This window comes from Longimicrobium terrae (assembly GCF_014202995.1).
Classification (GTDB): Bacteria; Gemmatimonadota; Gemmatimonadetes; order Longimicrobiales; family Longimicrobiaceae; genus Longimicrobium; species Longimicrobium terrae.
In genome coordinates this window covers 1-57,099 of sequence record NZ_JACHIA010000015.1, presented here as the reverse complement: position 1 = coordinate 57,099, position 57,099 = coordinate 1, and the positions used below count along the sequence as shown (strand labels likewise).

General features: G+C 70.1%; 53 protein-coding genes and 1 tRNA gene. 11 read left to right on the top strand and 43 right to left on the bottom strand.

Annotated features, from left to right (window positions below; translation table 11 throughout):
- Positions 1–203 precede the first annotated feature (203 nt).
- From HNQ61_RS19995 to HNQ61_RS19970, 6 genes are all read right to left on the bottom strand, one after another.
- The gene (locus HNQ61_RS19995; protein ID WP_170036015.1) at positions 204–371 is read right to left on the bottom strand and encodes a hypothetical protein; all 168 of its coding nucleotides are present in this window, start codon (positions 369–371) and stop codon (positions 204–206) included.
- A gap of 104 nt (positions 372–475) precedes the next feature.
- Positions 476–3,520, bottom strand: coding sequence for a hypothetical protein (locus HNQ61_RS19990; RefSeq protein WP_170038330.1), 3,045 nt, complete (start codon positions 3,518–3,520; stop codon positions 476–478).
- A 566-nt stretch (positions 3,521–4,086) separates the two neighbouring features.
- Positions 4,087–5,940: a glutamine--fructose-6-phosphate transaminase (isomerizing) gene (gene glmS / locus HNQ61_RS19985; protein WP_170038332.1), complete on the bottom strand. Its 1,854-nt coding sequence runs from the start codon at positions 5,938–5,940 to the stop codon at positions 4,087–4,089.
- 208 nt (positions 5,941–6,148) lie between these two features.
- Positions 6,149–7,519, bottom strand: a complete 1,371-nt coding sequence (glmM, locus tag HNQ61_RS19980; protein ID WP_205762004.1) for a phosphoglucosamine mutase — start codon at positions 7,517–7,519, stop codon at positions 6,149–6,151.
- Between the two features lie 94 nt (positions 7,520–7,613).
- Entirely contained in the window at positions 7,614–8,591 is a 978-nt protein-coding gene (gene yedA / locus HNQ61_RS19975; RefSeq protein WP_170038334.1) for a drug/metabolite exporter YedA, read from the bottom strand.
- The gene (locus HNQ61_RS19970) at positions 8,584–9,057 is read right to left on the bottom strand and encodes an Lrp/AsnC family transcriptional regulator (RefSeq protein WP_170038336.1); all 474 of its coding nucleotides are present in this window, start codon (positions 9,055–9,057) and stop codon (positions 8,584–8,586) included. Before HNQ61_RS19970 ends, yedA begins: the two co-directional genes overlap by 8 nt.
- A 207-nt stretch (positions 9,058–9,264) precedes the next feature.
- On the opposite strand from HNQ61_RS19970, the gene HNQ61_RS19965 reads away from it, so the two are divergent.
- Positions 9,265–10,431 (top strand): cystathionine gamma-synthase, encoded by a 1,167-nt coding sequence (locus HNQ61_RS19965; RefSeq protein ID WP_170038338.1) that lies wholly within the window; start codon positions 9,265–9,267, stop codon positions 10,429–10,431.
- 422 nt (positions 10,432–10,853) lie between these two features.
- A complete protein-coding gene (locus HNQ61_RS19960; protein ID WP_183685762.1) occupies positions 10,854–11,276 on the top strand; it encodes a response regulator in 423 nt (140 codons plus the stop codon).
- A gap of 59 nt (positions 11,277–11,335) precedes the next feature.
- Here HNQ61_RS19960 and HNQ61_RS19955 read toward each other — a convergent pair whose 3' ends face one another.
- The 19 genes from HNQ61_RS19955 to HNQ61_RS19865 form a co-directional block, all read right to left on the bottom strand.
- A complete protein-coding gene (locus HNQ61_RS19955) occupies positions 11,336–12,619 on the bottom strand; it encodes an AsmA family protein (protein WP_170038340.1) in 1,284 nt (427 codons plus the stop codon).
- Between the two features lie 3 nt (positions 12,620–12,622).
- Positions 12,623–12,790, bottom strand: a complete 168-nt coding sequence (locus HNQ61_RS19950) for a hypothetical protein (protein ID WP_170038342.1) — start codon at positions 12,788–12,790, stop codon at positions 12,623–12,625.
- Positions 12,780–13,673, bottom strand: a complete 894-nt coding sequence (locus HNQ61_RS19945) for a metallophosphoesterase family protein (protein WP_170038344.1) — start codon at positions 13,671–13,673, stop codon at positions 12,780–12,782. Before HNQ61_RS19945 ends, HNQ61_RS19950 begins: the two co-directional genes overlap by 11 nt.
- Before the next feature lie 85 nt (positions 13,674–13,758).
- Positions 13,759–14,802: a tRNA (adenosine(37)-N6)-threonylcarbamoyltransferase complex transferase subunit TsaD gene (gene tsaD / locus HNQ61_RS19940; protein WP_170038347.1), complete on the bottom strand. Its 1,044-nt coding sequence runs from the start codon at positions 14,800–14,802 to the stop codon at positions 13,759–13,761.
- Positions 14,799–15,791 carry a CdaR family protein gene (locus HNQ61_RS19935; protein WP_170038349.1) on the bottom strand — a complete coding sequence of 331 codons (993 nt, stop codon included), beginning with the start codon at positions 15,789–15,791 and terminating at the stop codon, positions 14,799–14,801. Before HNQ61_RS19935 ends, tsaD begins: the two co-directional genes overlap by 4 nt.
- Positions 15,784–16,332 (bottom strand): peroxiredoxin family protein, encoded by a 549-nt coding sequence (locus tag HNQ61_RS19930; RefSeq protein ID WP_170038351.1) that lies wholly within the window; start codon positions 16,330–16,332, stop codon positions 15,784–15,786. The genes HNQ61_RS19935 and HNQ61_RS19930 overlap by 8 nt, the downstream gene beginning before the upstream one ends.
- 153 nt (positions 16,333–16,485) lie before the next feature.
- Positions 16,486–17,439 (bottom strand): PASTA domain-containing protein, encoded by a 954-nt coding sequence (locus HNQ61_RS19925; RefSeq protein ID WP_170038353.1) that lies wholly within the window; start codon positions 17,437–17,439, stop codon positions 16,486–16,488.
- Positions 17,436–18,743 (bottom strand): RsmB/NOP family class I SAM-dependent RNA methyltransferase, encoded by a 1,308-nt coding sequence (locus HNQ61_RS19920; RefSeq protein ID WP_170038355.1) that lies wholly within the window; start codon positions 18,741–18,743, stop codon positions 17,436–17,438. Before HNQ61_RS19920 ends, HNQ61_RS19925 begins: the two co-directional genes overlap by 4 nt.
- Before the next feature lie 34 nt (positions 18,744–18,777).
- A complete protein-coding gene (gene fmt, locus HNQ61_RS19915) occupies positions 18,778–19,719 on the bottom strand; it encodes a methionyl-tRNA formyltransferase (RefSeq protein ID WP_170038357.1) in 942 nt (313 codons plus the stop codon).
- Positions 19,716–20,216, bottom strand: coding sequence for a peptide deformylase (def, locus tag HNQ61_RS19910; RefSeq protein WP_170038359.1), 501 nt, complete (start codon positions 20,214–20,216; stop codon positions 19,716–19,718). Before def ends, fmt begins: the two co-directional genes overlap by 4 nt.
- 2 nt (positions 20,217–20,218) lie before the next feature.
- On the bottom strand, positions 20,219–20,533 hold the full coding sequence (gene yajC, locus HNQ61_RS19905) for a preprotein translocase subunit YajC (protein WP_170038361.1): 315 nt from the start codon (positions 20,531–20,533) through the stop codon (positions 20,219–20,221).
- Positions 20,534–20,566: 33 nt separating this feature from the next.
- Entirely contained in the window at positions 20,567–21,715 is a 1,149-nt protein-coding gene (tgt, locus tag HNQ61_RS19900; protein ID WP_170040417.1) for a tRNA guanosine(34) transglycosylase Tgt, read from the bottom strand.
- A 118-nt stretch (positions 21,716–21,833) separates the two neighbouring features.
- Positions 21,834–22,166 carry a hypothetical protein gene (locus HNQ61_RS19895; RefSeq protein WP_170038363.1) on the bottom strand — a complete coding sequence of 111 codons (333 nt, stop codon included), beginning with the start codon at positions 22,164–22,166 and terminating at the stop codon, positions 21,834–21,836.
- A gap of 231 nt (positions 22,167–22,397) precedes the next feature.
- A complete protein-coding gene (gene queA, locus HNQ61_RS19890) occupies positions 22,398–23,444 on the bottom strand; it encodes a tRNA preQ1(34) S-adenosylmethionine ribosyltransferase-isomerase QueA (RefSeq protein ID WP_221239707.1) in 1,047 nt (348 codons plus the stop codon).
- Entirely contained in the window at positions 23,441–24,526 is a 1,086-nt protein-coding gene (gene ruvB / locus HNQ61_RS19885) for a Holliday junction branch migration DNA helicase RuvB (RefSeq protein WP_170038365.1), read from the bottom strand. The genes queA and ruvB overlap by 4 nt, the downstream gene beginning before the upstream one ends.
- Positions 24,527–24,804: 278 nt before the next feature.
- Entirely contained in the window at positions 24,805–25,389 is a 585-nt protein-coding gene (ruvA, locus tag HNQ61_RS19880) for a Holliday junction branch migration protein RuvA (RefSeq protein WP_170038367.1), read from the bottom strand.
- Positions 25,386–25,979, bottom strand: a complete 594-nt coding sequence (ruvC, locus tag HNQ61_RS19875) for a crossover junction endodeoxyribonuclease RuvC (protein WP_221239706.1) — start codon at positions 25,977–25,979, stop codon at positions 25,386–25,388. The genes ruvA and ruvC overlap by 4 nt, the downstream gene beginning before the upstream one ends.
- On the bottom strand, positions 25,976–26,719 hold the full coding sequence (locus tag HNQ61_RS19870) for a YebC/PmpR family DNA-binding transcriptional regulator (protein WP_170038369.1): 744 nt from the start codon (positions 26,717–26,719) through the stop codon (positions 25,976–25,978). Before HNQ61_RS19870 ends, ruvC begins: the two co-directional genes overlap by 4 nt.
- Before the next feature lie 180 nt (positions 26,720–26,899).
- Positions 26,900–27,853, bottom strand: coding sequence for a hypothetical protein (locus HNQ61_RS19865; RefSeq protein ID WP_170038371.1), 954 nt, complete (start codon positions 27,851–27,853; stop codon positions 26,900–26,902).
- Between the two features lie 204 nt (positions 27,854–28,057).
- On the opposite strand from HNQ61_RS19865, the gene HNQ61_RS19860 reads away from it, so the two are divergent.
- The 3 genes from HNQ61_RS19860 to HNQ61_RS19850 all read left to right on the top strand — a co-directional run bounded on the left by HNQ61_RS19860 (position 28,058) and on the right by HNQ61_RS19850 (position 30,625).
- Positions 28,058–28,501 carry a Fur family transcriptional regulator gene (locus tag HNQ61_RS19860; protein ID WP_205762008.1) on the top strand — a complete coding sequence of 148 codons (444 nt, stop codon included), beginning with the start codon at positions 28,058–28,060 and terminating at the stop codon, positions 28,499–28,501.
- 61 nt (positions 28,502–28,562) lie between these two features.
- The gene (locus HNQ61_RS19855) at positions 28,563–29,057 is read left to right on the top strand and encodes a CPCC family cysteine-rich protein (RefSeq protein WP_205762010.1); all 495 of its coding nucleotides are present in this window, start codon (positions 28,563–28,565) and stop codon (positions 29,055–29,057) included.
- A complete protein-coding gene (locus tag HNQ61_RS19850) occupies positions 29,054–30,625 on the top strand; it encodes an FAD-binding oxidoreductase (RefSeq protein WP_170038375.1) in 1,572 nt (523 codons plus the stop codon). Before HNQ61_RS19855 ends, HNQ61_RS19850 begins: the two co-directional genes overlap by 4 nt.
- A 417-nt stretch (positions 30,626–31,042) precedes the next feature.
- Here the strand turns inward: HNQ61_RS19850 and HNQ61_RS19845 are convergent, their stop codons facing one another.
- The gene (locus tag HNQ61_RS19845) at positions 31,043–32,407 is read right to left on the bottom strand and encodes a sigma-54-dependent transcriptional regulator (RefSeq protein WP_170038377.1); all 1,365 of its coding nucleotides are present in this window, start codon (positions 32,405–32,407) and stop codon (positions 31,043–31,045) included.
- Between the two features lie 198 nt (positions 32,408–32,605).
- Here HNQ61_RS19845 and HNQ61_RS19840 point away from each other — a divergent pair, with 198 nt between their 5' ends.
- Positions 32,606–33,142 (top strand): DUF6438 domain-containing protein, encoded by a 537-nt coding sequence (locus HNQ61_RS19840; protein WP_170038379.1) that lies wholly within the window; start codon positions 32,606–32,608, stop codon positions 33,140–33,142.
- A 310-nt stretch (positions 33,143–33,452) separates the two neighbouring features.
- A complete protein-coding gene (locus HNQ61_RS29875; RefSeq protein ID WP_170038381.1) occupies positions 33,453–33,911 on the top strand; it encodes a cold shock domain-containing protein in 459 nt (152 codons plus the stop codon).
- Positions 33,912–34,163: 252 nt separating this feature from the next.
- Here HNQ61_RS29875 and rpsU read toward each other — a convergent pair whose 3' ends face one another.
- A complete protein-coding gene (rpsU, locus tag HNQ61_RS29290) occupies positions 34,164–34,373 on the bottom strand; it encodes a 30S ribosomal protein S21 (RefSeq protein WP_170038383.1) in 210 nt (69 codons plus the stop codon).
- Between the two features lie 346 nt (positions 34,374–34,719).
- Between rpsU and HNQ61_RS19825 the strand changes: the two genes are divergently transcribed.
- On the top strand, positions 34,720–35,253 hold the full coding sequence (locus tag HNQ61_RS19825) for a VIT1/CCC1 transporter family protein (protein WP_170038385.1): 534 nt from the start codon (positions 34,720–34,722) through the stop codon (positions 35,251–35,253).
- Positions 35,254–35,805: 552 nt separating this feature from the next.
- Here HNQ61_RS19825 and HNQ61_RS19820 read toward each other — a convergent pair.
- Genes HNQ61_RS19820 through HNQ61_RS19770 form a run of 11 tightly spaced genes read right to left on the bottom strand, consistent with a single transcriptional unit; the run spans position 35,806 to position 45,188 of the window.
- Positions 35,806–37,434, bottom strand: coding sequence for a type II secretion system protein GspD (locus HNQ61_RS19820; RefSeq protein ID WP_170038387.1), 1,629 nt, complete (start codon positions 37,432–37,434; stop codon positions 35,806–35,808).
- Positions 37,422–37,928, bottom strand: a complete 507-nt coding sequence (locus HNQ61_RS19815; protein WP_170038389.1) for a hypothetical protein — start codon at positions 37,926–37,928, stop codon at positions 37,422–37,424. Before HNQ61_RS19815 ends, HNQ61_RS19820 begins: the two co-directional genes overlap by 13 nt.
- Positions 37,925–38,593, bottom strand: a complete 669-nt coding sequence (gene gspM, locus HNQ61_RS19810) for a type II secretion system protein GspM (protein WP_240979046.1) — start codon at positions 38,591–38,593, stop codon at positions 37,925–37,927. The genes HNQ61_RS19815 and gspM overlap by 4 nt, the downstream gene beginning before the upstream one ends.
- Positions 38,593–39,831: a hypothetical protein gene (locus tag HNQ61_RS19805; protein ID WP_170038393.1), complete on the bottom strand. Its 1,239-nt coding sequence runs from the start codon at positions 39,829–39,831 to the stop codon at positions 38,593–38,595. Before HNQ61_RS19805 ends, gspM begins: the two co-directional genes overlap by 1 nt.
- Positions 39,828–40,769: a type II secretion system protein GspK gene (locus tag HNQ61_RS19800; RefSeq protein WP_170038395.1), complete on the bottom strand. Its 942-nt coding sequence runs from the start codon at positions 40,767–40,769 to the stop codon at positions 39,828–39,830. The genes HNQ61_RS19805 and HNQ61_RS19800 overlap by 4 nt, the downstream gene beginning before the upstream one ends.
- On the bottom strand, positions 40,769–41,329 hold the full coding sequence (locus HNQ61_RS19795) for a type IV pilus modification PilV family protein (RefSeq protein WP_170038397.1): 561 nt from the start codon (positions 41,327–41,329) through the stop codon (positions 40,769–40,771). Before HNQ61_RS19795 ends, HNQ61_RS19800 begins: the two co-directional genes overlap by 1 nt.
- Positions 41,313–41,672, bottom strand: a complete 360-nt coding sequence (locus tag HNQ61_RS19790; protein ID WP_170038399.1) for a hypothetical protein — start codon at positions 41,670–41,672, stop codon at positions 41,313–41,315. Before HNQ61_RS19790 ends, HNQ61_RS19795 begins: the two co-directional genes overlap by 17 nt.
- Positions 41,659–42,009 (bottom strand): pilus assembly FimT family protein, encoded by a 351-nt coding sequence (locus tag HNQ61_RS19785; RefSeq protein ID WP_170038401.1) that lies wholly within the window; start codon positions 42,007–42,009, stop codon positions 41,659–41,661. The genes HNQ61_RS19790 and HNQ61_RS19785 overlap by 14 nt, the downstream gene beginning before the upstream one ends.
- Positions 42,006–43,202 (bottom strand): type II secretion system F family protein, encoded by a 1,197-nt coding sequence (locus HNQ61_RS19780; RefSeq protein WP_170038403.1) that lies wholly within the window; start codon positions 43,200–43,202, stop codon positions 42,006–42,008. The genes HNQ61_RS19785 and HNQ61_RS19780 overlap by 4 nt, the downstream gene beginning before the upstream one ends.
- Positions 43,199–43,669 (bottom strand): type II secretion system major pseudopilin GspG, encoded by a 471-nt coding sequence (gspG, locus tag HNQ61_RS19775; protein WP_205762012.1) that lies wholly within the window; start codon positions 43,667–43,669, stop codon positions 43,199–43,201. Before gspG ends, HNQ61_RS19780 begins: the two co-directional genes overlap by 4 nt.
- Entirely contained in the window at positions 43,653–45,188 is a 1,536-nt protein-coding gene (locus HNQ61_RS19770) for an ATPase, T2SS/T4P/T4SS family (protein WP_170038404.1), read from the bottom strand. The genes gspG and HNQ61_RS19770 overlap by 17 nt, the downstream gene beginning before the upstream one ends.
- Positions 45,189–45,532: 344 nt before the next feature.
- Here HNQ61_RS19770 and HNQ61_RS19765 point away from each other — a divergent pair, with 344 nt between their 5' ends.
- Positions 45,533–46,018, top strand: coding sequence for a RidA family protein (locus tag HNQ61_RS19765; protein ID WP_170038405.1), 486 nt, complete (start codon positions 45,533–45,535; stop codon positions 46,016–46,018).
- A gap of 187 nt (positions 46,019–46,205) precedes the next feature.
- Here HNQ61_RS19765 and HNQ61_RS19760 read toward each other — a convergent pair.
- From HNQ61_RS19760 to HNQ61_RS19740, 5 genes are all read right to left on the bottom strand, one after another.
- Positions 46,206–46,278, bottom strand: a tRNA-Lys gene (locus tag HNQ61_RS19760).
- Positions 46,279–46,345: 67 nt separating this feature from the next.
- Positions 46,346–46,792, bottom strand: coding sequence for a nuclear transport factor 2 family protein (locus HNQ61_RS19755; RefSeq protein WP_170038406.1), 447 nt, complete (start codon positions 46,790–46,792; stop codon positions 46,346–46,348).
- 122 nt (positions 46,793–46,914) lie between these two features.
- A complete protein-coding gene (locus tag HNQ61_RS19750; RefSeq protein WP_170038407.1) occupies positions 46,915–47,529 on the bottom strand; it encodes a pentapeptide repeat-containing protein in 615 nt (204 codons plus the stop codon).
- A 775-nt stretch (positions 47,530–48,304) separates the two neighbouring features.
- A complete protein-coding gene (locus tag HNQ61_RS29665; RefSeq protein ID WP_170038408.1) occupies positions 48,305–49,243 on the bottom strand; it encodes a phosphodiester glycosidase family protein in 939 nt (312 codons plus the stop codon).
- Positions 49,221–49,958: a hypothetical protein gene (locus tag HNQ61_RS19740; protein ID WP_170038409.1), complete on the bottom strand. Its 738-nt coding sequence runs from the start codon at positions 49,956–49,958 to the stop codon at positions 49,221–49,223. The genes HNQ61_RS29665 and HNQ61_RS19740 overlap by 23 nt, the downstream gene beginning before the upstream one ends.
- A 395-nt stretch (positions 49,959–50,353) precedes the next feature.
- Here HNQ61_RS19740 and HNQ61_RS19735 point away from each other — a divergent pair, with 395 nt between their 5' ends.
- Positions 50,354–55,273, top strand: coding sequence for a PAS domain S-box protein (locus HNQ61_RS19735; protein ID WP_170038410.1), 4,920 nt, complete (start codon positions 50,354–50,356; stop codon positions 55,271–55,273).
- Positions 55,270–56,970, top strand: a complete 1,701-nt coding sequence (locus HNQ61_RS19730) for an ATP-binding protein (RefSeq protein WP_183685758.1) — start codon at positions 55,270–55,272, stop codon at positions 56,968–56,970. The genes HNQ61_RS19735 and HNQ61_RS19730 overlap by 4 nt, the downstream gene beginning before the upstream one ends.
- Positions 56,971–57,099 lie beyond the last annotated feature (129 nt).

Sequence of the window (57,099 nt, the reverse complement as noted above, 5' to 3'; positions counted from 1 at the left end):
ACCACAGCGACATTTCCACGCCTCAATGAGACTCGCGCGCGCTGTTGAGCCGAAGGATCTGCCCCGACAGCCGCGAGCAGGCAATCATCCGATGAGCGCGTCCTGTTACTCCCCGGAGAGCAGGCTCATCACCCAGAAAGACGGGGGCACGGAGAGACTGATCTCTCCGTGCCCCCGTCTTCTTTCCCATCGAGTGCCGGCGCTTACTCCACCGTCACCCACTTGGCCAGGTTGCGCGGCTGGTCCACGTTGGCGCCGCGCAGCACGGCGATGTGGTACGCCAGCAGCTGCAGCGGAATGCTCGCCAGAATCGGCGTGAGCGCGTCATGCGTATACTCGATCCCGGCATTGCAGGTGTGTCGCACAGGCATCGGGAGATGCGCTCATCCGGAGCGGAGGTTCGAACTGATCGCTCTTGTTCGCAATCGGCTTGAGCGGAGGAATCACTCTGGACATTCCTGCCATTGTGGGGACGCTAGTATCCGTACTTCTCACGGCGCTGCTCGAATGCCTCCCGCGAGCCTTCCATTACTTGTTGGACAGCAATGCTCACCTCGTGCGTATCCAAAGCACCGCATGCCAAAGTGGGGGCGCCCCCCTCAGTGGCCCCGAATCGTTTGATCCTTCCTTCGGCCTGCCTGCGCTCACCTAGCCGGGCTATCGCTGCTTCGACCACCCTTTCGTCCTTCCTCAGTACATGACGAAGATAGTGTCGAAGCTGTGCCTCCCAATCAGGCCAACCCATCTGCTCTCCGACATGCAAGTATTCTTCGGGCGCGTCCAAGTGGAGACCGCTAATGTTGAACGCAGATTCCAGTTCCTCTTGAGGCACGAATCCCGAAGCTTCCAGTGCGATGATCCCCTCTGCGTCCGCATTCACCGGGATGTTCGCGTTGTGTGTGACGACCACGATCTGGCGGCGCTCTTTGGCCTGTCGAAACAGCGGCACGAGTTCTTGGTAAACGCCCTCACTGTCGAGCCCTTCTTCCGGCGTGTCAATTATGAGCGGATCGTCTCCGTCCGCCAGAACGAGGTTGAGGATGGCGGTACCCTGCTGGCCGGCCGACACCCGGTCGATCGGCCCTGCCAGCGTACCGTCCCGACGGTACACCAGAAGCGTGATCGCATCAGGAATTCGCTCCAGTTCCAGCCCACGGAGCACCTCGTCGTTGAATAGCTCACGAAGCGCAATACGTCGCCGCTCGGCCATCTGCTCAATCAATGGGCTATTCGGGTTGCGAACCTCGGTTACGAACCGGACCAGGAGGGGAGATTCATCCGCCGGGTCAGGAGAGAGTCCTCCAAGGAGTGTCCGGATGTCTTCCTCATTCAGGCGCCGCTTGTCGTGGATATACGCCCCGAGTAGATCGACTAGCGCAGCATCATCGCCCTGATGACTCAACCGGATTTCCACCATCGGCTTTCGATCCGGCCGTGCGCGAAGGAGGCTCATCAAGCGATCCGCTTTATGGCTGCGCACTCGCGTTTCGCTGACCCAGGTTTGCCGCAGTTCGCCAAGGAGTGCAACCCGTTGCTTCTCAAGCTCTGCAACCTGACCCTCGTTCTGCACCAACTCTTCAAGTGACTTTTCAATCGTGGCTACACGATGGGCGAGTTCCGGGACATCCGCAAATCCTTCATGACCTTCGCCGAATCCGGCGTCCTGCAGTACACGCAGATCAGCCTCGACTACAGGTTTCCAAGTCGAGTTCAGGTACTCTTCGACCTCTCCCCCTTTGCCGAGCGCGGCGCGTAGACGCGCAGACGCTTCTTGGATCTCCCGCGTGTAGGTCGCGTGAAGTCGGACTACAATCTCAGCAGTTCGCTGTAGCACATCGTGATGCTGCCCAGCGGGGATTCCGACCCGAAGCGTGTCAAGACGGCGCTGCCCCTCCACGACCTGCTCGAGCACTCGGGAAGGAGCGCTCCCGGCTTGACGGTGGAGTTCTTCGATAAATCTGTTGGCCGTTTGAATAGCTTCCCACTGTGGCCACAGTCCAGCGATACGCGTATTTTGCTCCAGTTCACCCTGTGCAAGCCGGAGGTTAGTCTCCAATCCGGGCCTAGCATCCAAGGTCGCACGAAGAGCTCGTGAGTGAGCGTCGATTTGCTGGATTTCGCCGATTTGCTGCGCGGCTTCAGCCGACAACCGCGCCAGTTCTTCACGCACCAAATCATCCAACAGGCTCCGCAATGCGGTTGCTTGGCCGGTGGATATTGTGTGGTCGATCTCCCGCTGCGAGAGGAAACGGCAAGGAAAGAGTGTTCTTACATCGAGGCCGACCGCCGGCTCCTCGGCTCCAGGCGGATATATCTCCCGGTGTCCAGGACGGCCGTGGTGGTAGATCACGCGGAAATCGCCACCACGCGTGGCGAGCACAACTTCGACGGTAGCTTCCGGCGGAAGTGTCTCATCAATCCGTTTACGCAGTTCTGCTAAGAACGAGGCAGGCGCATCCTCCTCACGCATACGGTCCAGCGCGATGCGGAGATAATCAATGAATGTGGATTTCCCAACCCCCCGTGCTCCGATGAGACAGTTGAGGTTGGGAGACCAGTACAAAGTCTCGGGTCGGCGCAAAAACGAGGCACCTCGCACCTCGACGCTGGCGATCCGAGGACAGCAGTAGGCATCCTGTGGAGATTCCTTCTGGAGGCGGATTCGCGAATCCCGGTCGAGGAACGCCTGTCGCAGTGACTCGCGCGACGGATCGCTCATTTTGATCCAAGTATACCTGAACCCGATGTAGTTGCTCTCATCACCGTCCACCGGGTTCAGCCGGTAGCAATCCGAAGACATGATGTACGCAATAGGACGAGGCCGCTTCCATTCCTGGTGACAGTCTTCGCCCCCTCGGATAAGCCGCTGCCATCCAAGCGTCATTTGATCCAAGGGCTTCGGAACCTCGATACAGACGAGATTGGGGTTACGAAACTCCTCTGCTTGTAACCAGTCCGCAATACGCTCGTTCTGGAAGAGTCCCTTCACATCCAGTGGGTGAGCTGCAATGACGAGTCCCGGCCAGTCAACCGTGTCCTGAACCTTGCGTAGAATCTCTTTTAGGTTACACGTCGAAGGTAAGGGCTGATTCCCAACAAAACGCCGCTCGGAAGGCAGCCCCAGTGTGGTAACCCTGTCCTGAAGCACCGTCAGCGGCGTGTGCTCTGGGAAGAGGCAAAGAACGTGGCACCCTCGTCCAACGTCTGCTTGGATCTCAAAGCCGGGGAAGATCGTGAGCGGCGCCCGCCCGACCTCACCCGCTACACGAGCATTCTCTGCCCGCAGCCAACGGATGAAGGACTGGTCGGGAGACGGCGCGAAGTTATGATCGGTGATCCCGATCACCTCGAGGCCGACCTCGTGGCAACGCCTGAGATACTGGCCAGCCACTTCACGACACCGATCCTCAGGAGAGTCCCAACTCAGGTGTGTCGCCGGATCTCGCCAATGTGGCTCCATCGGCGTCTGCATCTGCAGATCGCACTTGTAATAGCGAGAATAGAAAGTTGGTTCAGGCATGATAAAGGATGCTGGAGGAAAGAGGTGCCGAATTCTCTCGAAACTTATCGCTTCCTTATGCCTCGCTCAACCTTTGAGCGTGATCTTACGCAGCTTTAGCCCGATTCTGCGCAACACCGACTGATAGGGGAACGCGTGTCGGTTGTAGTCCTGAAGCGCAGCCCGACCCATCATTCTCGTATTCGGTCTGTAACAGAGCCCGCGCCCGCGGCTACGACAAGGAACGGTTGGTTACGGGTCGGCGTCTAGCGCCGCACTCCGCGACTAAGCATCCTCTATTCGCTTCTCAAAGCCGGAATCGCCCTTCACGACGCATGACGTTTTTCTAGGTGTTAGGCTCTACGGCGAGTCCGTTCCGGCAGGATTGAACACCATCGCAGATCAGTGCCTCATCCTCGGCGCAGACGGTCACTCCCGGAAGTTGGTGGGGCAGCCTCGCTGTTACCACATATCGCCTTCTGCGATCGCCAGCACGGGCCGGGTCCGAACGCCCCACTCATGAAAGCGGCCCGGATCGAGCTAATCGAACCGGGCCGCTTTCATGAGTGGGACCGCAGCGGGGACAGCTACTCCACCGTCACCGACTTGGCGAGGTTGCGCGGCTGGTCCACATTGGCGCCGCGCAGCACGGCGATGTGGTACGCCAGCAGCTGCAGCGGAATGCTCGCCAGAATCGGTGTGAGCGCGTCGTGCGTGCGCGGGATGCGGATCACGTGCTCCACCACCCCGGCCAGCTCCTCGTCGTCCTCGCTCACCACGGCGATGATGCAGCCGCCGCGCGCCTTTACCTCGTCGATGTTGCTGCGGACCTTGTCGTACACGCCGTCGCGCGGGGCGATCACGACCACCGGCATGTTCTCGTCGATCAGGGCGATGGGCCCGTGCTTCATCTCGGCCGCGGGGTAGCCCTCGGCGTGGATGTAGCTGATCTCCTTGAGCTTGAGCGCGCCTTCCAGCGCCGCCGGGAAGTTGTATCCGCGGCCCAGGTACAGGAAGTTCTTGCTGTCCTTGTACTGCTCGGCCAGCGCCCGGATCTCGTTGTCCATCTTCAGGATCTCGGCCACCTGCTCCGGAAGCTGCCGCAGCGCCCGCACGATCTCACGGCCGCGCGACTGGCTCAGCGTGCCCCGCAGCCGGCCCAGGTGAATCGTCATCATGGTCAGAACCACGACCTGCGACGTGAACGCCTTGGTGCTGGCCACGCCGATTTCCGGCCCCGCGTGCAGGTAGATGCCGGCGTCCGTTTCGCGCGGAATGGTTCCGCCCACCGCGTTCACCACGCCCAGCGTGGTGGCGCCCTGCTGCTTGGCCTCGCGCATGGCCCACAGCGTGTCGGCCGTCTCGCCGGACTGCGAAATGGCGATGGCCAGCGTTTCCGGCTCCACCACCGCGCGGCGGTAGCGGAACTCCGACGCGTACTCCACCTCGGTGGGAATGCGGGCGATGTCCTCCAGCAGGTACTCGCCGATCAGCCCGCTGTGCCATGACGTTCCGCAGCCCAGGATCACGACGCGCTTGGCCTGGCGCAGCTCGTCGTCCATCCCCGTCAGCCCGCCCAGCTTCACCGAGCCCTCGTCCTCCAGCAGCCGTCCGCGCATGGTTTCGCGCAGGGTGCTGGGCTGCTCCATGATCTCCTTGAGCATGAAGTGGTCGTACCCGCCGCGCTCCACCTCGCCCAGGTCCCAGTCCACGCGGTTCACCGGGCGGCTCACGGGGCCGCTCTTGGGGCGGTGCACCGTGTAGCCCTTCTTGGTGATGGTGGCCATGTCGCCGTCATCCAGGTAGATGACGTCGCGCGTGTGCGCGATCACCGCCGCCGCATCCGACGCCACGAACGTTTCGCCGTTCTCGCCCACGCCGATGAGCAGCGGGCTGCCCAGGCGGGCCACGACGATCTTGCCCGGGTCGCGCGTGCTGACCACGGCGATGCCGTAGGTGCCTTCCACCTGGCTGAGCGCGGTTTCCACGGCGCGCTCCAGCGACTCGCCGGCGCGCCCGTCCGCGGTGGTGTACACCTCTTCAATCAGGTGCACCAGCACCTCGGTGTCGGTGTCCGAGCTGAAGACGTGCCCGCGGTCCTGCAGCACCTTGCGCAGAGTGCCGGCGTTTTCGATGATGCCGTTGTGCACCAGGGCGAAGTCGCCGTTTTCACTGACGTGCGGGTGCGCGTTGCGGGTCGTGGGCGGGCCGTGCGTGGCCCAGCGCGTGTGGCCGATGCCGTACGTTCCCTCGGCGGGATCCGACTGCAGCAGCTTCTCGAGCTCCACGATCTTTCCGGCTTCCTTGCGGACCTCCAGGTGGCCGTTGTTCGCCACCACGACGCCTGCGGAGTCGTAGCCGCGGTACTCCAGGCGCTTCAGCCCCTGAATGAGCATCGGCGTGACCGGCTGTTCTCCAATGTAACCAACGATTCCGCACATGCCTGTGGACCCCGCGTAAATGGATGTGAACTGAGAAGTGCGTGAGTGCTGTGTGCGTGAGTGCGTCAGTGCGACAGATCGCGGAGGTGCCCGCGGCGTTCCTCGCGCGGAGCGGTCCCCATGGCGGAATGCGCCGGGCGGGAGGTGCGGATCGCGATCGCCGAAGCTTCGCACTCACGCACCCCGCACCCCGCACTCACGCACTTCCCTACTTCGGCAGCGCCGCCCGCAGCGTTTCCACCAGCGCCGATGCATCCGCGCGCGTAGGCGCCTCGCAGATGATGCGCACGATGGGCTCCGTGCCGGACGGACGCAGGTGCGCCCACTTCTTTTCCGCCGCCCAGGAAAGCCGCAGCCCGTCCTGCCGGTCGGCGTCCGCGTCGGGAAACTGCTTCGTGAGCGCGTCGTACACGGCGTCCAGCGGCTGCGAGGGGCGCGGCACCTTTTCCTTGACGATCTCGTACCGCCCCAGCTCCGCCGCCAGTTCGTGCAGCGGCTGGCCGGTCTCCGCCAGCAGCTGCAGGATCAGCGCGGCGGCCACCGGCGCGTCGCGCGTCAGGTGCACGTCGGGCAGGATGACCCCGCCGTTGCCCTCGCCGCCGATGGTCGCGCCTCCCGTTTGCATCCGGCGGGCCACGTTGATCTCGCCCACCGCGGCGCGCACCAGCGGCACGCCGGCCCGTTCGGCCACGTCGTCCATCAGACGGCTGGTGGACAGGTTGGTCACCAGGGGGCCCGGGCGGTGCCGGACCACCAGCGTCGACGCCAGCGCCAGCGTATAGTCCTCGCCAATGGCGCGGCCCTCGCCGCTCACCAGCGACAGCCGGTCCACGTCCGGGTCCGTCGCCAGGCCGATGTCGGCGCCGCTGGTGCGGACCAGCTCCTCAAGCTCCTTCAGGTTTTCGGCGACGGGCTCCGGCTCGCGCGGAAACAGGCCGTCCGTTTCCATGTTGATGGCCGTCACCGTGCACCCCAGCGCCTCCAGCAGCTGCGGAAACATGGTTCCGCCGGCGCCGCGCACGCAGTCCAGCGCCACATGAAAGCGCCGGGCGCGGATGGCGTCCACGTTCAGAAACGGGATGGCCAGGATGCGGTCCAGGTGGCGCTGCACGGCCCCCTCGTCCGTACGCCACTGCCCCAGGTCGCTCCACAGCGCCCGGGGAATTTCCCCCTCCAGAAAGGCGCGCATCTCCGCGCCCTCTTCCCCGTCCAGAAACATGCCCGTGGGCCCGATGAACTTGAGGGCGTTCCACTCGATGGGGTTGTGGCTGGCCGTTACCGCCAGGCCGCCCGCCGCGTGCAGATCCTCCACCGCGAGCTGAACGGTCGGCGTGGGCGCGATTCCGACATCGACGACGTCGCATCCCACGGACTGCAGCGCCGCCGTGGCCGCCCGCGCGAACATGGGCCCGCTGACGCGCGAGTCACGCCCCAGCACCACCGTCTTGCCCGGGCCACGGCGCAGCGCGTACGCGCCGAACGCGGCGGCGAAGCGGGCGATCACCTCGGGCGTCAGCCCCTCGCCCACGCGTCCCCGCACGCCGGAAACGCTCACCATCAGGTTGGAGGTATCGATCACGTGCAGTTCGCGGCTTCTGGAGAAAAAAGGACCTGCTCGCCCGGTGCCGGACCCTCCGGCCGGGGCGGAATGTGCGGCGCGGCGCCGGAAAGCGTCAAGCCGCCGCGCTTTCCCGCTCCGACGCCGGACTTCCGTCGGGCGTCACATCGTTTTCCACCGTCTCCGCCGCCGGCCTGCGCCCCGTGGTGATGACCGCCACGGCGGCCACGATCACCCCCGCGGCCAGCAGCACGCGCGGCGTCAGCGGCTCGTTCGCCAGCCACCATCCCAGCAGCACCGCCACCACGGGGTTCACGTACGCGTAGGTGGACACACGCGCGGTGGTGGTGTTGCCCAGCAGCCAGATGTACGCGCTGAAGCCCACCAGCGACCCGAACACCACCAGGTACGCCAGCCCCACCACGCTTTCCGCCGACACCGCCGCGGGGTTCCACGCGCCCAGCTCGCCGCGGGCCAGCCCGATCAGCAGCATCAGCGTGCCGCCGCACGTCATCTCCATCGCCGTGGCCAGGAAGCCGTTCTCCGGCAGCGCGGCCGAGCGTGCGTAGATGGAGCCCGCCGCCCAGCAGAGCGAGCCGCACAGCACCATCAGCGCGCCCGCCGGGTTCACCCCGCCGCCCCCGCCCAGGTCGCCGGGCCCTACCAGCAGCACGATCCCCGCGAAGCCCACCACCAGCCCCAGGGCGGTCCGCGCCGTGGGCCGCACCCCGCCGGGGCGCAGCCACTCCAGCAGCACCATCCACAGCGGCACCATGGCCACCATCAGCGCCACCACGCCGGAGGGGACGGAGGTTTCCGCCATCACCACCCCGCCGTTGCCCGCCGTCACCAGCAGCGCGCCGATGACCGCCGTCGTGCGCCACTGCCGCGCGGTGGGCGCGGCCTGCCCGCGCATCCGCATGAACAGGTACAGCACGGCCCCGGCAAGCAGGAATCGGACCCCCGCCATCAGGAGCGGAGGCAAGGTCTTGATGGCAAACTGGATGGCCAGGTAGGTGCTTCCCCAGATCACGTACACGGCGGCGAACGCCGCCACCAGCTGCCCGGTGGGCGCGCTCCGCTTTTCAGCCACGGCTTCCTCCCGTCTCCGGCTCGTACAGCATGGTCGTCTCCTTGACCGTGTCCAGCACGATGGTGGAGCGGGTGGAGCGGATCGTTTCGATGCTCCCGAAGCGGTCGCGCAGCAGCTCGCCCAGTTCGCGGGTGCCGCGGACGCGCACCTTGGCCAGAAAGCAGTCTTCTCCCGCCACGTGATGGACTTCCTGCACCTCGGGGATGAGCGCCATCTGCTCCGCCGTGGTCAGCGCGCCGGCGCGCTCGTCCGCCCGCACGAAGACGTAGGCCATCAACCCCAGCCCGTACGCGTCGGGGTTGATGCGCACCGCGTAGCCCTGAATCACGCCGCGCTCCTCCAGCTTGCGGATGCGCTCCAGGATGGCGGACGGCGCCATTCCCACCTGCCGCGCGATTTCGGCGTTGGGGGTGCGCGCGTTCTCCTGCAGGATGTCCAGAATCTGCCGGTCGATGTCGTCTATCATTCTTGCGTTCTCCTTTCACGCAGACGATAATTCCCCGATCGCGGATCGTCAACCATCATCCGTTTGCAGATCACGGACCAGCGCCGAACGAACGTCGCCGCATGCGGAGGCGGGACGGCCGCGGTTGCTGGCGGCGGGCGGCGCGGGTAGGTTGCGGACCACACGGGCCGGCGGACGGCATCACGCACACACGCGCGGAATGAGCGGATGAAAGACGAAAAGAACTACCACGGAATGGGGCTGGGGACGATCGCCATCCACGCCGGCCAGCGCCCGGACCCCACCACGGGCGCCATCATGATGCCCGTGTACCAGACCAGCACCTACGTGCAGCCGGAGCTGGGGCGGCACCTGGGATACGAGTACGCGCGCACGCACAATCCCACGCGCGAGGCGTTCGAGGGGAACGTGGCGGCGCTGGAGAGCGGCACGCACGGCATCGCCTTCGCCTCCGGGCTCGCGGCCACCGACACCATGCTCAAGCTGATGAGCGCGGGCGACCACGTGATCTGCGGCGAGGGCGTGTACGGCGGCACCTACCGCCTGTTCAGCAAGGTGCTGGCGCGGATGGGGATCGAGTTCACCTTCGTGGACAGCGCCGACACGGAGGCTCTTCGCGCCGCCATCACGCCGCGCACGAAGCTGATCCACCTGGAAACGCCCACCAATCCCATGATGCAGCTCACCGACATCGCCGCGGCGGCGGAGGTGGCGCGCGCGGCCGGGGCGCTGCTGAGCGTGGACAACACCTTTGCGTCGCCGTACAACCAGCGGCCGCTGGAGCTGGGCGCGGACATCGTCATCCACTCGGTCACCAAGTACGTCAACGGCCACAGCGATATGGTGGGCGGGATGATCGTGGTAAAGGACGACGGCCTGCACGAGCAGCTGCGCTTTCTGCAGAACGCGGCGGGCGGCATTCCCGGCCCGTGGGACTGCTGGCTGGGGCTGCGCGGCACCAAGACGCTGCACCTGCGCATGAAGGCGCACAACGAGAACGGGCAGCGCATCGCCGAGTGGCTGGACGCGCACCCCAAGGTGGAGGCCGTCTACTACCCCGGCCTGCCGCACCACCCGCAGCACGAGTTGGCCAAGCGGCAGATGCGCGGCTTTACGGGGATGGTGAGCATCGAGATGGGGACGCTGGAAAAGGCGGCGGCGTTCGTGAACAAGGTGCGCATCTTTGCCCTCGCCGAGTCGCTGGGCGGCGTGGAAAGCCTGATCGGCCACCCCGCGCTCATGACGCACGCCTCCGTTCCGCGCGACCTGCGCTACGCCATGGGGCTCACGGACGGCCTGGTGCGCCTGAGCTGCGGTGTGGAAGACGTGGAAGACCTGATCGCGGACCTGGAGCAGGCGCTCGAGCACGCCTGACGCTTCGTCTCGCCGGCTGACTCCGCTGAACTGCCGTTCCACACGGAGGTCACGGAGGATGCACGGAGGACACGGAGGAACAGAAGGGCCTCACGCAGAGACGCAGAGACGCAGAGAAAGACAAAAAGGGGGAAGATAGCATCAGATGCGTCCTCCTCTTTTCTCTGCTGCTCTGCTCCTCTGCGTGAGATTTTTTTGGGGTTGATCCCCGTCTTTCCTCCGTGTCCTCTCCCGTCTTCCTCCGTGCCCTCCTGTGAAACGGCAGTTTGCAGAATTTCAGCATCAACAAGGCTCGCGGAGAGTTCCCTACCAGTATCCGCCGTTACGGTAGCAGTGGATGAAAAGTGTTGTATCCGTCATCCCCGACGGGTAGATTGCGATCATTGCCCCCGCCCTGCCCCGCCCCCTCCCGGAGGTGTCACGTGACTCCCGTGACCGTCCTCATCGTCGACGACGACGCCGACCATCACGCCGTGTGCGGAGTGTTTCTGGAACACGCCGGCTATCGCGTGCTCCACGCCTCCGACGGCGCCGAGGGCATTCGCATGGCCCGCGCGGAACGCCCCGATGTGGTGCTGATGGACGTGCGCATGCCGAAGATGGACGGCGTCACCGCGCGCCGCCTGCTCGCCGGCGACCCCGCCACCGCCCGCATTCCCGTGGCCGCCGTCACCGCCGACGTGATGGTGTGGCCGCGCGAGCGCGCACTGGCCGAGGGGTTCGATGCGCACATGGACAAGCCGTGCAGCCTGCTGGGCATGGGCCGCCTCATCCGCCGCCTGCTGGAACGCGGAGGACAGAGCGACATCGCCCCGCCGCTGGAGATGGCGGTGCTGGTGGCCTGACGCGGCCGTGGCGGTAAAGGAAAGCGGGCCCGGAGACGAATCTCCGGGCCCGCTCTGCGTCAGGGTGCCTCGCGCCGCCCGCCGGGTGGACGGCGGGTGGGCGGCAGCGCGCCGCCGGGCGCGCCCCGGATGTCGGCCCCGCCCAGGCGCAGCCCCAGCACGGGAAGCCCGTCCGGGAGCATGTTCTCGATTGTGGAGGTGCGGATGGGCTCCGCCTTGAGGTCCACGTCCATGAAACGGATGGTGTCGCCCACCAGCATCCCGAAGCTTCCCTGCAGCCGCGTTCCCGGCGCGCGCACGTCGGTGTCGCGCGCCAGGAACATGGTTCCGCCCGGACGCGATTCGATCCGCAGCGACAGCGCGCCGGTGGCCGTGCCGGGAAAGCGCGGATACAGCCACTGCATGTCCTCGAAGTCGATGGAGTCGCCGCTGACCGCGATGTCGTACATCGGCGCCTGGTCCGCGGGAAACCATTCCGGAAAGCTGTCCGTCCGCACCACGCCGGACGCGGCCACGGTGGACCGGCGCAGCCGCAGCAGCGGCGCATCGAACTCGATGTGCGCCTTCATCAGCGCCACCACCGCCTGGCCGTGCACCAAGTGCGCGGGGCGGCGGTAGATCTGCGCGTCCGTCCGCAGCGAATCCACGTGAATGCGCGATCCGCTGCGCGTTCCCGGGGCAAAGCGGATGCGCGACAGGCGGCCGTTCATCGCCGTGAAGTTCATGGTGCGGATGAAGCCGCCCGCCACGCTGTCCACCAGAATCTGCGACGTGTCCGACCGTGCGTCCGCGATCTCCGCGCGCTGGCCGCGCGCCGAAAGCGTGCTGTCAGGCCGCCAGGGAAGCTGCACCCGCACCAGCCCGTTCACCACGCGGACGGTGTCCAGCAGCGTCGCCCGCTCCACCCCCGGCTTCCTGGGGCCGGTGGAGGTGTCGGCAAAGATCGCCTGGTAGTTCCAGACCGTGTCGCCGGGCAGCTTGAAGACGTAGATCCGGGGATTGTACAGCGTCGCCCGCGTGATGCGGACCCGCGGGGAAAGCAGCGTGCGGATGTCGTAGTCCAGAAACCCGCTGTCCGCCTCCACAAAGGCGCGCCCCTTCAGATCCTGCAGCCGCACGCCGTACACCTTGGCGCCCTCGAACAGGTTGCCGTCGATGCGGCCGATGATCAGCCTGCCGCCGTCGATGCTGCCGCCCAGCGCCTTGAGCGTGAAGTCCAGCACGAACTTGTGACCGCGCTCCGTGCGCGCCACCATGTTCAGCGCGAGCACGGCCAGCCCGATGCCCAGCACCAGGCCCCCGAGCCCCCACGAAACCAGGCGTACCGCACGCGAGCGCGCCACCGGCTACGACTCCCGCGCGGCCGGGGCGGACGCCTCTTCCACCCGCTCGCGCTGCAGAAACAGGCGCGCCAGGTACCACACGGCCACGCCCACACCCACGGCGCCCGCCGCGGCGATCCCCGCGGCCTTCATTTCGCCGCCCCTGGACAGCGACCCGCGATCATACTCCATCGTTCGTCTCCCGGCTTTCGTCCATCCAGATGGCCCCATCCTCGCCCGCACCTTCCAGCGGCGGCCTGCCGCGGCGAAAGAAGATGTGCCGGCTGGTGGGGACGAAGTCGCCCGCGTCCTCGAAGTACATGTAGTGCGTCACCCGGATCCCCGTGGGCGTGAGCCGCAGCACGTTCAGCGAGTTCTTTTCCCGCTCGCGCGCCCGCCCACGGCGCGAGGTGCTGGTTCCGCTCTGCGCGATCACGATGCCGTGCTCGCGGTCCGCGCCTGCGTACACGTCCAGCGAGTTGCCGATGTACGCGCGGTGCAGGTGCCCGCCCAGGATCAGGTCCACCCGCATGTCGGTGAACGCGTCCAGCGCCCGCCGCGCGTTGGGCATGGGGTCCGCGCTCTCGAAGTCCGGCGGCGGCGCAAAGTGGTGGTGCGCCACGATGATCCGCAGCGTCTTCTCGTCCGTCACCGCGGCGAACGCCTCGCGGGCGTAGTCGATCTGCCACTGGTGAATGCGGCCGTTGACCGTGGCCTTGAGCGGCGCCGTGCTGTTGAGCGCCACGATCCGCGCGCCGGGGATGTCCGTAATCGTATCCAGCGCCTCGTTGATGTGCCGCCGGTAGTGCTTGTACGGATCCAGCACCCGCTCGGCGATGCGCATCAGCGGCACGTCGTGGTTTCCCGGCGTGACCACGATGGGCACCTTGGGAAACTCGTTCAGAAACGCCCGCGCGGCCGCGAACTGTTCCTCTTTGGCGCGCTGGGTGAAGTCGCCCGACGCGACGATGCAGTCCGGCCCCAGCCGGTGCGCAAACGCCTGCAGCGCGCGGCCCACCCCTTCGTGAAAGGGCGGTCCGAAGTGCAGGTCCGATACGTGGAGAAGTGAGATCAAGCCCGCCGCCGGTGTCCGTGGAAATCCGCGGCCGGACGGCCGCGCTCACCCTTCCGTTCCGCCACCCTCGTGCCAGCGGCTCCGGTCACCGCGTCAGCCCGGGAAAAGGCAGGTCCGCGCGGGCGTTCAGGTCCAGCCCGCCCGTCTCTCCGCGACGCCAGCGAAAGAGCGCCGCCCGCGCGATCATCGCCGCGTTGTCGGTAGAAAGCCGGGGCGACGGCGCGTACAGTTCGCCGCGCGATCCCAGCTTTCGAGCGAGCGCCTCGCGCAGCGCGCGGCTGTTGGCCACGCCCCCGCCCAGCACCACGCGTGGGCAGTTCATCTCCCGCACCGCCCGCATGGTCTTGGCCGTCAGCACGTCCACCGCCGCGGCTTGAAAGGAGGCGGCCACGTGCGGCGTTTCCTCCGCCAGCGTTCCCTTGGACTCCAGGTCGCGCGCCAGCAGCCGCAGCGCGTTCTTGAGCCCGCTGAACGACATGTCGTAGTACTCGCGGTCGCCCGGGCGCTCGCCGCGGTTCAGCAGCGGCCGGGGGAGGGGATGACGGGCGGGATCTCCCTCCGTTGCGGCGCGCTGGATGGACGGCCCGCCGGGGTAGCCCAGCCCCAGGATCTTGGCCGCCTTGTCGAACGCCTCGCCCGCCGCGTCGTCCCGCGTGGCGCCCAGCAGCCGGTACTCGCCCCACGCCGGCACCCACAGCAGCATCGTGTGCCCGCCGCTCACGAGCAGGCCCACGAAGGGCGGCTCCGCGCCCGGGTGCTCCAGGTGCGTGGCGAACAGGTGCCCCTCCATGTGGTGCACGCCGACGACCGGCTTTCCCGCCGCGAACGCCGCCGCCTTCCCCCACGACACGCCGACGAGCAGCGCCCCGATCAGCCCCGGCCCCGCCGTCACCCCAACGACGTCGATGTCCGCCAGCGTCACGCCCGCCTCGCGCAGCGCGCCTTCGACGACGTCGTCCACCGTCCGCAGGTGGGCGCGCGACGCCAGTTCGGGAACCACGCCGCCGTACAGCGTGTGGATGTCCTGCGTAAAGATGACGTGCCCCAGCAGGTCGCGCTCCCCGCGCAGCACCGCGGCGGAGGTTTCATCGCACGACGTCTCGATCCCCAGGATCAGCGGCTCGCTCACGGCCGCGCTCCCGCCGCGCTGTCCATCGTCGCGGGCGATGCGGGCGATGCGGAAGGAGCCGCCGCCGGCTCAAACACCCGCACGCGCGCCGGATTGGCGGTCACCGCCGCGCCGGCCGGGGCGCCCTCGATCAACAGACGCGCCTCTACCCCGCCCGGCGGAATCACCGCGGGGAGCGAGTCCCGCACGACCACGGCGCGCAGCCGGGCCGGATCCACCCCCGCCAGTGCCCGCTCCGCGCCGCTCAGCCGCACCTCCACCTGGGCGGGCGCGGCGACCAGGCCGTCCGGCACGTACACCGTCACCGGGCTCACCGCGCGGGTGGCGCGCCGGTCCACCGTCCCGCTCACCCGGACCCGCGCGCGCGACAGGCTCAGCCCGTCCAGCGCCGCCGTGTCCAGCGCGATCTCGCGGGTGAAGGTGGAATCGTCCGGCACGATCTCGAACGCGATCGTGGAAAGCACGTTCAGCGCCGCCACCTGGTCTGCGCGCCCGGTCACCCGCACCTCGGCGGGGATGATGGTGAGCGAATCGCCGATCACGTACCGCTGCAGCGATCGCCCGCTGATGCGCGCGTGGATGGGAACCACGCGGCTGGCCAGCCGCTGCAAGCCCAGCGCGATCACCGAGGGCCGCACGTCGCGCGCGTTGACGGACAATCCTTGGGGAATGCGCACCATCGCCGGATCCAGCGCAAAGGTGCGCCCCTCGCCCACCTGGCGGATGGGAAGCACCAGCACCGGACGGTCCAGCGCCAGCTCCCACAGCTCCCGCCCGGGCCCGGTGAACTGCACCCGCACCTCCTGCGGCTCCGGCGAGCCGGTCAGGACGAACTGCGGGTCGCGCACGACGGGGTCCACGCGGACGGGAATCCACTGCGTGGTCACCTGCTCGGCACTGACCACGGCCCACACCAGAACGGACAGGGCGAGGGCGGCCAGCTTGAGAGGCCAGTTGCGGGTGAGGGAGCGCAGGGTCACCCTACGCACCCGGCCGCTCCGCGAGCAGGCGGCGCAGCAGGTCGGTGTTGGCGCCGCCGTCCCACTCCGTCGCGCCGATCACCTTTTTCTGGATCACCCCGTCGCGGTCCAGAATGAACGACTCCGGAACCCCGGTCGTGCGGTAGGTGCGCTGGATCTCGCCCGACGGATCGTGCCAGATGGTGAACGACAGCCCCAGGTCGCGCGCGAACGCGGTGAGCTCCTTCGATCCCGCCGGCGGCGCGTCGACGCTGACGGCGATGATGCGCAGCCCCTGCGGGCCGAGCTGCTTGTGCAGGCGCTCCATGGACGGCATTTCGTCGCGGCAGGGCCCGCACCACGTGGCCCACACATTCAGCAGCACCACCTGCCCGCGCAGATCGTTCAGCGAGACCGGCCGGCCGCTCATGTCCGTCGCCGAAAATCCGGGCGCGGCCTTGCCCACGTCCGGCGGAAGAATGCGGTCGCGGTTGGTCCATGCCAGTGCCACGAGGATCGCGAGCACCCCCGCGACCGCTCCCGGAAACACCCATCCCCGCCGCTTCGCCATCAGTCCAGATCTGAAGTTGGTGTCCCCTCGCGCCCTCAGGCGCCATCCCCCGTACCCGCCCCGCCCGGCTCCTCGCTCGCCGCCCCGACGCCACTCCCCGCGTCAGACCACCTATTCCCTATTCCCTATTCTCTATTCCCTATTCCCTATTCCCTATTCCCTGCCCGGCCGCGCCGGCGTCGTCGGCTGCGACGCCTCCGGGGGCGGCGGCGCCTCTTCCACCACGGGCGCGGGCGGCGACGTATCCACCGCGGCCGGCTCCGGCTCGGAGGACTCCACCGTCGCGGGCGGCGGCGGATTGGGATCGGCGCCGGCCAGGGTGATGCGCACGCCCGAGCCCATCGCCAGGCTGTCTCCCGCCACGGGCGACTGCCGCACCACCGTCCCCGCCGGCTCGGCGGATTCCGGATCGTAGCTCACGCGGCCGATCTCCAGCGACACCGCCTGCAGCCGCGCCGACACGTCCCCCGTGGTCAGCCCCACCACGCTGGGCACGAGCACCTTGGGCGGCCCGGCGCTGATCACCATCACCACCATGCTCGACACCGCGGCCGGCTGCCCCGCCGCGGGGCGCAGCGCCACGAGCGCGCCTTCTTCCCGCCGGTCGCGCACGCGCTGCAGCCCCACGCGGAACCCGTATCGCTGCAGCGTCTCGATCGCCTCTGCGCGCGTCATTCCCGCCACGGACGGCACCTTGCGCATCTCCGGTCCGCCGCTGACCACGATGCGGACGGTGGCGCCGCGGGACACTTCCTCGCCCGGCAGCGGCGTCTGCATCAGCACCCGTCCGCGGCCGATGCGCGCGTTGACCACGGTGCCGCCCTTCTGCACCACCAGCCCCAGCCGGCCCAGCGTGCGCTGCGCCTCGCCCTGCGGACGGTTGGTGAGGTCCGGCACCGTCACGATCGCCGACCGTCCGAAGCCGGGAAAGAAGAAGATGGTGATCAGCAGGTAGCCGAGCACGAACCCGCCCAGCGACGCCGTCAGCACGTACTTGAGCAGGCGCCGTTCGTCAAAGTAGCGCCGCACTCGCGCCGGGATCTCGCGGTGCCACCGCGCGCCGGACGGGCGGAAGCGTGCCGGGCCGGGACTGCGGGGCGGCTTCACGCGGGCCTCCGCAGCCGCGCGGCAAACGCGCCGTCCGCGCCCTGCGCCTGCGGCAGCACGCACAGGTACCCGGCCGCGTCGCGCACCTCCGCGGGCGCGGCCTCCGTGGCATCCACCCTCCACCCCGGATTTGCGGCCAGAAACGATTCCACGCGCACCTCGTTCTCCTCCCGTTCCAGCGAACACGTGGAATAGATCAGCAGCCCGCCGGGGCGCACGCACTCCGCCGCGGCCGCGAGCAGTTCGTCCTGCAGCCGGGTGAGCGCGGCAAGGTCGTCCGGCGTCACCCGCCAGCGCCCGTCCGGATGGCGCCGCAGCGTCCCCGTTCCCGTGCAGGGCGCGTCCAGCAGCACCGCGTCCGCCGGGCGGAACGGCGGCATGCGCCCGTCCGCCACCACCACGCCGATGCGGTCGTCCCACCCCACCCGCCGCGCGTTTTCCGTCACCCGCCGCACGCGCCGCCTCGACAGGTCCGCCGCGGCCACGCGACCGGCGCCGTCCGCCAGCCCCATCGCCTTGCCGCCCGGCGCCGCGGCCAGGTCCAGCACCGTCGCGCCCGCGGGGACGTCCGCGTAGCGCACCACCAGCGCCGCCGCGGGGTCCTGCACCACGGCGGGGACGGCGGCCAGCGCCTCCGACGCGGTCCCCGGCGTCTCGATGCGCAGCGAATCGGGCGACCACCCCACGCGCACCGCCTCGATCTCCGCCGCGCGCAGCCGCGCCGCGGCCTCGTCCACACTCACGCCGAGCGGGCGGATGAACAGCTCCGGCCGGCGGTTGTTCGCCTCCACCAGCGCCAGCGCCTGCTCCGGCCCGAAGCGCTCCATCCACCGCTCCACCAGCCAGCGCGGGTGCGAGCCCCAGGTGGTCAGGTATCCCGCGCCGTCCGCGCGCGCGTCGGGAAAGCTGATGTGCTCCCGGCGGCGCTGCAGGTTCTGCAGAATGCCGTTCACCAGCCCGGCCGCGCGTGGCACGCCCGCCATGCGCACCAGGTCCACGGACTGCGACACCGCGGCGTAGGGCGGAACGCTCCCCATCTCCAGAAGCTGGTACGCACCCAGCCGCAGAACGTCCAGCACGTCGGGGTCCAGGCTTTCCACCCCGTCCCGCGCCAGCCGGCCCAGCAGGTAGTCGATGCGGCCGCGCAGGCGAAAGGTGCCGTAGACCAGTTCCTGCGTCCACGCGCGCTCGCGCGCCTCCAGCCCGTGCGCGGCGGCGTCCAGCGCACGGTCGGCCAGTTCGCCTTCGCGCACGCGAGCCAGCGCCTCCAGCGCGGCCTGCCGTCCCACCGTCGGCGTCGCCATCGCGGTCAGCTCCCGGCGGGGGATGCGGAGCCGCTCACGCGTCCACGCCGAAGCGGTCGCCCGCCGCCACGCCGCGGCCGCGCACCCACTCGCCCGCCCCCATCCGCCGCTTGCCCTGCGGCTGCACCTCACCCAGGCGCACGGCGCCGCTCCCGCAGGCCACCAGCACCCCGCCCTGCGGGTCCGCCGCAAGGACGGTCCCCGGCTCGCCGGAGGCATCCACCACGACCTGCGAACGGTACAGCTTCACCGGGCAGCGCGCGCCCAGGGGACTCCAGGCCCCCGGCACGTCGTCCATCCCGCGGATCAGCCGCGCGACCTCTTCCGCCGGCAGCGTCCAGTCCACGCGCGCCGTCTCGCGGTCCACCTTGGGCGCGTAGGTGGCACGGTCGTGGTCCTGCACCGTCTCTGTCGCCGAGCCGGCCTCCATCAGCGCCAGCGTCTCCACCAGCGCCTCGGCGCCGATCTCCGCCAAGCGCACGCCCAGCTCCGACGCGGACTCGTCCGGGCCGATCGGCTCCTCCACGCGCAGGATCATGGGCCCGGAATCCAGCCCCGCCTCCATCCGCATGATGGTGACGCCGGTAGTCTCGTGCCCCCGCGCCACGGCCCACTGGATGGGCGCCGCCCCGCGCAGTTCGGGAAGGAGCGACGCGTGGATGTTGATGGACCCCAGCCGCGGCACCGCCAGCACCTCCGGCTTCAGGATCTGCCCGAAGGCGACCACGACGGAAATGTCCGGCTCCAGCGCGCGGATGCTGGCGATGAACTCGTCGCCGCGCGCGCGCTCCGGCTGCAGGATGGGCACGCCCATGGTGAGCGCCTCTTCCTTGACCGGGGAAACGGAAAGCGCACGCCCCCGCCCCGCCGGCCGGTCCGGCTGCGTCACCACGCCCACCACGTCGTGCCCCTCTTCCGCGAGCGAGAGGAGCGCGGGAAGCGCAAAGGCCGGGGTCCCCCAGAAGAGAACTTTCACTTGCCCGCCAGCTTGCGGTATTTCTTGAGCAGCATGGCGCGTTTGATGGGGCTCAGGCGATCCAGAAAGAGCACGCCCTCCAGGTGGTCGATCTCGTGCTGAAGGCAGCGCGCCAGCAGCCCGTCAGCCTCGATGCGCACGGGGTTTCCCTGCTGGTCCAGCGCCTCCACCACGCACGTCATCGGCCGGTCCACCGAGCCGGTGACCCCGGGAATGCTCAGGCACCCCTCGTCGTAGCGGTCTCGGTCCGCGCCGGACTCCACGATGCGCGGGTCCAGCAGCGCCATGCGCTCGCCGCCCTCTTCCTTGACGTCCACCACGATCAGGCGCTGGCTCAACCCGATCTGCGGGGCGGCCAGGCCGATGCCGCTGGCGTCGTACATCGTCTCGAACATGTCGTCCACCAGCCGGTCCAGCTCCGGTCCCGGCTTCGGCACGTCGGTCGTCCGGCGGCGCAGGACCTCCGAGCCGAGCATCTCGATCTTGCGAATCGCCATCGCTACTTCCCGGCGTCCGCGGCCAGACGGCGCGAGATCTTGGCGCGCTCCACCACCACGATCGCCTGCCCCGTCCGCACCTGCACCTGGTCTTCCTTGATCTGGACGACCTCGCCGATCAGCCCGCCCGCCGTCACCACCTGGTCGCCCTTCTGCAGGCTGGTCACCATGGCCAGGTGCTCCTTGGCCTGGCGCCGCTGCGGCACCACGAGCATCACCCAGAAGATGATGAGGATGAAGAGAATGGGCAGCGCGCTGATGAAGGAGCTCGCGGCCCCGCCCGGCCTGGCCTGGGCGAGAAGAAGCAGGATTTCCATGGTTCCGGTCCGTATGTTCGTGAATGCCGCGGGTCAGCCGCGGGCGGCGCGACCGGCGTGAAAGCGCGCCAGCCAGGCCGCGCTCCAGGATGTAAAGTCGCCCGCCGCGATGCGCTCGCGCGCGGTGTCGGCCAGCCGCACCAGAAAGCGCAGGTTGTGGATGGAAAGCAGGCGCATGCACAGCCCCTCTCCCGCCACGAACAGGTGCCGCAGGTACGCGCGGGTGTAGGTGCGGCAGGTGTAGCAGTCGCAGTCGGGGTCCAGCGGCCCCGCGTCGGCGCGAAAGCGCTGCTGCTTGATGTTCACCTGTCCCTCGCCCGCGATCCACACGGCGCCGTTGCGCCCGTTTCGCGTAGGCGCCACGCAGTCGAACATGTCCACGCCGCGGCCGATGGCCTCCAGCAGGTCGTCCGGGTACCCCACGCCCATCAGGTAGCGCGGCAGCCGCTCCGGCAGTTCCGGCTGCAGCGCCTCGAGCATGGCGTACATCGTGGGCTTGGGCTCGCCCACGGAAAGGCCGCCGATGGCGATGCCGTCCCAGTCGCCCGCGTCCACGGTGGCCTGCAGCGATTCGCGCCGCAGGTCCGGGTAGATGCCGCCCTGCACGATGGGAAACAGCGTCTGCACCGGGCCTTGCGGGTCTTCGGCCGGCAGCTGCGCAAAGCGGGTGCGGCAGCGCTCCAGCCAGCGCAGCGTGCGCTCGTACGCCTGCGTAGCCACTTCGCGGCTGCTCTGTCCCGGCGGGCACTGGTCAAAGGCCATGATGATGTCGGCCCCCAGCGCCCGCTCGATCTCCATCACCCGCTCGGGGGTGAACAGGTGGCGCGATCCGTCGATGTGGCTTTGAAAGGTGACGCCCTCTTCCTCGATCGTGTTGATGTCGGAAAGGCTGAACACCTGAAAGCCGCCCGAATCGGTCAGGATGGGCTTCTTCCATCCCTGAAAGCCGTGCAGCCCGCCCAGTTCGCGCACCAGCTCATGGCCGGGTCGCAGGTACAGGTGGTAGGTGTTGCCCAGGATGATCTGGGCGCCCAGCCCCTCCACCTCTTCCGGCGTGAGCGTCTTTACCGTGGCCTGCGTGCCCACCGGCATGAACACGGGCGTCTGCACCACCCCGTGCGGAAGCGTGAGCCGTCCCGCACGCGCGGCGCCTTCCGTGGCCTGGATCTCAAACTCGAACAGCGGCGCCTCCCCGCGTGGATCGCATGCGATTGCAAACCCCTAGTTTGGCGGATGCGCGGGGTTCAGGCAAGGCGCCGACGGTAGCTGCGGGCCTTGGGCGTCGTGAAGCGCGCCCGTTCTACGCGGCTCGCCGGTCCTGGCTCAGCGCTCCCCAGCCCCGACGCGCCACGCGATGCCGTGGGCGCGATCCGATTGCCTGCTGCCGCCGCACTTGGCGTTCCCGCCGAAGCCGGGCTCTCTCCCGCTCGTCGCGGATGATCTCGCGCAGCAGCATGACCGAGACAAAGCCCATGAACACGATGCACCCGTAGCCCAGAACCAGAAGGTTCTCCCCCAGCGTCATCACGAAGGTTGCCCGGCTCGACGTCAGCGCAGCGAGCAGAACGGCAGAACCGAACGGCAGGAGGCCGAAGCCGATGCTGAACGTGAACCAGCGAAACGTCGGGCGCATGGGTCCGGGCAGTCGGAGCGCGAAAGGAGGCAGACCAATCCGCACACAAGATGGACACCACATCTCCGATGCGCAAGTGTTTTATTTATGGTATTTTGCAGGTGACGCAAACTACATTTTCGACCACTCAGAAGCCGCCTGAGCCGAGCTGAAAGAACATGTGTCGGGATACGAAGAAGCCGGACCGCGGGCATGCGGTCCGGCTTGATCCCGTGCGTGTTCCCGTCCGGATCAGACGAGCAGCATCGCGTCGCCGTATGAGTAGAAGCGGTACCCGCGTTCGATCGCCTCGCGGTAGGCGCGCATCGTAAGTTCGTACCCGCCGAGCGCGGACACGAGCATCATCAGGGTGGAGCGCGGCAGGTGAAAGTTGGTGATCAGGTGATCCACCACGCGGAACCGGTACGGCGGGCGGATGAAGATGCGCGTCCATCCCTGTCCCGCGTGCACGGCGCCATCTTCCCCCGCGACCGATTCCAGCGTGCGCACGACCGTCGTACCGACCGCCCACACCGTCCCCCCCGCGGCGCGAACCGTGTTGATCGCCTCCGCAGCATCCGCCGAGACGCTGTACCACTCGGAGTGCATGGGGTGCGCGTCGGGGTCCTCCACCTCCACCGGGCGAAAGGTGCCGACGCCCACGTGCAGAACCAGCCGGGCCAGGCGCACCCCCTTGGACTCCAGTGCGGCGAGCACCTCCGGCGTGAAATGCAGCCCTGCCGTCGGCGCGGCGACGGAGCCCCGTTCGCGCGCGTACACGGTCTGGTAGCGCTCGCGGTCCGTTTCCGTCGCGCTGCGCTCCACGTACGGCGGCAGCGGAACTTCGCCGTACCGGTCCAGCGCCTCCGTTACGCTCAGCGGCGTCACCAGCCGAACGACCCGCTCGCCGCCGGGAGTGGACTCCACGATCTCCACCGACAGCTCCGGCCCGATCTCCACCGTGCGGCCGGGCTTCAGCTTGCCGCCCGGGCGGACGAGCGCGACCCACAGCTTCTCTTCCCCGTTGTGCGGGTGAAGGAGCAAGATTTCCGCGGCGGCGCCCGTCGCCTTGCGCCCCAGCAGCCGCGCGGGAAAGACGCGCGTCTCGTTCAGCACCAGCACGTCGCCCGGGGCAAGGTACTCCACGATGTCGGAAAACACGCGGTGCTGCAGTTCCCCGCTCGCCTTGTCCACCACGAGCAGGCGGCTGGCGTCACGCCGCTCAGCCGGGCTCTGCGCGATCTGCTCCGGCGGCAGGTGAAAGTCGAAGCCCGAAGTGCGGTACACCGGATCCGTCACGCGTCAAACAGGTTGGGCTGCACGTTGGCGGGCGTGCCGAAGTTGCCCGGCAGCCCCGCGGTGGCGCCGTCCACCGGCGGCGCGTAGCCGAAGCGGCGGTAGGCGAGCGCCGTCGCCACGCGCCCCCGCGGTGTCCGCATCAGAAAGCCGTTCTGGATCAGGAACGGCTCGTACACCTCCTCCAGCGTCCCCGCGTCCTCACCCAGCGCCACGGCCAGCGTGTTCAGCCCCACGGGCCCGCCACCGAACTGCTCGATCAGCGAGCGGAGCACCCGCGTGTCCATCTCGTCCAGGCCGAACTCGTCCACATCCAGCATCACCAGCGCCGCATCCGCCACATCGCGCGTAATCACGCCGTCCGCGCGCACCTGGGCGTAGTCGCGCACGCGGCGCATCAACCGGTTTGCGACACGAGGCGTGCCGCGCGAACGCCGCGCGATCTCCATCGCCCCGTACTTGTCGCAGCCGACGCCCAGAATTTCCGCCGTGCGCTCCACGATGAAGGCCAGCGCATCCACCGGATAGTAGTGGAGCCGCTGCACGATGCCGAAGCGGGCGCGCATGGGCGGCGTCAGCAGGCCGTAGCGCGTGGTGGCGCCGATGAGCGTGAACTTCTCCACCGGCATGCTGATCATCTGCGCGTGCGGGCCGTCAGACAGGCGCACGTCGATCCGCCAGTCTTCCATCGCGGGATACAGGAACTCCTCGATGATGGGGCGCAGGCGGTGGATTTCGTCGATGAACAGAATGTCACCCTCGCGCAGCGTCGTGAGTTCGCGCACGAGGTCGGCGGGTTTTTCCAGAACGGGGGCGGCGGTGATCTTGATGTTGACTCCCAGTTCGCGCGCCATCAGCAGGGCGAGCGTGGTCTTGCCGAGGCCGGGCGGGCCGTAGAACAGGGTGTGGTCCAGCGGCTCGCGCCGGCTGAGCGCCGCGTCGATGGCGATCTGCAGCGACTCCTTGACCTTGTCCTGCCCGATGAACTCCACCAGCCGCTGGGGGCGCAGGCTGAGTTCGCTGCCCTCCTCTTCGGTGAGCGCGTCGGGCGTGGTGATTTCGGAGCGGGACGGCTCTACTGGCATGACCGGTTGATCAGGGGCGGACGGCGATCGGGGCCGTCATCAATGTACGGGATTTCTTCGGATGATGCTACACCCGCGTTGCGCGGGCGTTCGCGAGGATGGCGGTCAAGGTGGAGATGGGTGATCGGAGGCGGGCTCTACCGCGGCCCCCACCCGAGCTCGCATTACTCGCCAACCCTCCCCCAAAAAAGACTGGGGGAGGGTTGGGACGGGCATCACACCGTGGAGCGGGTACCCGTGCCCTTCCAGAGATCTCCTGGGAGAAACGGCCGAACCCGCTATTTCAGGCGCGCGAGCGCTTCGCGGATCAGTTCGGCGGCGCCGAGCTGGCCCTTTTCCTGGATGACGGCGCGGACGGCGCGGTCCGCGTCGGCGGTGGTGACGCCAAGGGCCGTGAGGGCGCGCAGGGCTTCTTCCGCGCCGGGGACGCGGGCCACGCCGGAGGGCGCGAACGCGATGTCGTCCAGCTTGCCCGTCAGTTCCAGGACGATGCGCTCCGCCGTCTTCTTGCCCACGCCGGACACCGACGTCAGCGCGGCGGCGTTGCGGTCGCGGACCGAGCGGACGATCTGCTCCGCCGAGAGCGCGGAAAGCACCGCCAGCGCCAGACGCGGCCCCACGCCGTTGATCCCCAGAAGGCGGGTAAAGACCGTCATTTCCGTGGCTTCCAGGAAGCCGAAGAGCAGCGCGGCATCCTCGCGGACGAGATGGTAGGTGCGCAGCGTCACCTGCTCGCCCAGCCGCGGCAGCCGCTCAAAGACGGTGGTGGGGATGGAGATCTCGTAGGCGACGCCGCCGGCCGTCATCACCTCCACCCGCTCCAGGTCGCGGACGATCAATTCGCCCCGCACGCGCGAGATCATCGGCGCACCCCCGCGGCGGCGGCCAGCGTGGCGATGGAAACGGGCGCCAGCCGGGGCGCCGCCGGGCCGAAGCCACGAAAGCAGTGGCAGAGCGCCACCGCGACGCCATCCGCGGCGTCGTGCGGCTTGGGAACGGCCTTGAGCTTCAGGTGACGCTGCACCATCAATCCAACCTGGTCCTTGGTGGCGCGGCCGGCCCCCACCACGGCGGCCTTGACCTCCGCGGGCGGGTACTCGGCGACGCGCAGGCCGTGCATGGCGCCCGCGAGCAGCGCCACCCCCCGCGCGTGGCCCAGGACCACGGCGGAACGCACGTTCTTGGCGAAAAAAACGCCTTCCACCGCCAGCACCCCGGGGTGCGTGCGGCCGATGACTTCGGTCAATCCCTCGTAGATTTCGCGCAGCCGGTCCGCCAGTTCTCCGCCCGGACGGGTACGCACCACGCCGCATTCCAGCAGCGAAACGGCGCCGTCCGCCCCGCGGCGAACGACGCCATATCCGGTGACCGCGGTCCCGGGGTCGACCCCCAGGACCACGGTGTCCAGCGGGATCCGGCGCGCGGCCGGACCATCCGTGCCGGGTGCGATCACACTTCCGCCAGGCTGTCCACGTCCAGGTCGGCGTTCGTGTACACCTTCTGCACGTCGTCCAGCTCTTCAATCAGGTCCAGCAGCTTGAGCAGCTGCTCGGCGTCGGCGCCTTCCACTCGGATCTCCGTCTTGGGAATCATCGCCAGTTCGGCGTCTTCCCACGTGATCCCCGCGGCGCGCAGCGCGTCCTGCACGGCGTGGAAGTCGGCGACCTCGGTATATACCGTGTAGCCGTCCTCGCTCGTGTCCACGTCCAGCGCGCCCGCGTCCAGCGCCGCCATCATCACCGTCTCCTCGTCGTGACTGGAGGCGTCGATGGAGATCTGGCCGCGGCGGTCGAACATCCACGCCACGCTGCCGCTGGCGCCCAGGTTGCCGCCGTTGCGCGACAGCCACCGGCGGATGTCGGCAACCGTGCGGTTTCCGTTGTCCGTCAGCGTGTCGATCATGATGGCGACGCCGGCCGGGCCGTACGCCTCGTACGTGATCTCCTCGTAGTTCACGCCCTCGAGCTCGCCCGTGCCCTTCTTGATGGCGCGGTCGATGTTCTCGTTGGGCATGTTCACCGACTTGGCCGTGTCGATGGCCAGGCGCAGCCGCGGATTGCCCGCGGGGTCGCCGCCGCCTTCCTTGGCGGCTACGGTGATTTCACGGATCTTCTTGGTCCATGTGGCGGCGCGCCGGTTGTCCGTCAGCGCCTTTTTGTGCTTGATCTGCTTCCACTTGCTATGCCCGGCCATCGGGCTCCCTCCGGTCGGTGATGCTGGGGCGTTGGTGCTCGTCCAGGTTGCAGAACTACAAATATATGCGTCCGGCCCTCAGGCTTCAACGCACACGTCACGATGAAGTCATCCGCGCACGCGCAACGCCCCGCCCGGACGGCTCCGGACGGGGCGTTTGCTCACCGTTCCGCCGGCCGTTCAGCCGGGAAAGCGGATGGTGTCGCGCGGCGCGGCCGGCTGCGGAAACGGCTGGCTCACCGGAGGCTGCTGCTGAACCGGCGGCTGCGATACGGGCGGCGCCTGCTGCGCCGGCGGGCGCGGCTGCGCGGGCCGGGGCTGCGCCGGACGCGTCACCGGCTGCGCGGGACGCGTGACGGGCTGTGCCGGACGGGTGACGGGCTGCGCCGGACGATTCGCCGGGGGCACGGCCGGCTGCGTCTGCGGCAGGCGCTGCTGCGGCACGCCCGGCTGGGGCACGACCGCCGGTGCCGCGCCCGTGGGCGGCATTCCCGCGGCGGGCGGCATGGCGCCGGGCACCGGCTGCGCGCTGTCCGGCGGCAGCACGCCCGCGCGGCGCAGCGAATCCATCCGCACGCTGTCCAGCGCGGCGGAATCCACCGGCACGTTGATGGGCGCGCCGCCCAGCAGGCGGCGGAACGGAGCCCCGCCCACTTTGCGCACCAGCGCGGCGCGGGTGCCGCGCGGCCACGTTTCCACCGCGCTGCTGAACGACGTCATCTCCACCCACAGCGTGTCGCGCAGCACGCGGCCGGACAGAAACTGGCCCACTCCGCCGCTGAACGCCACGATCGCCAGCACGCTGTCGCGGCGCACCTCGCCCGTGAAGGGAAAGGTGACCGGGCCGCGAACGTAGCGTCCGGCGATGGAGTCCATGCGCTGCGTGGCGATCTGAAAGTCGCCCAGCGGCGTGAGCATGTACACCTTTTCGCGCACCAGCATGGTGTCGCGCGCGGGGATCTCAAACCCCGCGAACCGCCACAGGCCGCGCACTTCCGGAAGCCCGGCGCGCGCCTCGGCGGTGGGCCGCTGCAGCGGAGGCAGCGGCTGCACCTTTACGTTCTCCGCGTCGCCGCACGCCGCCGCGGCCAGCGCCGCACAGGCCACCAGCACCCTTCCCAGCCGTCCTTGCACGTTGATCCCGTATATCTGCAGTGGTTCTCGCCCGCGCTTTGCGTACGCGCCGTCGCACAGCCCGTGCCCGCTCAAAAACGAGGCCCGCGCACGGCGCGGTTGACAGTACCTTGCGCCATCCATAGCTTGCATTGTACGCGCAGGCCTCGCGGATTCGGACGTTTCGTACGAATAAGACCCCGCACACACTCTCGGCGACACTAGATGCCCACGACGGAGCGGATGCACCCGGAACACGTGGACACTGTGCTGCGCGAGGCGCTGGAGGCAAACGGCCAGCGCTTCACCGAGCAGCGCGCAGCCGTGTACCGCTTTCTTCGCGCCACCACGGACCATCCTTCGGCGGATGAAGTGTTCACCGCCGTCCGCGCCGACATCGCCGACATTTCGCTGGCGACGGTGTACAAGGCGCTGGAAACGCTGGTGAGCTGCAACCTGGCCGCCAAGCTGGCGTACGGCGACGACAGCGCGCGCTACGACGCGCGCACCGACGACCACTACCACTCGCGCTGCCTGGGCTGCGGGCAGGTGCGCGACGTGGCCGGCGAGCCGCACGACCTGCTTCCGCAGATTCACGTGGACGCGGGGTTCCGGGTGCAGGGCTACCGCGTGGAGGTCGTGGGCTTCTGCCCGGCCTGCTGCAAGTGACCGCAACGTTTTCCGCCCGAAACGCTCTCCGTCTGGAGAGCGTTTTTTGTTTGGCGGATGGATGACCGAACCGGCCCTGTTTCGCGTTCGCGGCACGTGGTGGTTCGAATCCAGGCGTTTCTGGATTGTCTGTGGCGATGTCGAGTCCGGCGAGATCCGGCCGGGAATGCCGGCGCTGGCGGTGGATGCGGATCCGTTCGCCGCGGCGGTCGACCGGCTCGAGTGGATGCTCATCTCCGCCTCCGCCGGGATCGAGCACCTCGCGCTCGTTTTCCGCCCCCGCACGCGGCGCCAACTGGATGGGTGGCGCGCGCAGGCGTGGGATGACCGGCTGATTGCGATCGCCACGGACACCATCCTGCATCCCTGCCCGTGCTGCGGCTTCCGCACGCTGGCTGATCCGGAGCGTGGATCGTACGCAATCTGCGGGATCTGCGACTGGGAAGATGACGGCGTTCAGTTCCGCGACCCCGACTACCGGGGCGGAGCGAACGAAAACAGCCTGAACGAATGCCGGCGCGATTTTGCGGCCGGGTACAACGAAGAGTTTCGATGACGGAATCCAGCAAGCATCCCGAGGCCTTCCCCGCCCCGCCCGCCGGCTTTCGCGGCGCCTTCAGCGTGGAGGAAGCGCGGCGGACGGAGTTCAGCGAGCACAGCGGCATCCTCCGCTCCGTCCCCTCCGCCGTGGCGGTGCCGGAGGACGCGGACGACGTGGCGGCCGTCGTACGGTGGGCGGCGGAAAACGGGCTGGCGCTGGTGCCGCGCTCGGCGGGAACGGGAATGCCGGGCGGCAACATCGGCCCCGGCGTCGCCCTCAACCTGATGACGAACTTCCGCCGGATCGAGCCGGTGGATGCGGAGCGGCGGACCGTGCGTCTGCAGCCCGGTGCCACCCTGGCGGAGGTGAACGCGGCCGCCGCGGCGCACGGCCTTCACTTTCCGCCCGATCCGTCCAGCGGCGCGCGCGCGGCGTTCGGCGGGCTGATCGCCAACAACTCCGCGGGCTCGCACACCGTACGCTACGGCGCCACGCGGCGGTGGATTGAGTCCGTGGACGTGGTGCTGGCGGACGGTTCGCGCGCGACCGCCACGCGCGGAACGCCGGTGGACGCGCCGCGCCTGCGCGAGATCCTGGCCCGGGTAGACGCGCTTCTGGCGGAGCACCGGGAGGCCATCGACCGCGACTGGCCGCGGGTGCGAAAAAACTCGTCGGGGTACGCGCTGCGCGAGTACCTGGAGTCTGGCGACGCGGTGGACCTGCTGGTGGGGAGCGAGGGCACGCTGGCCCTGGTCACCGCGGCGACGGCGCGGCTGGACCGCATCCGTCCGTGCCGCGGCCTGGCGCTGCTGGAGTTCACCGACCTGGAGGCGGCGGGCGCGGCAGTGCACCGCATCCTGGAACTGGATCCGGCGACGTGCGAGATGATCGACCGCACCTTCATCGACCTGGTCCGCGACTCCGGCGAGGACCCCGGCTACCCGCTGCGCGAGGGGCTGGAGGCGATCCTGTTCGTGGAGGTGGAAGGTGATTCTCGCGCGCAGGTGGCGGACGAACTGGGGCGGGTGGAGCGCGCGATGACCGGCGTGGCCGACCGCGTTTCGCTCGCGGTGGATAAGGAGCAGCAGGAGCGCTTCTGGCACGTGCGCCACGCCGCCAGCCCGCTGATCGCGCGGATGGCGGGGCAGCGCGTGTCGATGCAGTTCATCGAAGACGGCGTCGTTCCCGTGGACAGGCTGGCGGATTACATCCGGCTGCTGCGCGCCACGCTGGCCCGCCACGGGCTTCCCGCCGTGATCTTCGGGCACGCGGGGGATGGCAATCTGCACGTCAATCCGCTGGTGGACGTGACGAAGCCGGGATGGCGCGAAGACGCGGAGGCGGTGGTGTACGAGGTGGCGGAAGGGGTGGCGGCGCTGGGCGGGACGATGGCGGGCGAGCACGGGGACGGGCGGCTGCGCGCGCCGCTGCTGCGCACCATCTGGGGGGACGAGATCGCGGACGTGTTCCGCGCGGTCAAGGAGATCTTTGATCCCGCGGGGATGCTGAATCCCGGCGTGATCCTTCCGCTTCCCGGCCAGCGCCCGCTGGATGCGATCAAGTACGCGGTGGTGGGGAGATAGGAAAAGAAGTGCCCGGGTTCAGGTGCCCCGTGCCCGGAGGTTCAGCCCCGGTCGATGGGCGTGCTCCAGGGCGGCCCCCACCCGGGCCGGCACCACCGGCCCACCCTCCCCTGCGAGAGCGGATAAATCCGCCGCTCAAACAGCGGGAAGCCCCGACTCGTGGCCGCTGACGCGTCCACGATCGGGGCTTCAACTGCAATGGGGATTCGCGCCGGCACTGGTGTGTGCTCCCTCTCCCACATCCGTTCGTGGGAGAGGGTCGTCGTGCGCAGCACGCGGGGTGAGGGCCACACCCGGCCGCCCTGAACCCATCATCCTCCGACACCCCAGCGCTGCGCACCGGGCAGTCCGTCTTGAGTACCGGGGCCTTTTCTTCCGCACTCACGCACTAACGCACCCAGCACTAACGCACTTCCCCTACTCCTTTCCCACCTTCTCCAGCCCATGCTGCTGGATCTTCGCGTGCAGCGTGCTGCGCGAAATACCCAGCTTTTCCGCCGCGAGCGAGCGGTTGCCGCCCAGCACGTGCAGCGCCCGCTCAATGTGCCGCCGCTCCACTTCCGCCAGCGGCAGCACTTCCGCCGAGTTGCGGGTACTCTTGGCCGCGTTGCGCGCCCGCAGCGCCTCCGGCAGGTGCTCCAGGTCGATGCGCTCGCTGCCGACGGCCAGCACCAGCGCCCGCTCCAGCACGTTGCGCAGTTCGCGAACGTTGCCCGGCCACGCGTACGCCGACAGCGCCTCCGACGCGCGCGGCGCCATGGAGTGCGGCGCGCCGGGATGGCGCTTGCCCAGATCGACCAGCGAGCGGTGCACCAGCTCCATCACGTCCTCGCGCGAGCGCTCGCGCAGCGGCGGAATCGTGAGCGGAAAGACGGACAGGCGGTAGAACAGGTCCTCGCGAAAGCGGCCGGCGCGCACCTCGGCCTGCAGGTCCTTGTTGGTGGCCGCCAGCAGCCGCACGTCCACCGTCATCTCGCGCGTGCCGCCCAGCCGGCGAAAGGTGCGCTGCTCCAGCACCTTGAGCAGCTTGGGCTGCAGCTCGGGCGACAGGTCGCCGATTTCGTCCAGGAACAGCGTCCCGCGGTCCGCCACCTCGAACAGGCCGCGCTTCATCTCCCGCGCGTCGGTGAAGGCGCCGCGCTCGTGGCCGAACAGCTCGGAATCCAGAAAGGTGCCGGAAAGCCCGGCGCAGTTGATCTCCACGAACGGCCCCCGTGCGCGCGGGCTGCGCGCGTGAATCATCTGCGCGACCCAGCTCTTGCCCGTTCCGCTTTCCCCCAGCAGCAGCGCCGTCGTATCCGCCGAGGCACTCAGCATGGACACCTGCCGGGCCAGCGCGCGCATTCCCGGCGACGCTCCCAAGCCGTCATCCTCCGTACGACCGGCCAGGCTGCGGGCCAGCGTCTCGTTGGTGCGCCGCAGCTCCTGCTTTTCCGCCGCGCGCTCGGCCGCCGCGCCCACGTGCGCAAAGTCCACCGGCTTGGTGAGGAACGTTTCCGCGCCGGCCTGCATGGCGTCCACCGCGGTTTCCACCTCGGTGTGCCCCGTGAGCATGATGACGGAGGCGCCGCGCGAAACCAGCACGTCCAGCACCTCGCGCCCGGACATTCCGGGAAGGTCCAGGTCCAGCAGCACCACGTCGGGCCGCGCCGATTCCCAGCGGCGCAAGCCTTCTTCGCCGCTGTCGGCCTCGTGCACCTCCCACCCGCCGCGCGAAAAGTAGCGCGACAGCACGCGCAGCACGCCGGGATCGTCGTCCACCACCAGAACGGTACGGGGCATCGCCATCAGATCGGAAAGGGAACACGCGCGGGCCGCGGGGAGACGGACCGTGCTCCGCGCGACAAACTACGCAATTGGAGCGCTCCGCGCCTCCCACGGACCAGAGGCGGCACGGAACCGGCGCAACCGGGGCGACGCAGACGGGTACAAGGCCCCGTACGTCACAGGCCACACCTCATTCACGCGCATTCAATGCTCATGATCCGCTCTGCCCGCACCCTGGCCGCCGCCGCGGTCCTGCTCGCCTCCGCGGCGGGATGCCAGCCGGCCAGCCCCGCCCCCGCCGCCCTTCCGGACGGCACGGGGAGCGCCTCCGCCGGCGCCGCGGTGGACAGTCTTACGCTGACGCGCACGCGCTGCTACGGCTTCTGCCCGGCGTACCGCGTGGTGCTGCGCCCCTCGGGCGAGGTGCGCTTTCAGCAGACCTGGCCGGACTCGCTTCCGGAGCACCGCGGCACCATCACCCCCGCGCAGTTCAACGCGCTGGTGGCCGGCGCCGACGCCACCGGCTTCTGGACCCTGCCCACGCTGATGGCCGAGGACCCGGCCGTGTGCGGAATGCGGCGCACCGATTCGCCCACGACGGTGGTGGGCGTGTTCGGCGCCGCGCGGTCGCACCTGGTGGAGGACTATTCGGGGTGCAGCCGCGAGCCCGCGGCGCTGCGGGCGTGGGAGGCGCGCATCGACAGTGTGGCGGGCGTGTCCCGCTGGGTTGTCACACCGAGAAGCCGCTGACCCGCCACGGCGGGCGATCTCTGCCAGCGCGGCACGCCGGGACGCGCCGGATCGCCTGCCAGCCGTGCCGGTGTGGCGGTACGGAAGCCGCCCCGGATGTTTCCCGCCGCGGGTAATCTGATGCAAGAAGGGCATTTCGGCATCTCTGCAACGGAAGTCCGCGAGTTCTGGCGCTGTTCGTGCATCGCGGGTCGTGCGGCCGCTTCCGGCTCCTGCAGCGACGAGAATCTTGGCGCGGGGACCAAAACGGCTTAGCTTGCGCCCGTTCGTCGGCGCTGCGCCTCATCACATCACAGCAAGTGGATTGGAAATGGCCAGGGAAGCGGGAACCGTCAAGTGGTTCAATCCGGAGAAGGGCTTCGGCTTCATCACCCGGGACAACGGCGAGAAGGACGTGTTCGTCCACCACAGCGCGATTCAGGGCGGCGGGTTCAAGACCCTGAATGATGGCGAGCGCGTGGAGTTCGACGTGGTCCAGGGCACCAAGGGTCCCGCGGCCGAGAATGTGGTGCGCCTCGACGCGCCGGCCGGCGGCGACAGCAGCGGCGGCGGCGGTGGTTACGGCGGTGGCCGTGGCGGCAGCAGCGGCGGCGGCGGGGGCTACGGCGGCGGCGGTGGTGGCCGCAGCGGTGGTGGTGGTGGCGGCTACGGCGGCGGCGGCGGTGGTGGTGGCCGCAGCGGCGGTGGTGGCTACGGTGGTGGCGGTGGCGGACGTGGGGGCGGTGACCGCGACCGTGGCGGCTACGGCGGCGGCGGGGATCGCTGGTAGTTCCCCGGCTGACTAACGCAGCCACAGCATGAAGGGCCCGAGCCAGCCGGCTCGGGCCCTTTTTCCGTCCCTGAGTTCGGGATCGGCGGATCGGTGGATCGGTGGATCGGTGGATCGGTGGATCGGTGGATCGGTGGATCGGTGGATCGGTGGATCGGTGGATCGGTGGATCGGTGGATCGGCAGGAAGCTCGAACGAGAAGGGGCCCCGAACCAGTGGTTCGGGGCCCCTTCTGCGTCGGGATGTCGCGGATCAGAAGTCGTACCGGCGGGCGGCGCGCTTGCGGTCCTTGTGGCGGCGGCGCTCGGCGGCCTTTTCCTTCATCTTGCGCGCGACACTCGGCTTCTCGTAGAAGCGCTTGCGGCGCATGTCCTTGAACAGGCCGGAGCGAATCATCCGACGCCGGAACTGCTTGAGCGCCCAATCCAGGCGATCAGTTTCCGCAAGCTGGATCTCGACCACGTCTACTCCCTTCTGAGGAACACAATCACGACCCGAGCAGAGGTGCCCAGGTCTGCGAAACTCTCGTGCGCGTTCCGCGCCTGAATACAAAACTAGCCGTTTTTGCGCCAGAGTCAACCCGGCGGTCCGCTCCGGGCGCCAGATCCCGCCGGAAAGCCGCGGAATCACCCCCGCGTCGCCGCTTCTCCATCCTCATCCATCCACTTCCCACCATGATCGCGCAGGGACGCGCGCGTGAGGCGAAACGGAGCGGCGGGCGATAAGTTGGGCGTCGAGTGCCGGCACGATGCGGAGTTGTCCGCATCCGGGAGCCCGGGCCCAACCCACGCACGCCAGAGGAGATGGAATGCCGGAGCAGACGCAGGGCGCGGACGAGGCGCGGACGCCGCTGGGGCACACGGCGGACCAGGCCCGCGTGCTTCAGGTGGTGCAGCCCTTTCTGCTCGGGCTGATGGATGGGTCCGTATCCACCCTGGCCCCGCTCTTTGCCGCCGCGGAGCTCACCGGGAGCACGCACGACGCGTTCTACGTGGGCTTGGCGGCTTCCGTAGGTGCGGGGATCAGCATGGGGCTGGCGGAGGCGCTCTCCGACGACGGCAAGATCAGCGGGCGCGGCAACCCGTGGACGCGCGGCGCGATCACGGCGCTGGGCACCATCATCGGCGGGATGGGGCACACCCTGCCCTTTCTGCTCACCGATCTGCGGACGGCGCTGCTGCTGGCGTACGTGATCGTGGTGCTGGAACTGGTGGCCATCGCGTGGATCCGCTACCGCTACATGCAGAGCCCGCTGGGAAAGACGATTCTGCAGGTGATTGGCGGCGGCGGGATCGTGTTCGTGATCGGGCTGCTGCTGGGGAGGCTGGGCGGAGGGGAGTGACGGGGGACGGTGGCTCGGCCGTGATTCGGACAGGACCTCACGTGCATGTGGGGGATGAGCTAGGTGCGGCGGGACGAAGTTCACGGCGGCCCCCACCCGGGCCGGCACCACCGGCCCACCCTCCCCCAAAAAAGACTGGGGGAGGGTTGGTCGGGGCGGATGGTCCGGTGCGCGGAGCAGAGACCGGCACGTGCGCGGAATCTGTTGAGCGAATGAATCCGCCGCTCGAACAGCGGGAAGCCCCGACACGACGCCCACAGGCGTCGTTCGGGGCTTCAACTGCATCATAGGACCGCGACGAACCCGCCGCAGTGGTCCGGGCAGGCGGACTTCGTGTCCTTCGAGGCGCGGTTTCAACCGCCGGACGGAGATCCGCCGCGCACCTCGATCTTTCCTCCGCCCCGATGTGGGGTGTGCTCCCTCTCCCACATCTGTTCGTGGGAGAGGGTCGTCGTGCGCAGCACGCGGGGTGAGGGCTCCCAGCCCGCGGCCGGGTGACCCATGGCCGTGCACCGGATTCTCATCCCGACGTCTTGGGCATCCATCTGTCCATCACTGCGCGGGCGGGACGGGGAGCGGGGCCTGCGGAACGACGGCTGGCTGGGTCGCGCCGGGCTGAACCGGCTGCGCGGAGGCCGGGGTGACGGCGCCTTCCGTCTCCGGCGTGAGCAGCGGCCGGCGGCGGTCCACCTCGCGGCCGGCCGGGCCGCCGTTGCGGCGGATGTCCTCCGTGGCGTCTTCCAGCGATTCATCGCTGTCGATCACGTGCGGCGTGATGAAGATGAACAGCTCGAAGTCGTTGTGCTCACGCCCCTTGCTGCCGAAGGCCGCCCCGATCAGCGGCAGACGGGAAAGGTACGGAACGCCCGAGCTGCTACGGTCGCGCAGCAGTCCGGAAAGCCCGCCCAGCACCGCCGTCCGCCCATCGCGCACCAGCAGCCGCGTGCTCACCGACCGCGTGCTGATCACCGGCGCGCCCTGCAGCCCCGCCGCGCCCGTGGCGCTGTTGACCTCCTGCAGCACCTGCAGTTGAACGAATCCGTCCGCGCTGATGGTGGGGAGCACGCGCAGGGTGGTGCCCACGTCCTTGTACTGGATCACCTGGTCCTGCGCCCCGCCATCCGTCGTGCGCTCCAGCTGCACGAAGGGGCGCTGCTCGCCCACGGTGATCTCCGCCTCCTCATTGTTGGCCGCCAGCAGCAGCGGCCGGTCGACGATGAGCACGTTCTGCCGCCGCTCCCCCGCCGTCAGCAGCAGGTCCAGGTTGATGCCGCCCAGGTTGAGCGCGCGCAGAACCAGGGCCGCGTTGTCCGCCCCGCCCGTGCTCCGCCCCACCACGCTGCCGCCGCTCCCGCGCAAGCCGATGGTATCCGTCGTGGCCTGCAGCCCCAGGTCCATCCGGAACGAGCGGCTCACGTACGCCACCGTCGTTTCAATCAGCACCTGCAGCGGACGCACATCCACCTGCTCCACCGCCGCCCGGATCAGCTCAAAGTCCGCCCGCCCCGCCCGCACCAGCAGGCTGTTGGTGCGCGGATCGGGAACGATGGTGAGAGCGCCGGAGATCTCTCCCGAGCCGCCGGCCGCAGCCACCTGCGGCGCCTGCTGCCCGAACGGAGTAATGCGGTTGTCGCGAAGCTGGTCGCCCAGCGTGCCGCGGGCCAGGCCCGATTCGCCGAGCGCGCCGCCGCGGCCGTAGAGCGCGTTCACGGTCGCCGCCACGTCCGCCGCGCGCGCATGGCGGAGGCGGATGACGAACAGCTCCACCCCTCCGGATGACGCCAGCGACGGTCCGCCGAACGGCGGCTGCGGCATCCCGGGGGGCGGCACCTGCGGCGCGGCTTGCGGCTGCTCGCGCGGGCGGATGCGGTACGCGCCATCCACCTCCTCCATCAGATAGCCCTGCTCCGCCAGCAGGTTCTTGAGCAGCGCGGGAATCTCCCCAGGGGGGATGGGGCGCGGGCTGGTGAAGGTGATGCGCTGGTTGCCGAGCGGGGCGTGGAACAGCGGCCGGTCCAGGTAGGGCGCCAGCGACGAGATGACGGCGGAAACCTCCACCTGCACCAGGTTCACCTCCACACCTTGCGCGCCGCGCGAAACGGACTGGGCGGCGAGGGGGGAAGCCAGGCAGAGCGCGCCCAGGAGTGCGGCGCGGAAGGCGGGCGAGGTCAGGGCTGCCATGGCTTTCGGACGGAGAGATTCCAGGTTGTATCAGGACCGACGATGATGACGCGTTCGCGGGTGACGGAGCGGACGCGCAGGTCGCCCAGCCGGGTGCCGGCGTGCACGAGCACCCCGCCCTGCTGGCCGGGGACGCCTTCCAGCACCGCTCCCCAGGGCGGCCCCACGATTCCCGACACCAGCAGCGGCGGCGGCGGAGGCTTGGGTGGAACGTAGGCCGGCGGCATTCCGGGCATCATCCCCATCGGCATCGCGGGGACCGGACCGAGCGGCGCCGGGACGCGATCCAGGCGGAACGGATCGCCCGCGGCCACCACGCGCGCCGCCACGGACAGCCTTCCGCGCGGGGTGCGGACGGCCTCCGGCGCGGCCTGCTCCGCGGCGGCAGCGGACGCGGGCACCTCCGGCACGGCGCCGCGCCACCGGCTCCATCCCGTCACCAGAAAGATCAGCGCGAGCACCCAGAGGACGGCTTCCCACCGGCCCCGGCTCATGGCGCGGCCGGGGCGGAAAGGTCCAGCGAGTCTGTCCCCGCCCCCGCCGAATCCGCCACCGCGGGACCAGGGCCGCCCGCGGGCGGACCCTCCGCCCCCGGGCGCAGCGCCAGCCCCTGGACGGAAAACTCCGCCCGCAGCGACTCCGGCATCTCCGGCGGGCCGCCCGGGTTGGGCTGGGTGATGGCGAGTTCGCGCAGAATCAGACGGTGCGGGTCGCCTTCGAGCATCGCGAGCATGCGGGTGATGGAGGGCAGGTCGCCCGTTGCGTCGCCGCGCACAGTCACGCGGATGAAGATGCCGCCACCCGTGGTGTCGGGAACCACGCTGACGGCGCCGAGCACGGTTCCCGCGCGCGATGCGGCGCCGCTCACCAGCCCGGCCAGCGAGGCGCCCGCCGCCGCGGGCGAAGCGCCCGGGAGCACGGACGCGCCCACGTCCACGAAGCGCGCGCGCCGCGCCTGCAGCGAATCCAGCGCGGCGGGCAAGCCCGCGGAGCGCGCCTCGGCCGCCTGCGCCTCCGCGATCAGCTCGCCGGCGGAGGCGCGGGCGTCCGCGTCCCAGCGGCGCCAGGCGGGAATCCCCCGCCCCAGCACCAGGATCAGGAGCATCGCGCCCGCGCCGCCCACCAGCACCCGCCGGTCGCGCGGCGACAGTCCGCCCATCACGGTGCACCTCCCGCGCTGTCCGCCTCAGCCGGCGCGCTTGCCGCCACCGGCGACGGACCGCGCCGGCCCGGCTCGATCGCGAAGCGGATGGTGACGCGCTCCAGTTCCCGCCCCAGCAGCGACTCGCGCGTGACGGGTCCCACGATCTCCGGCGACACCAGACCCGGCACCTTCTCCAGCGGCTGCACCACCGCCTCCGCGCGCGGCGACAGGGCGACCAGCGAGCCGCCCGCCGTATCCACGCGCAGGGTGATGAGCGCACTCCCCGCCGGAAGCGCGGCGGTCAGGTCGGACAGCAGGAGCAGCGGCGAGTACGAGCCCGCGCCGAACGCGGCGGCTTCGCGCAGCCCGGCGGTGACGCGCACCAGTTCCCGTTCGGTTTCCGCCGCGGCGCGGTGGCGCGACTGCACCTTGGCGATGCGCGCGGCGGCCTCGTCTTCCGCGCGCATGGCGCGGAGAGCGGGGGCCAAGGCGGTAAACGTCAGCGCGGCCAGCGCGGCCGCAGCGGCCACGGCCACCCGCCAGCGCGGCACCGTACCCGGCCCGCCACCGGCCGGACGCAGCGCCAGCGGCTCCCACGCGGGGAGCGCGGCGGCGCCGTACGCATCCGCGTACTGCCACGCATCCTCCCCCAGCCGCGCGAGCGCGGGGACCACGGGGGGCGGGACGATGGCGGTGCCTTCCGGAAGCCGCCGCACGGAGGCCAGTTCCGTCACCGCGTACCGCGCCTCCACCGTCCACCCCCCATCCGCCCAGACGACCTCGCCGTCCGTCAGCGCGTGGCCCAGCACGGCGAGCGACGGGACGTAGCGGTCCACGCGCAGCCCGGCGGCGCGGCAGGCGGCATCCACCTCGCGCAGCACCCGCTCGTCCAGCGCGGCGGCCCACACCACGCCGGGCTCCACCATCCGCACCCCCGTGGTGGCCAGCGGCACGCCGTTGCGCAGAAAGAAGCGCGAGACGCCTTCACGGACGATTTCCGCCAGCATGCGTGCATCGTCCAGCGGCGGCAGCCCGCCGATGCGCCGCGTCTGCGAGCGCGACGGGCCCAGCGCGACGACGACGCGCGGGCGCGGAAAGCGGGGGAGCGGCGCGCCCGCCAGCAGCTCCGCCACGGCGGCCTGCACCCCGCCCTCCGCCATCGTCGTTTCGTTCGCCGCCACGATGCGGCCGCCATTCAGCGCCACCGCGCGGATGCGGTCCGCACCCACGGCAATCCCCAGCGTCACGCTCATTCCGTCCACGTCCTTCGCCGCACCACGGCGGCCCGCGCGGCCGCGCGCACCAGCAGAACCTCCACCACCGACACCGCGGGCGGCGTTCCCACCCCCACCCGCGCCTGGACGATCCACGCGTCGGGCTCCACCGTGGCGGCGGCCACGAACTCCGGGTAGCGGCGCAGGATCTCGTCGCGCGCGCCGGGAGAAAGGCTGCCGGGAAAGGCGGCCAGGTCGCGCACCGCGTCGCCGCGCATCCGCATCTCCCCCAGCCGCGCGGCCGCCTCCATGGAAAAGCCGGGGAGCGCGGCCAGCACCGCCGCGGGGGCGTGGTTCAGCGGCACGCGGCCGGGGTCCACGGTCAGCAGACTGTCGATTCCCGGCAACCGGTTCCAGCCACGCACGTACAGCACCTCGCGGCCGTCCGCCAGCGGGCCGTTGCGGGGCGCGCGCAGCCCGTTGGCCGCGTACCACGCCGCCTCGGCGCCCAGCGGGCGGGGCGTGGCGTCCTCGTCCCGCCAGTCCGCGAGCGCGTCGGCCAGCGAGTCCACCGCGCTCTCCCTCGCTCCCGCCGCGCGCAGAAAGCGCCGCAGCCCGTCCTCCGGCACCATGTTGACGTCCAGCGCCGCGCCGGCCGCGCGCAGACGGACGTCGCACCCCGTTCCCGCCAGCAGGTTGGATTCGGCGATGATGCGGTCCATCCGCGCCCACACCGTCAGCCCGGGAAGCTCGGAGCCGGGCGCGCGCAGCGCCTCGGCGACGGCGGCGCGCGCCCGTTCCAGGCATCCTTCCGCCCGCCACGCCGCGTCCGCCCCGTCCGCGCGGTTGCGCGACGACGCCACCGCCTCGCGCGCGGCCAGTCCGCCGGCGAGCGCCAGCGCCGACATGCCGACCACGATCCACAGCACCGCGACCAGTGCGAATCCGCCACGGGACGGACGGCCGATCATCCCCATCACCCGCGCTCCCCGATGCGGATGATGCTGGTGTCGCCGTCGATGACGATGCCCAGCGCCAGCGGCGCGGTGATGCTGGATCCCCATTCGCGCACCCACGCGCCGCCGGAGGCCGCGTCGCGGAGGTACAGAATCTCGCCCGCCCGGAAGCCGCGGCGCAGCGGAATCAGTTCGCCCGTGGAAAGGGTGAGCGCGAGCGCGCTGCCACTGTCCGCGGTGATGATGCCGAGCGACGCCTCACACGATTCCAGCCATCCGTCGGGCACCTCGCACCAGGTGCGGAAGTGCGCCACGCGCGGCTCTCCGGCAAAGCGCACCTCCGCGCCCGGCACGCCGGATACCTGCAGCCGCCCGGCGAGGGTGCGCAGCAGCACGTCCGCGTTCCCCTCGCGGTCCGCGTCGCGCGCGGCGGCGGCAATGCGGTCGCCGCCGTCCGCGATCTGCCCCAGCAGCGCGCGCGCGCCGGCCAGGACGATGGTGGTGACCACGATGGCCACCATCACCTCCACCAGCGTAAAGCCCGTCTGCCTGCGGAGTTGCGGATCAGGAACCAAAGCCACGGACGCTGTCGGGACGGAAAAGGGAGGTGCGGAGGAGCACGCGGGCACCGGTGCTGTCGCGAAGGGTGAGGTCGTACACTTCCTGGGCGGGGCGCTGGACCTCCAGCCGCCACGGACCCTGCGGCCGGTCTCCCAGGCGCCGGTCCAGGTCCCCGCGCGACCACAGCGCGGCGGCGTGAAAGAAGGCGGATGCGCGGCGCGCCTCGGTGTCGGCCTGCTCCGCGCGGCGCACGGCGTCCGCGGCCTGCGCCACGGCCGTGACCGCCGCGGTTCCCGCCACGGCGAGGATGGCCATGGCGACGATCGCTTCCAGCAGCACGGCGCCGCGCCTATCGAGCCGCACGCGGTCTCCCCGTCAGCGGGTCCAGCCCCAGCGCGGAGTCCGCGCGCACGCTGCCGTCCGGCAGGGCGAGAAGGAACCGCGCGGTATCGTTCATCATCACCGAAAGCGCCACCGGCCGCCGTGTGCGCAGTGCCTGGGAACGCGCCGCGGCGATCTGCGCGCCGGGGCCGGGTTCCTCCGCCTCACCTCCCAGCGACCCCGCGGCCAGACCGACCACGCCCGCCATGATCCCCAGGATGACGAGGACGACGAGCAGTTCGATCAGCGTCGTCCCGCGCCGCCCGATGGTCATCTCGATCGGCGTCGTTCCGCGCCGCCCGATCATCACCGCCGTCACGTGGGGCGCACGCTGTAGACGGCCTGCAGCAGCGCGGCCGCTACCAGGGCGACCACTCCGCCGAACGCCAGGATCATCAGCGGCTCCAGCACGCGGACCGCGCCGCGTACCCGCTCTTCCGCGCGGGCGCTCTCGATGCGCGACGCGTGGGACAGCATGGAGGCCAGCCGCCCGCTTTCCTCCCCCGTGCGGATCAGGCGCACCGCGGTCGGGGTGGAGGCGTCCGCCCGGTCCAGCGCCGCCGCGATCGAGTGCCCGGCCACCACCTGCTCGCGAGCCGCCAGAATGCGGGACGCCAGCGCCTCGTCCCCCGTGGCGCGGGCGGCGTGCATGAGTGCGGGGGCCAGCGGAACGCCGCTTTCCAGCAGCGCCGCGAGCGCCGCGCAGAACCGGCCCACCGCGCCCGCCCGCCGCACCCCGCCGATCATCGGCACGCCCAGCAGAAAGGCGTGCCAGCGGCCCAGCCCCGCGGGCGTGGACGTCCACATCCGCCACAGGAGGATCAGCGCCAGCAGGGTGAAGACGCCCGGGATGGCGCCCGCCCGCGCCGCCTGCGCGATGCCCAGGACGAGGCGCGCCGAGCGGGGCATCTCCTGCCCCAGCGTCTGCAGGATGGTGGCGAAGCGCGGCAGGACAAAGCCGACCAGGAGGACGACGGAGGCCGATCCCGCGCCGGCGAGCAGGAGCGGGTACGCCAGCGCCCCGCGGACGGCACGCCGCGTTTCCGCCGAGTGCTCCATCAGTTCCGCCGCGCGCTCCACCGCCGCCGCCAGTCCGGTTCCCGCCTCCCCCGCCTGAACCAGGCCCAGGACGAGCGGTGGAAAGGCGACGGGCGCGGCCGACATCGCCGCGGCCAGCGTGCTCCCCTGCTTGACCGCGTCGCGCAGCGGGGGGAGCGCGGGCTTCCACGCGGCGGGGACGAGATCGTCCATTGCCGCCAGCGCGCGGGCCAGCGGCAGGCCGCTTTCCAGCAGGGTGGAAAGGACGCGCAGCCCGAGCGCCAGGTCGGGAACGGAGATGCGCGCGCCGGCCGGAGAGGCGCCGCGCTCCATCCGCACTTCCACCGGAAAGAGCCCGCGCGCGGCCAGCAGGTCGCGCGCGGCGTCGGCGCTGTCAGCGCGCAGGGTGCCCGCTTCCATCCGCCCGCTGCGGTGCGCCGCGCGGTAGGCGAAGGTGGCGCTCCCCGAACTCACTTGCCGGCGCCCTCTTCCGCGCTCCACGAAGTGACGTCGGCGTCCTCCCCTTCCCCGCCCTCGCGGCCGTCGCGGCCCAGCGAGGACAGGTCGTACCCCTGCGGATCGTGTACGCCGGGGGAGACGTAGACGTACGGCTTGTCCCACGCATCCAGCGGCACGGCGCGCTTCAGGTACGGGCCGCGCCACCGGGGGGGGCGCTGGCCGGCCACCGGTTCCGTCCGCAGCGCGGCGAGCCCCTGCTCCGTCGTGGGATAGGCGTGGTTGTCCAGGCGATAGCCGTCCAGCGCGGCGCCCAGCATTTCGATCTGCTGCCGCGTGGCGCTGGTGTTGGCGTCGCCCAGGCTCTTGAAGATCTCCGGCCCCACCACCGCCGCCAGCACGGCGATGATGGCGATGACCACGAGCATCTCGATCAGCGTAAAGCCGTCGCGCCCGCCCCGCGGCCGCTTACTCCTGTACCACACGAAGCACCTCCTCCACCGTGGTGATTCCGTCCTTTACCCGCGCCCATCCGTCCGCGCGCATGGGCGTCATTCCCGCGCGGCGCGCCGCCTCGCGCATTTCCGCCCGCGGCGCGCGGCGGATCACGCCCTCGCGCAGCACGTCATCCATCACCAGAAGCTCGTAGACGCCGGTCCGGCCGCGGTACCCGGTTCCGCGGCACGCCGGGCACCCGGTTCCGCGCACGAAGGCAGCGGGAAGGGTGTCATCGTCCCCCGCCAGGCGGCGGACGGCGTCGCGCGGCGGATCGTACGTTTCCAGGCACCGGTCGCACACGCGGCGGACGAGGCGCTGGGCCAGGATGCCGTCCAGCGTGGCGGCGACCAGGTAGTCGGGAATCCCCAGGTCCAGCAGCCGGGCCAGCGCGCTCACCGCGTCGTTGGTGTGCAGGGTCGAGAACACCAGGTGGCCGGTCATCGCGGCCTGTACGGCGATCTCCGCCGTTTCCGGATCGCGCATCTCGCCCACCATGATGACGTCCGGGTCCTGGCGCAGAATGGATCGCAGCGCCGCGCCGAACGTCACTCCGGCCTGCCGGTGCACGGGGACCTGCGCCACGCCGGGAAGCTGGTATTCCACCGGATCTTCCACGGTGATGACCTTTTCCCCCCGCGTGTCGCGCAGGCCCAGCGCGGCGTACAGCGTGGTGGTCTTGCCCGAGCCGGTGGGCCCGGTCACCAGGATCATCCCGTGCGGCTTGCGGGCGAGCGCTTCCATCCCGATGCGGACATTGGCGGGCATCCCCAGTTCGCCCAGCGCCACCGGGCGCCCGCCGCGGTCCAGCAGGCGCAGGACCACGCTTTCGCCGAACATGGTGGGGACGGTGGATACGCGCAGGTCCAGTTCGCGGCTTTCCAGGCGCACGCGAATGCGGCCGTCCTGCGGGCGGCGGCGCTCGCTGATGTCCAGCTCCGCCAGCAGCTTGATGCGGCTGACGATGGCGTGGTGCAGTTCCGCCGGCGCCTCGGGCGCGGGCGCCAGCACGCCGTCCAGGCGAAAGCGCGCGGTAAGGCCGCTGCGCTCCGCTTCCAGGTGGATGTCGCTGGCGCCCGCGTCGTATGCGTCACGAACGAGCAGGTTGACGTAGCGGATGACGGGCGGCTGGTTGGCCAGGTCGCGCACGTCGGCGGCCAGGTCGTCGCCGTCGGGATTCACCTGCGCCAGCTCGATGAGCCGGTCCGAGCGGGTGGCCAGCCGCTCGATCATCTGCTCCACCTCCGCGGCCGACGCGCGCTCCAGCCGCACCTCGCGGCCGTACGCCCAGGCCAGGTCGTCGGCGGCGTCGGTCAGCGCGTTGTCGGCGGCGGCGACCACCAGCACGCCCTCCGGCGAAACCTCGCGGGGGCAGAGCCGGTGGTGCAGCAGAAAATCGCGGGAGATCCCTTCGGCGAGCGAAACGTCTGCGGACATCCAAGGCGGGGAAACGCGCGGAATTGACCATGGCCGCCGGGTGGCGCGAAGCGGCGGAAGTGATGGTCGCACAGGAACGTAACGGGGGCGGCGGAACCCGACAAGCGGCCCGCGGAAAGGCGTTCAAAGGATACACCACCGGCCGTTTCGCGCGCTCTGGCCACCGCCGGCGCGTTCTGTCGCGATCCGCGCGCACGCATCCAGCGGCCCCGTTCCGGGGTGCGGATTGACCGAAGCGGCGCGCCCGTCTTTCCGCATTGCAGGCCGTCGCGGCGTCGAGCGGCGGGGTCGCGGATCCGGGGCCGGGCGAATGGAATATGGCCACGAACTTGCGCCTTTTGCGCGCCGGGAGCGCATCGCACCGATGGGCCCGCGCCGCGGCTTCCCGCATCCACCGATCAACAGGAACGTCATCGATGAAGTCGCAGACCGAAGCCAGGCTGGAGGCGCTGGGCCTGGTTCTGCCGGAGCCGTTCACCGCGCCGTCCGGCCGGCCGTATCCGTTCTCGTGGGTGCGCGTGCAGGGGAGCCGCGTGTTCGTTTCCGGCCATCTGCCGCAGATGCCGGATGGCTCGCTCGCCGAGCCGCTGGGCAAGGTGGGCGCCGAGGTTTCCGTCGATCAGGCGGTCGGCGCGGCGCGTCTCGTGGCGCTGGCGACCATCAGCAGCCTGAAGCGCGCGGTGGGCGACCTGGACCGGCTCGTGTGGCTGCGGGTGTTCGGGATGGTGAACGTGGCGCCGGGTTTCGAGGACATCCCGACAGTCGTGAACGGCTTTTCGGAGCTGATCCGCGACGTGTTCGGCCCGGAGCGCGGCAACCACGCACGCAGTGCGGTCGGCATGGCGCAGCTCCCCTTTCGCGTCCCCGTGGAGATCGAAGCTGAACTGGAACTGGTGGACTGATTCGACCTGATCCGCCTACCGGGCGGTTCTCTCCCGCTGAAACAGATCCGTCCCGAGCGATCCCGCGGGCCTGCTCGATGATCGCGCCCGCCACGGCTTGGCCATCCCCGAACCGCGCCTGAAGCCGAAACCGCTGGTCCCGGACGAAAAAATCCCCGGGCCGCGCGTGGGCGCGGCCCGGGGACAGTGGGTCGGGTGGGGCTCGAACCCACGACCATTCGGTTAAAAGCCGAGTGCTCTACCGGCTGAGCTACCGACCCGCACTGCGGAGAAGATAGCGAAGCGCGCCGTTCCCATCAACCGCCATCACGCGGTTGCGGATTACGGTCAGAGCACGGCCTGCATGGCGGGCGTATCCACGTACGTCTCAAACCGGCTCACCTTGCCGCCGCGAAGCTCAAACACGTGCACCACGCGCACGTCGAACGCCGTCCCGGTGCGCCTCGCCATCCCGCGCGTCCGCCCGATGACAATCACGCGACTCCCCGCCGCGAACACCTCCTGCACCTCCACGCGCGAATCCACGCGCTGCATGAGCCGCAGAAAGAACTCGCGCGCGTCATCCATTCCCCGCCACGTGCCGCCCCACGGAAGCTCGGTCGTCTGCTCGATGACGACGTCCTGCGTAAGGGTGCTGAACACGTCCAGAATGTCGCCCCGCCCGAATGCGTCGTACAGCGCGCGGATCAGCCCGATCGCGGCGTCGCTGTCAGCGGCGCTGGTCGCGGGCGGGCGGGCGACGCCGGCAAGCGAGATGGAATCGGTCGCGAGCATGGCGTCTCCGGTGTGCATGGCGCGGGGATAATCAACAGGATCTTTCCGGAAAAGATCGGGCGAGGACGACCAGGGCGCATGGGTCAAGCGAACCAGACGCCATCCGCCACCGCGCGGGCGATTCAGTCCGCGCGCACGTCCAGCCCCAGCGCCTGGGCGAGGGTGATCGTCTGGTCGATGGTGATGATGGCGCCGCGCAGCTGCTCGCGGTCCGGGGTGAACGCGCTCAGATCGCTGCCGCGCAGATCGCACTCCACGAAGTCCGCGCCGTGGAGCCACGCGCCCGACAAGTCCACGTCGCGCAGTGACGATCCCTGGCAGCGTGCGTTGGTGAGGTCCGCCTCGCGCATGCGGACGCCCTGGAACGACGCGGCGCGCAGATCGGCGCCCGCCATCCCTACGAGCGACCAGTTGCCGCCGATGACCTTCATCGCGTCGAAGTTGCAGCGGTTGAAGCGGCTTCCCACGAACTTGCAGTCGCTGAAGCGGGCATCGTAGAACTTGCACCCGGCAAAGGTGCAGTTGACGAACGCGGCCCCGTCGTGCGCGGAGACGTTGAACTTGACGTTGCGAAAGGTGCAGTCCGAGAACACGGCGCCGCTGTTCTCCACCTCGGTCATGTCCAGGTCCACGAACATCACCTTTTCGTGCGTCTGGCCGGAGATGTCGAGCCCGCTCCAGTCCGCCGTCACGCGGGTGGTGGTTTCCGGCGCGGGGGCCTGCTTGCGGTCAGCCATGATGGATTCCGCGGATCGGGGCGCCGGAAGATCGGTTCACGTCAGCGTTGCGCATGAATGGAGAAACGGTTCGGGAAACGGCGAGTACCCGGTGCGGGTGCGCGGGAAATGTACCCGGGCGGGAGGAAAAGGAGCAAAGGAAGGCGCACGAAGCGGCCAATGTGTCGGTGGAGGAACAGACCGGAAGTGAAGGAATCGTCTCACGGCGGGCGAGGTTCAGGGCGGCCCCCACCCGGGCCGGCACCACCGGCCCACCCTCCCCCAAAAAAGACTGGGGGAGGGTTGTTGGCGGCGGCGGATTCGGTGCCGAACGCATAGGATCGCTCCTGCTCCGACTCCCTTGAGCGAATGAATCCGCCGCTCTGAAAGCGGTAAGCCCCGACTCGTGGCCGCTGACGCGTCCACGATCGGGGCTTCAACTGCGTTCGGGAGTGCCGGCATCCCAAGGGCGCAGTCCGCGAAGGCGGACTTCGTGTGCTTCGAGGCGCGGTTTCAACCGCCGGGCGAGAACCCTCCCCGCTCGCCGATCTATCCTCCACTCCACACTGGGGTGTGCTCCCTCTCCCACATCCGTTCGTGGGAGAGGGTCGTCGTGCGCAGCACGCGGGGTGAGGGGCCACACCGTCCGCGCCAACCCGTCACCTCCAGACACGAAAAAGGACGGCTTCCCCCGAAGCCGCCCTTCTTCGCCCCATCCACAATCCCCACATCCCAGAGAATCACCCCAATCCCACATCATCAACCGCCACATCAACACTTCCTCATGAACGCTGTCTCACCGCGGCTCCACGACGATGCCGAGCGGAACGCGCCGCCATGCCGTGTGCCGCACCACCGATCCGCGCAGCGGCCGAACGAGGAGCTGGCCGGAGATGCCGCCGTCCAGCAGCATGGCGCGGCGGCAGCCCAGGCCGCCCATCAGCCCCGCCATCTCCGGCACCGTGAACCCCAGCGGTGCCGTGGATGCCGCGCCGCCCAGCCCGTCGAACCGCGTGAGCGCCACCAGAATGCGCCCGTCCCGCAGTTCGCCGATGGCCAGCCGGCCATCGCGGTGCGCCAGGTCGATCTCGCGTGCGCCAGGGCGGAGCGCCGCCGGCACCTGTCCATCTCCCGCCAGCAGCGCGGGATACGACTGGATGGCGTTCACCACGCCGCCCGCCCGCCGCACCGCCGCGATGCTGTCCGGCGGCACGAAGCGCACGCTGCCGGCACGGTCCGTCACCAGCGCCATCGAGAGCGGGCCGCGGCCGGGCGCCCGCACCTCGCGCCCATCCACCACCGTCCATCCCCACGGCGTGCCGCCGGTGAACTGGCCGGCGTTGAAGGCGACGGCTACTCCCGCACCCGCGCTGTCCACCGTCCACGCGCCCGCCATTCCGTCCGGCGCGCGCGCCTCGCGCAGTCCCAGCCGGTGCACGCGCGGGTCGATGCGCACCAGCACCACGCGCACCCGCCACGCCTCACCACTTCCCGCCACGCGGAGCTCCGCCGTCTCCACGCCGGGGCGAATGGTCCGCCAGCGCGCGGCGGAGGCGAGGGCGGGCGCCCCGCCCGTCCACCGCGCCGGGGCGGCCTCCGCGCGCCAGAACGGCCGCCACCCATCCGCCGTGCGGACGGCGAGTCCCGCCTGCGCGGCGAGCCCGGCGGGAAGCGCCGCGGCCAGCGCCAGGGAGGCGGCCGCGGCGCGCAGGCTACGAGCGAAGCTGTTCTTCACGGCCCGCCAGCCCCGTGGCGCCCTCCAGCGCGCGGCGCTCCTCCGCCGTGAACCCGCCCTGCCGCCCGTGCGAAAGCACCCACGGCGCGATCCGCTCACGCAGCACGGCAAACTGGCGGATGGTGAACTGTCCCGCGTCCGCCGCGGCGCCGGCCACCAGGTCGCCGGCGTTGTCCAGCCGGCTGATGGCCTGATACGCCGCATTGGGGCGCTGTCCGCACGCCGCCGTGTAGTCCGCCGCGGCGCCCTGCGCCACCACCATGGAGTCCGTCAGGCGGCGGTACGTGGTCGTGTCGCCGCGCAGCAGCGCCTGCGAGATGCGGACGGCGAGCCCCAGGTTCTCGGACGCGGCGGCGGCCTCGGACTGCTGGCGGTTCTCGTCCGCGCGCGAGGTGCACCGCTCGTAGCGCTCCACCTCGGCGCGCAGGGAGCCGGCGGCGGCGCGCTCACCCGCAAGCCGCTGCCGCTGCGAGGCTTCCGCATCCAGCGCGGCGATGAAGCGCGTCACCACCTGCGGCGTGATTTCCAGCGTTTCGTCGTTGAACTCGGGCGCGCGCGCCCCGTTGGACGACGGCAGGCCGACCGCCTGGCCGGCGGCGTTCCCCGCGGCGCGGGCGGCGGCGCGGCGGGCCAGACCGCCGAGCTGCGCGTCCGCCGGCGCGGCGATCGACAGGGCGGCGGCGGAAAGGATCAGGGTGCGGAGCAGAGAGCGCATGGGCGAAAGCCTCGAGAGTGATGTCGTCGGATGGAAAGCCCGGCCCGTGCCGGACGGTGACAAAGCTGCAACTCTCGACCGCGGCCCGCGTGGGTAGATCGCACTAGGGAAAGTGCGTAAGTGCTGGGTGCGGGGTGCGTGAGTGCGAAAACGGCAGCGCCCGACGCAAGCGTGAGGGCGATCGGTTGTCGGTCGTCTTCGACGTCGCACTCACGCACTCACGCACCCAGCACTCACGCACTTGTTCTCGCACCCCGCACTCACGCACTCACACACTTCCCTTATCTCTCACCAAGACTTGTACATCCGCCCCCGCGCGCCTACTTTTCCCTCCCGGACGCGGCCATCGCGCGTCCGCCCCGCCCTGCCCCGCTGGACCTCCTCCGTACTCGGCCATGCAGTCCACCAGCAGTCCCATTCCGGTCATCTCCCAGACGCTGCTCGACGCCGCGCTCCTGGAGCTCGCCCGCCGCGTTCCCGCGTCCTCGTTCGCCGCGGAAATCCGCTGCCTGCTGCGCGTTGCCGCGATGGCGACCGATGCGCGGTCCGCCTCGCTCTGGCTGTGCGCGGACGACGGCCAGACGCTCCGCTGCGCCGAACGATTCCACACCGATTCCGCCACGTGGGATAAAGGCGCCGAGTCGCGCGGCGCGTGGCCGGGCACCTCGTCGCTCGCGGAGCGGCGGTGGGCGACGGACCACCTGGCGCGGCTCTCCGCGGAGGGCGGCGCGGACGTAATCGCGCTGGACGCGGGCGTGTGGAGCGGCGGCGCGCTGGCCGGCTTCATTCGCCTGGAGCGCGGCGCGGACCGCCCATGGACGGACGCGGAGGGCGCATTTTCCGCCACGCTCGCGGACCGCGCGGGCGCCGCCTACCACGCATCCGCCGGAATGGATGCGGATGCGCGACCTGGTGCCCGCGGCGAGGACGGGGCGGAACCGGCCGCGGGCGTGGGAAGCCGGGAAGAGGACGGAACGGCCGACCGCGCCGCCGAGCAGGCGGAGGCCGAGGCGGCGCTGCGCGCGTCGGAGGAGAGCTATCGGACGATCTTTCAGACCAGCAACGACGCCATCTTCATCACCGATCCCGTCACGGGCGCGATGGTGGATGCCAACGACCGCGCCTGTGAACTGGTTGCCGCCTCCCGCGACGAGCTGCGGCGCGATCCGGCCGCCATCCTCTGGAACGGCCCCGCGCCTTTCACGCCGGAGCTGGCGATGGAGCAGACTGCGCGCGCCATGGCGGGAGAAGCGCAGCGGTTCGAGTGGATGAGCATCCACCGGCACACCGGCGGCGAAGTGTGGGGCGAGGTCAGCCTGCAGCGCGTCGTGCTCAACGGCCAGGACCGGGTGATGGCCGTCGTCCGGGACATCGGTGAGCGGAAGCGCGCGGAGCAGGCGCTGCGCACCAGCGAAGAGAGCTATCGGGCGATCTTTGAAAGCAGCAACGACGCGATCTTTGTCCACGACCTGGCCACGGGCGCGGTGCTGGATGCCAACGCCCGCGCCTGCGAACTGGGCGGCGTGTCGCTGGATGAACTGCGCGCCAGCGGCCTCGGCGTCATCGCCAGCGGCCCGCCGCCGTTCACGGAGGAGCGCGCCGCGGAGTATCTGCAGAAGGCGGCCACGGGAGAGCCGCAGCGCTTTGAGTGGATGACGCCGCACCCGGAAACGGGCGAGGAGATGTGGGTGGAGGTGGGCCTGCAGCGCGTCAGCATCCGCGGCGAGGAGCGGCTGCTGGCGCTCGTCCGCGACATCCGCGAGCGCAAGGCGGCGGAAGAAGCGATGCGGCAGTCGGAGCTCAGCTACCGCACCCTCTTCCAGATCTCGTCCGAGGCGATGTGGGTGCACGACCTGGAAACGGGCGCGTTCCTGGAGGTCAACCAGGCCGCGTGCGACCTGTACGGCTACACGGAGGAGGAAACGCTGGCGCTCGGAGTGGAGGGCATCTCGTGGGACGAGGCGCCGTACACCATCGAGCACGCCCGCGAGTACATCCGCCGCGCCGTCGCTGGCGAGCCGCAGCGGTTCGAGTGGAAGGGGCGCCGCAAGGACGGCAAGGCCAACTGGGCCGACATGCAGCTGCGGCGCGTCACCATCAACGGCGTAGACCGCCTGCTGGCCAACGGCCGCGACATCAGCGACCGCCTGCGCTACGAGGCGGAGCTTCGCCGCGCCAACGAGCAGTTGGAGCTGCGCGTCGCCGAGCGGACGGGCGAGCTGGCCGCCGCCAACGAGGCGCTGGAGGAAGAGGTAGCCGAGCACGAGGCGGCCAAGGAGGCGCTGCTGGAGCGGACGCACGAGGTGGAAGGCATCTTCCGCGCGCTCCCGGACCTCTTTTTCCGCCTGGGCCCGGACGGAACGATCCTCGACTACCGCGCGGGGAGCCACAACAAGCTCGCCGTCCCGCCCGAGGTCTTCATGTGGAAGCGCATCCAGGACGTGCTTCCTCCCGTGGCGGACGCCACCATGGCGGCTTTGGAGAGGGCGGTGCGCACCAATCAGCTCGCCTCGTTCGAGTACCAGCTGCCCACGCCCGCGGGGATGGGCGACTACGAGGCGCGCGTCGTTCCCGTGCCGGACGGCACGTTCATCACCGTCATCCGCGACGTTACCGACGCCAAGACCGCCCAGCGCGCGCTGCAGGAAAGCGAAGAGCGCTTCCGGCGGATGGTGGCCAACACGTACGACATCATCACCCTGCTGGAGGCGGACGGCAGCGTCCGCTACGAGAACGACGCCATGACGCGCCTCCTGGGCTGGACCAGCGAGGAGCGCGTCGGCCGCAGCATCGCCGACAACATCCATCCCGACGACCTCCCCGTCGTCCGCGAGGCGCTGTCCCGGATCGTCGCCACGCCGGGGCAGGCCGTCACCGTAGAGTACCGGTACCGCGCCAAGGACGGCACGCTGCACTACCTGGAGTCCGTCGGGCGGACGATGTCGGAGCACACGGCGGCGGAGGGCGTCGTCGCCAACTCGCGCGACGTCACCGAAAGCCGTGCCGTGCAGCGCGCGCTCAAGGAGAGCGAGGAGCACTTCCGCACGCTCATCGAGAACTCGTCCGACGTGGCGACCATCAACGACGCGGTCACCGGCGCCGTCCTGTACGCCAGCCCCGCGGCGGAGGTGGTGCTCAGCTGGACGCCGGACGAGCTGGAGGGAACCACGGCCGCCGACTTCGTCCATCCCGACGACGTCCACGCCGTGCACGAGCGGATGCAGGAGCTTCTGCTGGATCCGTCGCAGCCGCAGACCATGCGCTACCGCCACCGGCGGCGCGACGGCGGGTGGATGGTGCTGGAAACGACGGCGCGCATCGTCGTCACGCCCGATGGCGACTACCGGATGGTGGCCAACGCGCGCGACGTCACCGACCGCACGCGGGCGGAAGAGGCGCTGCGCCGCAACGAGGAGCACTTCCGCGCGCTGATCGAGAACGCGCAGGACATCGTACTCATCCTGGACGCCACCGGGCGGATGACGTACCTGAGCCCGCCCATCGAACGCATCCTGGGATGGAGCCCGGCGGAGCTGACGGACCGCAGCGCGTTCGAGTACATGCACCCGGAAGATCAGCCCATCGTCGCGGGCGAACTCGCGCGCGTCCTCGCCGAGCCGGGACTGACGGGAAACGCGGAGTACCGCTTCCGCGACAAGCGCGGCCGGTGGCGCTACATGGAAGCGTTCGGACGCGTGCTGGAGACGGGCGGCGCCGGCATTCCCTCCATCGTCGCCAACGTGCGCGACGTCACCGAGCGCCACGAGGCGGCCGAGGCGCTGCGCAAGAGCGAGGAGCACTTCCGCGCGCTGACGGAAAACGCGTCGGACCTCATTACCGTGCTGAGCGCGGAGGGCACGTACCTGTACCAGAGCCCGTCCGTCCTGCGCCTTCTGGGATTCACCCCGGCGGACATGCTGGGCGTGACGCCGTTCGGATTCATGCACCCGGACGACGTGGAGGCCGCGCGCGAGTCGCTGCGGCGCATGGCGGGCGAACCGGGGACCAGCCACACCGTGCAGATCCGCTTCCGCCATGCGGACGGGGCGTGGCGCGTACTGGAAAGCGTGGGACGCACCCTGCTGCCGGATTCGGCGGATGAGGGGATCGTCGTCATCTCCCGCGACGTCACCGAACGCCGGCGGACAGAAGAAGCGCTGCGCGCCGCGACGGAAGCGGCGGAGCGGGCCAACCGGGCCAAGAGCGAGTTCCTTTCGCGGATGAGCCACGAACTGCGCACGCCCATGAACAGCATCCTGGGCTTCGCGCAGCTCCTTGGCCGGGCGGAGCTGCCATCCAACGACCAGAAGTCGGTGCAGCACATCCTCAAGGCGGGGCGGCACCTGCTGAACCTCATCAACGAGGTGCTGGAGATCGCCCGCATCGAGGCCGGCCGGCACAACCTGTCGCTGGAGCCGGTGCGCGTCACGCCGCTGGTGGAAGAAGCGCTCGGCCTCGTCCGCCCGATGGCGGCCCAGTGGGGCGTGGTGCTGGAACACGGCCCCGCGCCGCGGGACGCCTTTGTGCGCGCGGACCGGCAGCGGCTCGCGCAGGTGCTGCTGAACCTTCTGTCCAACGCCATCAAGTACAACCGCCCCGGCGGCCGCGTGCGCCTGTGGTGCGAGCCGTCCGCGGACGGGCACCTCGTGATCCGCGTGGAGGACGAGGGGCGCGGCATTCCGGCGGAGAACGCGGAGCAGCTCTTTACCCCGTTCGCGCGCCTGGGCGCGGAATCCACCGGCGTGGAGGGAACGGGGCTCGGCCTCGCCCTCAGCCAGCGGCTGACAGAGGCGATGGGCGGCGCGCTCACGCTGGAGCGGTCGTCCGACGAGGGGAGCGTGTTCCGCGTGGAGCTGGGCGGCGCCTCCGATCCACTGGACGCGCTGGATGGCGCCGAGGCGGGTGGATCGCGTGCCGTCCCGGCCGGCCATGGGACGGCGACGCTGCTGTACGTGGAAGACAACCTCGCCAACCTCAGCCTGGTGGAGACCATCCTGCTCAGCCGCCCGGGATGGCGCACACTTCCCGCCCTGCAGGGGCAGATCGGCGTGGAGCTGGCGCGCGAGCACCGGCCGGACCTGATCCTCCTGGACCTGCATCTTCCCGACATCCCGGGGGAGGAAGTGCTGCGCCGCCTGCGCTCCGACGGGCGGACGGCGGGCATCCCCATCGTGGTCATCAGCGCCGACGCCACCCGCGCCACGGCCGAACGGCTGCGCGCGCTCGGGGCGGACGCCTACCTCAGCAAGCCCATCGACGTGGACGAGTTTCTGGAAACCGTGGAACGATTTCTTGCCGCGCGGGAGGGGCTGTGAACGCGCAGACGCCGACGCTGCTGCTGGTGGATGACGAGCCGGCCAACCTGGATCTGCTGGAAGCCATTCTGGGCGGCGCCGGCGTGGGAACGCTGCTGCGCACGCAGAACCCGCTGCGCGCGGTGGAACTGGCGCGCGAGCACGAGCCGGACTTGGTGCTGCTGGACCTGCACATGCCGCGGATGAGCGGCTTCGAGGTGCTGCGCGAGCTTCGGGAGATGACGCCCGCGGGCGACTATCGCCCGGTCCTCGTGCTGACCGCGGACATCACCTCCGAGGCGCGCGACCGCGCGCTGGGCGAGGGCGCGCGCGACTTCCTGACCAAGCCGTTCGACGTGGGCGAGGTGCTGCTGCGCGTGCAGAACCTGCTGGAAACGCGGCGCCTGTACCGGAGCCAGCGCGCCGCACGCCTGGTGGCGGAAACCGCGGCCCTGCGCGCCACGCTGCTGTCCGAGGCGAGCCGCGCGCTGGGCGCCTCGCTGGACAGCGCGACCGCACTGGAGCAGCTGGCGCGCATCCTGGTGCCGCGCATGGCGGACCTGTGCGTCATCGAGCTGGGCGAGGGAGATGGGACGTCGGTTCGCGCCATCGCCCACGCGGATCCGGCGGAGGAGGCGCGTCTGCGTGCGCTGGCGGAAAACGGCTCCCCGCTGGCACCGCTGCTGGGCCGCGCGCGCACCCTCACCCTGCCCCGCCTTCCCGCGCGGATCGGGGAGACGGGGATAGCCTTCATGGGCGTGGAGCCACGGTCGCTGGTGTCGACCCCGCTGCGCGCGGGCGGCCGCGTCATCGGCGCGCTGACGATGATCAGCTTCAGCCCGGAGCGCCGCTACCTGCGCGAAGACCAGGCGCTGGCCGAGGAGCTTGCCGGCCGCGCCGCGCTGGCTTTGGAGAACGCGCGCCTGTTCGCGGACGCGCGCCGGGCGACCGCCGCGCGCGAGCGCATCCTGTCCATCGTCGCGCACGACCTGCGCAACCCATTGGCGAGCATCGCGATGGGGGCGGAGATGGCGCTGCACCTGATGCCGCCGCGTGCGGACAGCTACGCGCGCGAAACGCTCGCCGGCATCCAGGCATCGGCCACGCAGGTGCACCGGCTGGTGGAGGACCTGCTGGATGTCGGCCGGCTGGAGGCGACGGACGCGCCGCTGCAGACCGCCGACCTGTTCGCCATCGATCTGCTGGAGCAGGCGGAGTCCATGCTGCGCCCCCTGGCCGCCGGCCGCGGCCTGGAGCTGCGAATGCAGTGCGCGGACGAGGATCTGCGCGTGCACGCCGATTCCGTTCGCGCCATCCAGGTGCTCTCCAACTTGGTGGGGAACGCGATCAAGTTCACGCCATCCGGCGGCAGCATCACCGTCCGCGCGGAGGCGGCAGCGGGGATGGTGCGCCTGTCCGTCATCGACACGGGCCCGGGCATTCCGGCGGAGCACCTGCCGCACCTCTTTGGCGCCTTCTGGCAGGCGGACCCGGCGGACCGCCGCGGCGCCGGCCTCGGCCTCTCCATCGCCAGCGCCTTGGTGTCGGCGCACGGCGGGCGGATGTGGGTGGAATCGGAGGTGGACGTAGGGACGACGGTACACTTCACCCTTCCCGCCACCGGTACGCCATCCTCCGCCGCCGATTCCATGCAGTACCTGGTGATGGAGCGCGCCTCCCCCGAACCGTCGCGCATCGAGGTGACAATCACGGGCTGACGGACGCGGGTGGATCCCCGGCACGGGCGACTGAAACGCTTGGTGTGAGTTTCTCACCAGCCGAGCAGATCGGCAAAGGCGAGCGGCTGTCGTCCTAGCTGCCTGTTGATCAAGATGCAGGCGTTGTGA

Bases quoted from the DNA above. Each gene is read 5' to 3' on its own strand.
- ruvB (WP_170038365.1), bottom strand. From the start codon at position 24,526: ATGCCAGTAGAGCCGTCCCGCTCCGAAATCACCACGCCCGACGCGCTC.
- HNQ61_RS19820 (WP_170038387.1), bottom strand. From the start codon at position 37,434: ATGGCAGCCCTGACCTCGCCCGCCTTCCGCGCCGCACTCCTGGGCGCG.
- HNQ61_RS19995 (WP_170036015.1), bottom strand. From the start codon at position 371: ATGCCTGTGCGACACACCTGCAATGCCGGGATCGAGTATACGCATGAC.
- HNQ61_RS19765 (WP_170038405.1), top strand. From the start codon at position 45,533: ATGAAGTCGCAGACCGAAGCCAGGCTGGAGGCGCTGGGCCTGGTTCTG.
- HNQ61_RS19800 (WP_170038395.1), bottom strand. From the start codon at position 40,769: ATGGGGATGATCGGCCGTCCGTCCCGTGGCGGATTCGCACTGGTCGCG.
- gspM (WP_240979046.1), bottom strand. From the start codon at position 38,593: ATGGGCGGACTGTCGCCGCGCGACCGGCGGGTGCTGGTGGGCGGCGCG.
- HNQ61_RS19860 (WP_205762008.1), top strand. From the start codon at position 28,058: ATGCCCACGACGGAGCGGATGCACCCGGAACACGTGGACACTGTGCTG.
- HNQ61_RS19930 (WP_170038351.1), bottom strand. From the start codon at position 16,332: ATGGCGAAGCGGCGGGGATGGGTGTTTCCGGGAGCGGTCGCGGGGGTG.
- HNQ61_RS19735 (WP_170038410.1), top strand. From the start codon at position 50,354: ATGCAGTCCACCAGCAGTCCCATTCCGGTCATCTCCCAGACGCTGCTC.
- HNQ61_RS19805 (WP_170038393.1), bottom strand. From the start codon at position 39,831: ATGAGCGTGACGCTGGGGATTGCCGTGGGTGCGGACCGCATCCGCGCG.
- HNQ61_RS19965 (WP_170038338.1), top strand. From the start codon at position 9,265: ATGAAAGACGAAAAGAACTACCACGGAATGGGGCTGGGGACGATCGCC.
- HNQ61_RS19990 (WP_170038330.1), bottom strand. From the start codon at position 3,520: ATGCCTGAACCAACTTTCTATTCTCGCTATTACAAGTGCGATCTGCAG.
- ruvA (WP_170038367.1), bottom strand. From the start codon at position 25,389: ATGATCTCGCGCGTGCGGGGCGAATTGATCGTCCGCGACCTGGAGCGG.
- HNQ61_RS19845 (WP_170038377.1), bottom strand. From the start codon at position 32,407: ATGCCCCGTACCGTTCTGGTGGTGGACGACGATCCCGGCGTGCTGCGC.
- HNQ61_RS19825 (WP_170038385.1), top strand. From the start codon at position 34,720: ATGCCGGAGCAGACGCAGGGCGCGGACGAGGCGCGGACGCCGCTGGGG.
- HNQ61_RS19740 (WP_170038409.1), bottom strand. From the start codon at position 49,958: ATGCGCTCTCTGCTCCGCACCCTGATCCTTTCCGCCGCCGCCCTGTCG.
- HNQ61_RS19750 (WP_170038407.1), bottom strand. From the start codon at position 47,529: ATGGCTGACCGCAAGCAGGCCCCCGCGCCGGAAACCACCACCCGCGTG.
- HNQ61_RS19950 (WP_170038342.1), bottom strand. From the start codon at position 12,790: ATGGAGTATGATCGCGGGTCGCTGTCCAGGGGCGGCGAAATGAAGGCC.
- glmS (WP_170038332.1), bottom strand. From the start codon at position 5,940: ATGTGCGGAATCGTTGGTTACATTGGAGAACAGCCGGTCACGCCGATG.
- HNQ61_RS19840 (WP_170038379.1), top strand. From the start codon at position 32,606: ATGATCCGCTCTGCCCGCACCCTGGCCGCCGCCGCGGTCCTGCTCGCC.
- HNQ61_RS19850 (WP_170038375.1), top strand. From the start codon at position 29,054: ATGACGGAATCCAGCAAGCATCCCGAGGCCTTCCCCGCCCCGCCCGCC.
- HNQ61_RS29875 (WP_170038381.1), top strand. From the start codon at position 33,453: ATGGCCAGGGAAGCGGGAACCGTCAAGTGGTTCAATCCGGAGAAGGGC.
- HNQ61_RS19755 (WP_170038406.1), bottom strand. From the start codon at position 46,792: ATGCTCGCGACCGATTCCATCTCGCTTGCCGGCGTCGCCCGCCCGCCC.
- HNQ61_RS19895 (WP_170038363.1), bottom strand. From the start codon at position 22,166: ATGCGCCCGACGTTTCGCTGGTTCACGTTCAGCATCGGCTTCGGCCTC.
- HNQ61_RS19815 (WP_170038389.1), bottom strand. From the start codon at position 37,928: ATGAGCCGGGGCCGGTGGGAAGCCGTCCTCTGGGTGCTCGCGCTGATC.
- HNQ61_RS19870 (WP_170038369.1), bottom strand. From the start codon at position 26,719: ATGGCCGGGCATAGCAAGTGGAAGCAGATCAAGCACAAAAAGGCGCTG.
- def (WP_170038359.1), bottom strand. From the start codon at position 20,216: ATGGCGATTCGCAAGATCGAGATGCTCGGCTCGGAGGTCCTGCGCCGC.
- yajC (WP_170038361.1), bottom strand. From the start codon at position 20,533: ATGGAAATCCTGCTTCTTCTCGCCCAGGCCAGGCCGGGCGGGGCCGCG.
- HNQ61_RS19920 (WP_170038355.1), bottom strand. From the start codon at position 18,743: ATGGCGACGCCGACGGTGGGACGGCAGGCCGCGCTGGAGGCGCTGGCT.
- HNQ61_RS19970 (WP_170038336.1), bottom strand. From the start codon at position 9,057: ATGATAGACGACATCGACCGGCAGATTCTGGACATCCTGCAGGAGAAC.
- HNQ61_RS19855 (WP_205762010.1), top strand. From the start codon at position 28,563: ATGACCGAACCGGCCCTGTTTCGCGTTCGCGGCACGTGGTGGTTCGAA.